At 59.3% G+C, this 56,918-nt stretch carries 50 protein-coding genes and 5 pseudogenes (1 of these 55 only partly in view); 32 read left to right on the top strand and 23 right to left on the bottom strand.

Annotation, left to right across the window (positions count from 1 at the left end; genetic code table 11):
- Positions 1-20 precede the first annotated feature (20 nt).
- The 4 genes and pseudogenes from panB to AC0L3I_RS24585 form a co-directional block, all read left to right on the top strand.
- Positions 21-866: a 3-methyl-2-oxobutanoate hydroxymethyltransferase gene (gene panB / locus AC0L3I_RS24600; RefSeq protein ID WP_473528516.1), complete on the top strand. Its 846-nt coding sequence runs from the start codon at positions 21-23 to the stop codon at positions 864-866.
- A 112-nt stretch (positions 867-978) separates the two neighbouring features.
- A complete protein-coding gene (locus AC0L3I_RS24595; protein ID WP_473528515.1) occupies positions 979-1,251 on the top strand; it encodes a pantoate--beta-alanine ligase in 273 nt (90 codons plus the stop codon).
- Between the two features lie 52 nt (positions 1,252-1,303).
- Positions 1,304-1,672, top strand: a complete 369-nt coding sequence (locus AC0L3I_RS24590) for a pantoate--beta-alanine ligase (protein WP_473528514.1) — start codon at positions 1,304-1,306, stop codon at positions 1,670-1,672.
- Positions 1,673-1,803: 131 nt separating this feature from the next.
- Positions 1,804-1,935, top strand: a pseudogene (locus AC0L3I_RS24585) (IS256 family transposase); the annotation flags it as partial.
- 122 nt (positions 1,936-2,057) lie between these two features.
- Here AC0L3I_RS24585 and nifA (AC0L3I_RS24580) read toward each other — a convergent pair.
- The 3 genes from nifA (AC0L3I_RS24580) to AC0L3I_RS24570 form a co-directional block, all read right to left on the bottom strand.
- The gene (nifA, locus tag AC0L3I_RS24580) at positions 2,058-3,800 is read right to left on the bottom strand and encodes a nif-specific transcriptional activator NifA (RefSeq protein WP_473528513.1); all 1,743 of its coding nucleotides are present in this window, start codon (positions 3,798-3,800) and stop codon (positions 2,058-2,060) included.
- A gap of 625 nt (positions 3,801-4,425) precedes the next feature.
- Entirely contained in the window at positions 4,426-5,457 is a 1,032-nt protein-coding gene (locus AC0L3I_RS24575) for a LacI family DNA-binding transcriptional regulator (protein WP_473528512.1), read from the bottom strand.
- A gap of 405 nt (positions 5,458-5,862) precedes the next feature.
- Complete coding sequence (locus AC0L3I_RS24570) at positions 5,863-7,320, bottom strand: dicarboxylate/amino acid:cation symporter (protein WP_473528511.1); 1,458 nt, start codon at positions 7,318-7,320, stop codon at positions 5,863-5,865.
- Between the two features lie 259 nt (positions 7,321-7,579).
- Here AC0L3I_RS24570 and AC0L3I_RS24565 point away from each other — a divergent pair, with 259 nt between their 5' ends.
- The 4 genes and pseudogenes from AC0L3I_RS24565 to AC0L3I_RS24550 all read left to right on the top strand — a co-directional run bounded on the left by AC0L3I_RS24565 (position 7,580) and on the right by AC0L3I_RS24550 (position 13,315).
- Entirely contained in the window at positions 7,580-9,451 is a 1,872-nt protein-coding gene (locus tag AC0L3I_RS24565; RefSeq protein WP_473528510.1) for a sensor histidine kinase, read from the top strand.
- Positions 9,448-10,815, top strand: a complete 1,368-nt coding sequence (locus AC0L3I_RS24560) for a sigma-54-dependent transcriptional regulator (protein WP_473528509.1) — start codon at positions 9,448-9,450, stop codon at positions 10,813-10,815. The genes AC0L3I_RS24565 and AC0L3I_RS24560 overlap by 4 nt, the downstream gene beginning before the upstream one ends.
- Positions 10,816-10,965: 150 nt before the next feature.
- Positions 10,966-11,629: pseudogene (locus tag AC0L3I_RS24555) on the top strand (IS3 family transposase); the annotation flags it as partial.
- Positions 11,630-12,148: 519 nt separating this feature from the next.
- The gene (locus tag AC0L3I_RS24550; protein WP_473528508.1) at positions 12,149-13,315 is read left to right on the top strand and encodes an NAD(P)/FAD-dependent oxidoreductase; all 1,167 of its coding nucleotides are present in this window, start codon (positions 12,149-12,151) and stop codon (positions 13,313-13,315) included.
- Positions 13,316-13,389: 74 nt separating this feature from the next.
- Here the strand turns inward: AC0L3I_RS24550 and AC0L3I_RS24545 are convergent.
- The 3 pseudogenes from AC0L3I_RS24545 to AC0L3I_RS24535 all read right to left on the bottom strand — a co-directional run.
- Positions 13,390-13,857 (bottom strand): annotated as a pseudogene (locus AC0L3I_RS24545) (transposase family protein); the annotation flags it as partial.
- A gap of 78 nt (positions 13,858-13,935) precedes the next feature.
- A pseudogene (locus tag AC0L3I_RS24540) lies at positions 13,936-14,127 on the bottom strand (ISL3 family transposase); the annotation flags it as partial.
- Positions 14,128-14,152: 25 nt separating this feature from the next.
- A pseudogene (locus AC0L3I_RS24535) lies at positions 14,153-14,267 on the bottom strand (LysR family transcriptional regulator); the annotation flags it as partial.
- 323 nt (positions 14,268-14,590) lie between these two features.
- On the opposite strand from AC0L3I_RS24535, the gene AC0L3I_RS24530 reads away from it, so the two are divergent.
- From AC0L3I_RS24530 to AC0L3I_RS24520, 3 genes are all read left to right on the top strand, one after another.
- The gene (locus AC0L3I_RS24530) at positions 14,591-15,580 is read left to right on the top strand and encodes a nodulation protein NodZ (RefSeq protein ID WP_473528507.1); all 990 of its coding nucleotides are present in this window, start codon (positions 14,591-14,593) and stop codon (positions 15,578-15,580) included.
- Between the two features lie 142 nt (positions 15,581-15,722).
- A complete protein-coding gene (gmd, locus tag AC0L3I_RS24525; RefSeq protein WP_473528506.1) occupies positions 15,723-16,823 on the top strand; it encodes a GDP-mannose 4,6-dehydratase in 1,101 nt (366 codons plus the stop codon).
- 87 nt (positions 16,824-16,910) lie between these two features.
- A complete protein-coding gene (locus tag AC0L3I_RS24520; RefSeq protein WP_473528505.1) occupies positions 16,911-17,864 on the top strand; it encodes a GDP-L-fucose synthase family protein in 954 nt (317 codons plus the stop codon).
- Between the two features lie 742 nt (positions 17,865-18,606).
- On the opposite strand, the gene AC0L3I_RS24515 is transcribed toward AC0L3I_RS24520, so the two are convergent.
- The 13 genes from AC0L3I_RS24515 to nifS all read right to left on the bottom strand — a co-directional run bounded on the left by AC0L3I_RS24515 (position 18,607) and on the right by nifS (position 29,800).
- Positions 18,607-18,786, bottom strand: a complete 180-nt coding sequence (locus AC0L3I_RS24515) for a hypothetical protein (protein WP_473528504.1) — start codon at positions 18,784-18,786, stop codon at positions 18,607-18,609.
- A 143-nt stretch (positions 18,787-18,929) separates the two neighbouring features.
- On the bottom strand, positions 18,930-19,841 hold the full coding sequence (locus tag AC0L3I_RS24510) for an SIR2 family NAD-dependent protein deacylase (protein ID WP_473528503.1): 912 nt from the start codon (positions 19,839-19,841) through the stop codon (positions 18,930-18,932).
- Positions 19,842-19,882: 41 nt separating this feature from the next.
- Entirely contained in the window at positions 19,883-20,095 is a 213-nt protein-coding gene (gene nifT, locus AC0L3I_RS24505) for a putative nitrogen fixation protein NifT (protein WP_097574884.1), read from the bottom strand.
- Positions 20,092-20,418: a nitrogen fixation protein NifZ gene (locus tag AC0L3I_RS24500; RefSeq protein WP_473528502.1), complete on the bottom strand. Its 327-nt coding sequence runs from the start codon at positions 20,416-20,418 to the stop codon at positions 20,092-20,094. The genes nifT and AC0L3I_RS24500 overlap by 4 nt, the downstream gene beginning before the upstream one ends.
- Positions 20,419-20,508: 90 nt before the next feature.
- Positions 20,509-20,703 (bottom strand): 4Fe-4S binding protein, encoded by a 195-nt coding sequence (locus AC0L3I_RS24495; protein ID WP_473528501.1) that lies wholly within the window; start codon positions 20,701-20,703, stop codon positions 20,509-20,511.
- A 32-nt stretch (positions 20,704-20,735) separates the two neighbouring features.
- A complete protein-coding gene (nifB, locus tag AC0L3I_RS24490; RefSeq protein WP_473528500.1) occupies positions 20,736-22,217 on the bottom strand; it encodes a nitrogenase cofactor biosynthesis protein NifB in 1,482 nt (493 codons plus the stop codon).
- A 250-nt stretch (positions 22,218-22,467) separates the two neighbouring features.
- Positions 22,468-24,228: a nif-specific transcriptional activator NifA gene (nifA, locus tag AC0L3I_RS24485; protein ID WP_473528499.1), complete on the bottom strand. Its 1,761-nt coding sequence runs from the start codon at positions 24,226-24,228 to the stop codon at positions 22,468-22,470.
- A gap of 157 nt (positions 24,229-24,385) precedes the next feature.
- Positions 24,386-24,685, bottom strand: a complete 300-nt coding sequence (locus AC0L3I_RS24480) for a ferredoxin family protein (protein WP_473528498.1) — start codon at positions 24,683-24,685, stop codon at positions 24,386-24,388.
- 12 nt (positions 24,686-24,697) lie between these two features.
- Positions 24,698-26,005 carry an FAD-dependent oxidoreductase gene (locus AC0L3I_RS24475; protein WP_473528497.1) on the bottom strand — a complete coding sequence of 436 codons (1,308 nt, stop codon included), beginning with the start codon at positions 26,003-26,005 and terminating at the stop codon, positions 24,698-24,700.
- An 11-nt stretch (positions 26,006-26,016) separates the two neighbouring features.
- Positions 26,017-27,123, bottom strand: a complete 1,107-nt coding sequence (locus AC0L3I_RS24470; RefSeq protein WP_473528496.1) for an electron transfer flavoprotein subunit alpha/FixB family protein — start codon at positions 27,121-27,123, stop codon at positions 26,017-26,019.
- 20 nt (positions 27,124-27,143) lie between these two features.
- Complete coding sequence (locus AC0L3I_RS24465) at positions 27,144-27,995, bottom strand: electron transfer flavoprotein subunit beta/FixA family protein (protein WP_473528495.1); 852 nt, start codon at positions 27,993-27,995, stop codon at positions 27,144-27,146.
- Between the two features lie 184 nt (positions 27,996-28,179).
- The gene (nifW, locus tag AC0L3I_RS24460) at positions 28,180-28,563 is read right to left on the bottom strand and encodes a nitrogenase stabilizing/protective protein NifW (RefSeq protein ID WP_473528494.1); all 384 of its coding nucleotides are present in this window, start codon (positions 28,561-28,563) and stop codon (positions 28,180-28,182) included.
- Positions 28,544-29,800: a cysteine desulfurase NifS gene (gene nifS / locus AC0L3I_RS24455; RefSeq protein WP_473528493.1), complete on the bottom strand. Its 1,257-nt coding sequence runs from the start codon at positions 29,798-29,800 to the stop codon at positions 28,544-28,546. The genes nifW and nifS overlap by 20 nt, the downstream gene beginning before the upstream one ends.
- Positions 29,801-30,496: 696 nt before the next feature.
- Here nifS and AC0L3I_RS24450 point away from each other — a divergent pair.
- From AC0L3I_RS24450 to AC0L3I_RS24430, 5 genes are all read left to right on the top strand, one after another.
- Complete coding sequence (locus AC0L3I_RS24450) at positions 30,497-32,392, top strand: ABC transporter ATP-binding protein (RefSeq protein ID WP_473528534.1); 1,896 nt, start codon at positions 30,497-30,499, stop codon at positions 32,390-32,392.
- 389 nt (positions 32,393-32,781) lie between these two features.
- Entirely contained in the window at positions 32,782-33,003 is a 222-nt protein-coding gene (locus tag AC0L3I_RS24445) for a DUF269 domain-containing protein (protein WP_473528492.1), read from the top strand.
- Between the two features lie 25 nt (positions 33,004-33,028).
- The gene (locus AC0L3I_RS24440; protein ID WP_473528533.1) at positions 33,029-33,232 is read left to right on the top strand and encodes a CCE_0567 family metalloprotein; all 204 of its coding nucleotides are present in this window, start codon (positions 33,029-33,031) and stop codon (positions 33,230-33,232) included.
- Entirely contained in the window at positions 33,229-33,546 is a 318-nt protein-coding gene (fdxB, locus tag AC0L3I_RS24435) for a ferredoxin III, nif-specific (RefSeq protein ID WP_473528491.1), read from the top strand. Before AC0L3I_RS24440 ends, fdxB begins: the two co-directional genes overlap by 4 nt.
- A complete protein-coding gene (locus AC0L3I_RS24430; RefSeq protein WP_473528490.1) occupies positions 33,543-34,196 on the top strand; it encodes a nitrogen fixation protein NifQ in 654 nt (217 codons plus the stop codon). Before fdxB ends, AC0L3I_RS24430 begins: the two co-directional genes overlap by 4 nt.
- Here AC0L3I_RS24430 and rpoN read toward each other — a convergent pair.
- Both rpoN and AC0L3I_RS24420 read right to left on the bottom strand, forming a co-directional pair.
- A complete protein-coding gene (gene rpoN, locus AC0L3I_RS24425; protein ID WP_473528489.1) occupies positions 34,193-35,653 on the bottom strand; it encodes an RNA polymerase factor sigma-54 in 1,461 nt (486 codons plus the stop codon). The two genes, AC0L3I_RS24430 and rpoN, sit on opposite strands and share 4 nt — an antisense overlap.
- Positions 35,654-35,727: 74 nt before the next feature.
- On the bottom strand, positions 35,728-36,276 hold the full coding sequence (locus tag AC0L3I_RS24420; protein WP_473528488.1) for a redoxin family protein: 549 nt from the start codon (positions 36,274-36,276) through the stop codon (positions 35,728-35,730).
- A gap of 1,492 nt (positions 36,277-37,768) precedes the next feature.
- Here AC0L3I_RS24420 and AC0L3I_RS24415 point away from each other — a divergent pair.
- From AC0L3I_RS24415 to AC0L3I_RS24405, 3 genes are all read left to right on the top strand, one after another.
- On the top strand, positions 37,769-38,986 hold the full coding sequence (locus AC0L3I_RS24415; RefSeq protein ID WP_473528487.1) for a cytochrome P450: 1,218 nt from the start codon (positions 37,769-37,771) through the stop codon (positions 38,984-38,986).
- A 43-nt stretch (positions 38,987-39,029) separates the two neighbouring features.
- The gene (locus tag AC0L3I_RS24410; protein WP_473528486.1) at positions 39,030-39,275 is read left to right on the top strand and encodes a ferredoxin; all 246 of its coding nucleotides are present in this window, start codon (positions 39,030-39,032) and stop codon (positions 39,273-39,275) included.
- Between the two features lie 210 nt (positions 39,276-39,485).
- The gene (locus AC0L3I_RS24405) at positions 39,486-40,016 is read left to right on the top strand and encodes a nuclear transport factor 2 family protein (RefSeq protein WP_473528485.1); all 531 of its coding nucleotides are present in this window, start codon (positions 39,486-39,488) and stop codon (positions 40,014-40,016) included.
- 504 nt (positions 40,017-40,520) lie between these two features.
- Here AC0L3I_RS24405 and AC0L3I_RS24400 read toward each other — a convergent pair.
- Positions 40,521-40,667: a hypothetical protein gene (locus AC0L3I_RS24400; protein WP_473528484.1), complete on the bottom strand. Its 147-nt coding sequence runs from the start codon at positions 40,665-40,667 to the stop codon at positions 40,521-40,523.
- Positions 40,668-40,861: 194 nt separating this feature from the next.
- On the opposite strand from AC0L3I_RS24400, the gene AC0L3I_RS24395 reads away from it, so the two are divergent.
- The 7 genes from AC0L3I_RS24395 (at position 40,862) to asnB (ending at position 48,884) form a co-directional block, all read left to right on the top strand.
- A complete protein-coding gene (locus AC0L3I_RS24395; RefSeq protein ID WP_473528483.1) occupies positions 40,862-41,905 on the top strand; it encodes an LLM class flavin-dependent oxidoreductase in 1,044 nt (347 codons plus the stop codon).
- Positions 41,906-42,465: 560 nt separating this feature from the next.
- On the top strand, positions 42,466-43,326 hold the full coding sequence (gene aepX / locus AC0L3I_RS24390; protein ID WP_473528482.1) for a phosphoenolpyruvate mutase: 861 nt from the start codon (positions 42,466-42,468) through the stop codon (positions 43,324-43,326).
- A 48-nt stretch (positions 43,327-43,374) separates the two neighbouring features.
- Entirely contained in the window at positions 43,375-44,565 is a 1,191-nt protein-coding gene (locus AC0L3I_RS24385) for an aminotransferase class I/II-fold pyridoxal phosphate-dependent enzyme (RefSeq protein WP_473528481.1), read from the top strand.
- Between the two features lie 28 nt (positions 44,566-44,593).
- Positions 44,594-45,418, top strand: coding sequence for a phosphocholine cytidylyltransferase family protein (locus AC0L3I_RS24380; protein ID WP_473528480.1), 825 nt, complete (start codon positions 44,594-44,596; stop codon positions 45,416-45,418).
- Positions 45,415-46,014 (top strand): CDP-alcohol phosphatidyltransferase family protein, encoded by a 600-nt coding sequence (locus AC0L3I_RS24375; RefSeq protein WP_473528479.1) that lies wholly within the window; start codon positions 45,415-45,417, stop codon positions 46,012-46,014. The genes AC0L3I_RS24380 and AC0L3I_RS24375 overlap by 4 nt, the downstream gene beginning before the upstream one ends.
- Before the next feature lie 30 nt (positions 46,015-46,044).
- On the top strand, positions 46,045-46,959 hold the full coding sequence (locus AC0L3I_RS24370; RefSeq protein WP_473528478.1) for a class I SAM-dependent methyltransferase: 915 nt from the start codon (positions 46,045-46,047) through the stop codon (positions 46,957-46,959).
- 32 nt (positions 46,960-46,991) lie between these two features.
- Entirely contained in the window at positions 46,992-48,884 is a 1,893-nt protein-coding gene (asnB, locus tag AC0L3I_RS24365; protein ID WP_473528477.1) for an asparagine synthase (glutamine-hydrolyzing), read from the top strand.
- Between the two features lie 38 nt (positions 48,885-48,922).
- Here the strand turns inward: asnB and AC0L3I_RS24360 are convergent, their stop codons facing one another.
- Complete coding sequence (locus tag AC0L3I_RS24360; RefSeq protein ID WP_473528476.1) at positions 48,923-50,230, bottom strand: alkaline phosphatase family protein; 1,308 nt, start codon at positions 50,228-50,230, stop codon at positions 48,923-48,925.
- 165 nt (positions 50,231-50,395) lie between these two features.
- Between AC0L3I_RS24360 and AC0L3I_RS24355 the strand changes: the two genes are divergently transcribed.
- The 6 genes from AC0L3I_RS24355 to AC0L3I_RS24330 form a co-directional block, all read left to right on the top strand.
- Positions 50,396-52,102, top strand: a complete 1,707-nt coding sequence (locus AC0L3I_RS24355) for an aminotransferase class I/II-fold pyridoxal phosphate-dependent enzyme (RefSeq protein WP_473528475.1) — start codon at positions 50,396-50,398, stop codon at positions 52,100-52,102.
- A gap of 53 nt (positions 52,103-52,155) precedes the next feature.
- On the top strand, positions 52,156-52,947 hold the full coding sequence (locus tag AC0L3I_RS24350; RefSeq protein ID WP_473528474.1) for a DeoR/GlpR family DNA-binding transcription regulator: 792 nt from the start codon (positions 52,156-52,158) through the stop codon (positions 52,945-52,947).
- A 188-nt stretch (positions 52,948-53,135) separates the two neighbouring features.
- Positions 53,136-54,698, top strand: a complete 1,563-nt coding sequence (locus tag AC0L3I_RS24345; protein WP_473528473.1) for an ABC transporter substrate-binding protein — start codon at positions 53,136-53,138, stop codon at positions 54,696-54,698.
- A gap of 5 nt (positions 54,699-54,703) precedes the next feature.
- Positions 54,704-55,735 (top strand): ABC transporter ATP-binding protein, encoded by a 1,032-nt coding sequence (locus AC0L3I_RS24340; RefSeq protein ID WP_473528472.1) that lies wholly within the window; start codon positions 54,704-54,706, stop codon positions 55,733-55,735.
- Entirely contained in the window at positions 55,732-56,691 is a 960-nt protein-coding gene (locus tag AC0L3I_RS24335) for an ABC transporter ATP-binding protein (protein ID WP_473528471.1), read from the top strand. Before AC0L3I_RS24340 ends, AC0L3I_RS24335 begins: the two co-directional genes overlap by 4 nt.
- Positions 56,691-56,918 carry the beginning of an ABC transporter permease gene (locus tag AC0L3I_RS24330; RefSeq protein WP_473528470.1) on the top strand. It continues 714 nt past the right edge of the window, so only the first 228 of its 942 coding nucleotides appear in the window; its start codon is at positions 56,691-56,693; its stop codon lies beyond the right edge, outside the window. Before AC0L3I_RS24335 ends, AC0L3I_RS24330 begins: the two co-directional genes overlap by 1 nt.

Below are 56,918 nucleotides of genomic sequence, written 5' to 3'. Positions count from 1 at the left end.
TGGGTGAGGAGAGACGTGGATTGAGCGCTGCTGGTGTCGTCAAGGCGATCACGCCGCCGGATATCCGTGCGCGAAAGGGCAGCACGCCGCTGGTCTGCCTGACGGCCTACACAACGCCGGTCGCAAGGCTGGTTGACGGCCACTGCGACATCGTTCTTGTCGGCGACAGCGTCGGCATGGTTCTCCACGGCCTTCCCTCCACGCTCAGTGTCACGCTCGATATGATGATCATGCACGCCAAGGCGGTTCGGCGGGGAATGGAGCGGGCGCTCCTGGTCGTCGACATGCCGTTCGGCTCGTACGAGGAAGGCCTAGAGCAGGCCTTCCGCAATTCCGCGCGCGTTATGGCGGAGACCGGCTGCGCTGCGGTCAAGCTCGAGGGCGGCGAGACCATCGCCGAGACGATCCGCTTCCTCACAGCGCGCGGCATCCCGGTCATGGCGCATGTCGGCCTGACGCCGCAGGCGGTCAACGCGTTTGGCGGATATCGCGTGCAGGGCAGGGGCGAGGATGCCGAGCGCATTTGGCGCGATGCTCTTGCGGTCAGCGAGGCCGGCGCCTTTTCCGTCGTGCTGGAAAAAGTGCCCGAACCGCTCGCCCGCCGCATCACCGAGGAAATCCCAATCCCGACGATCGGCATCGGCGCCTCGGCGGCCTGCGACGGGCAGATCCTGGTCGTCGACGACATGCTGGGCCTGTTCGGCGACTTCCGCCCGAAATTCGTCAAGCGCTATGTCGAACTGGGAGAGGCCGCTTCGGCAGCGATCGAGGCCTACGCGTGCGAAGTGAAGGAGCGCCGGTTTCCGACCGCCGAACATGTCTTCGGCGATGAACCGAAAGCCATCAAAGGACGAGAAGCGACATGAGCACACCGGTCGCCCGAGTTGCGCAAATCCGTGGCGGCATGGCGCAGGCGGGGCATGAAGGTCGCCGTCGTTTAAACCATGGGCGCCCTTGCATGAAGGCCATCTCAGCTTGGTGCGCGCCGTACTTCAGCGCGCCGACCGGGTGATCCTTACCCTCTTCGTCAACCCGAAGCAGTTCAACGACGCCGCCGACCTTGCCACCTACCCACGCCGGGAGCATGAGGACGCCGCCAAGCTGGCGCCGCTCGGCACCACATGCTTTGCGCGCCGGATGCAAGAGAGATTTATCTGGAGTGGTTTGCCCACCGCGGTCGCGGTGAGCGGGGTGAGCGAAGGCCTATGCGGCGCAGCCCCGGCCATTTCGACGGCGTGGGGACATTGGTGACGAAGCTCTTTCTCCAGACCGGCGCCGGTCCGCCTTCTTCGGCGAGAAGGATTTGCAGCAGTTGCAAGTGCCCCGGCTTGCCCGCGATCTCGACATACCGATCGAGATCATCGCTTTCCCGACAGTATGCGAAGCCGATGGCTTGGCGCTGTCGTCGCGCAATCTCAGGCTGTCGGCCGAGCAGCGCGTTGCGGCGCCAAAGCTAGCCGAAATTCTGTTCGAAGCGGCCGAGAGGCTGGCCAAGGGACCGCCGGGCGAAGCTGTATTCGCCGAGGCGAAGAGATCCTTGCCGCCGGTTACAGAGAAGTTGAACGTCGCGAACTACGGGCCGACGACGATGTCGAGCTGCTTTCAGCGGCCACCCGATCGACCCTGGATTCGTCTCGTGTATGTACAGGTCGTGTCCCACCACGTGGTGTAGGTCGGCGGTAGCGAAGCCGGTCGCGAGCGCGCCCTCAACAGCGCTGTAGCGAGCGAGCGGCGTAGCGGCGGTCATCGATGTTCTTCGGTAGGGTTGGGTTGCTGACACAACCTGATTCGAAGGAACCACCGATGACCAACGACATGATGAACCTGCGCACGCTCGTAGAGAAGACCCCCGACGCCGATATCCTGCGCGAGATGATCGGCTTTGCCGCCGAGCGGCTGATGGAGCTGGAGGTGGGCGCTGCGGCCGGCGCCGACAGGAGGGCTGCACCGCTCACCGACGGAGGTCCGAGCCGAACCAACCCACGCTTGATTTGCCCCAGCTATTCGCCTCGCTCGCTATGTCGCGGCCCCCACATATCGGAAGTCCGACCGCCGGTTCAGAGATTTTTGATCTCGATACCGTATTTCCTCAGCGCGTAGCCAATCTGGCGCGGCGTCAGTCCAAGCAGGCGCGCTGCCTTTGCCTGTACCCAGCCGGATCTTTCCATGGCCGCGATGAGACGCTCGCGATCGGTCATCTTCGCGTCGCTTACGAGGGCTACCCGAACAGGCGCTGGCAGTGCCTGCTCGCTGTCAACAGGCGGGGCCCCAAAGGCGGCCGAAGCAAAAGCACCAGACGATTGCATGGCCGGGTTCAGTGGCGATGGTGCGATCGGCTCCGATTTCGGCGCTGTCTCCTTCGATGCGTTCTTCCATAGCATCGCGGAAAGGCATTGGCCGCGGCTGCAGTCAAAGTCCTTTCTGACGATTGACGCTCCCGCTGCCAGGGTCGCTGTCCGCTGCACGCAATTTTCAAGCTCGCGGACATTTCCGGGAAAAGCACAGTTCAACAGCACTTCAGTCGCACTCGCATCGAAGACCATCGTACGGCCGTTCTCGCTGTTGAAATTCTTGAGAAACTCGGCGGCAAGGAGCGGAATATCACTGCGCCTTTCGCGCAATGGCGGCACCAGCAAGGGAACAACGCTGATGCGATAATAAAGGTCGGCGCGAAACTCGTTCCTTGCAACAGCGTCTTCCAGGTTCCTGTTCGTGGCGCCAATCACGCGAACGTCGACCTTGATCGTCTGGTTGCTGCCGACGCGCTCGAACTCCTGCTCCTGCAGCACGCGCAGCAGCTTTGCCTGGAACGAGGCCGAAATCTCACCGATCTCGTCCAGAAACAACGTTCCCTTGTCGGCGAGCTCAAAGCGCCCCTTGCGCGAGTTGAATGCACTGGTAAAGGCACCCTTTTCGTGACCGAACAGTTCGGATTCCAGGACTGTCTCAGGGAGCGCTGCGCAATTGAGCTTGATGAACGGCCGCTTGGCGCGCCCCGACAGCTCGTGAATGGCCTTGGCGACCAGCTCCTTGCCGGTCCCGGATTCGCCGCGCAGCAAAACGGTGCTGTTGGACCTGGCCACTAACGCGACCTTCTCAAGCAGCCCGCGCAGCGCCGGGCTGTCGCCAATGATCCCCTTGACATGAGCCCTTTTGCCCTCATGCCCAGGCTGCTTGAGCTCGCCGAATTGCTTTTGCATCCGGATTTTCTCGGCCATCAGTCGCTCGCGGTCGGACGCGAACATGCGATGCAGCTTCACTGTCTGCCCAACCAGATTGGCGATTGTGGTAAGGAGGCGGAGGTCGTAATCGAGGAGGGAACCTGATTTGTTGTCCAGGATGCGGTCGATGGTCAGCGTGCCCACGACGTTCGCATCGACGCGAATGGGTACGCCGATGAACGACACTTTCATGTTGTCGGACGCCCCGAGCACGTCCTTGTCGGCGGCGTTGAAGGCCGGATCCACCGCTATGTTCTCGGCGACGAGCGCCATGCCCGTCGTTATGATCTGGTCGATCGCCGTCCGTGGCAGATGCTTCCGGTAGCGCTCATCGCTGCCTTCGCTCCAGCCGGCACCGACGGTCATGTCCGGTATGCCGGCACCGCCGAAGAGCGAGATGATGCCGTGCCGCACCTGCACCAACGATGGCAGGAGATCGACGACGTTGGCCAACGTGGCATCGAGCCCAGAGGGGGCGGTGAGTGCTTTCGATGTTTCGAAGATGTCTGGCGCCCTCTCGTGCAACGGCACAATAGGGACCACGGGATTCGTCTCGGACTTTGAATTAGGCCTTTTCATTTTTGGAAGCGATATGCAGCATGACGAGGTCTGCCTGGCACTTTGCTCGGAGTTGCGAGTATCGTGTTGTATGTGATCATCGATCTCGCGCTATGAAATCGATGCTCGAGGCAAATGCGCCTATTGTCCAGCGCGTGGATATCCTCGGCGAATCGCATTCGTGAGCGTCTTCGCTCCGCAGGCCGCTGCATAATCGACGAGTTTACTCCCCTCGGTCTGGCACGCGGGGATTCATTGAAGCACGAAAAGGCGTTGATGGAGATAGTCGTTACGCTTGATCCGCCAGCGAGACGGACGTCTGCAGCCGGCTTATCGCCAGCAATGAGCTTGCCGCCGAGATTATAGCGAGTGTCGACGCCAGTCAGGCCGCGGGCAAGCGCGGCCCTGGCAAGTTGGGGCGGCGTCATGCGGTCGATCGCAAAGCGGAGCGATGCTTGACGCATGGCTTTCCTTTCTCTTCCATGAAGTGCGGGTCGTCGTTCTCGGCTGACTGGCTTCCGCCGCGCAGCAACCGCGCGTTGTTAAACGAGACCGGAATGGGGGAGGTGAGTCAACCAAACTCCCGCTGCTTTTCTTTCATTTACGAAAGGAAATTTGGCTCTCACGATAGCATTTTATCAGCTTTTCAGATGTTTTCCGGTAGATAGATCTCAAACGGCAGAAAAGTCTGCCCTGGCGACTCCGAAGTGCCGGCCTTGATGGCCCGGGCCATCAGCGTCATCAGTTCCTGGCAAAGCCGGCGCTGCGGCGTGCCGACCGACATCGTGATGATGCCATCTGCGAGTGCTGCCCGTGACTCCGGCGTGATCTCGTTAACGATCGCGACGAGACCCCGGCTTTCGCCTTCTTCACGGAGCGCGGAGATCGCTCCCTCCATACCACCGCCGGCCACATAGAAGCCGACGAGTTCGGGTTCCCGTTGCATGAGATCCAGCGTGGCCTCGTAAGTGATCTGCCGTGCCTCAAGATTCACGAGCGGATCGAGCAGCTCAAATGTCGGTGCATTCTCACGGAAATAGGAGCGAAAGCCGACCTCCCGCAGCTCCTGCCCCTGAAAACGGTGGCTGCCGACAAAAACCGCCACCTTGCCCGGCCGTTTTGCGACCTTTGAAAACATCCACGCTGTCGTCCGCCCGATCTTGCGGTTGTCGAGGCCGATATAACCCTCACGTACACCTGCGGCGAAATCGGAAAGCAGCGAGAAAACGGGGATGCCTTTTGCCTTGAGTTCTTGGACGGCTGCCGTGATTGCCGGATGGTCCGGCGCCACCATGGCGATCGCGTGGCAGCGCGCGCCGAAATCCTTGAGCAGTGGAAGAAGGTCGCACGGCATGTGCGACGACGCGAATTGGATGAGCGGAATGCCATGGAAGCACTTCGCCGTGTTGACCGCCGCTTCGACCTCACGCGCCAAGCCCTGATAGAAGTGGTGAGCCGGTTTTCTCAGGATGAAGCCAAGCCGATATTGCGGCAGGTCCCGCTGCAGGCGCTGCTTGATAAGACCGGCGGCGTGATATCCGATGGCCTGTGCCGCCGCTAAGACCCGCTTCGCAGTCTCCTCCCGCACCGGATGACGGGCATTCAGAACTCGGTCAACGGTGGCAACACTGACCCCGGCTTCCCGGGCGATATCAGCAATTGTGGGTCGCTTCGCCATAGTCCGAGTCTGATTAAAACGACATCAGGAAAGAAACCCGGTAAAGGTAAGGTTCAGTAAAATCTATCATTCCTGCATTGATCCTGTTCGCTACCGGAATTCTTGTCGTGGCGTGGTGCGAGGTAGAAGCCGAAACGTGGAACGACGCGCCTTCCGACCGTCTTCGGCATCATCGTTGCCCATAGATCATGGATTCCTCTATGCCAAGATCGCTTTCGTTGCCTAGAGCGTGGGCGATTTGTTCAGCCGTGCCGACGAGAGCTGACCGCGGTGGCTCCGATCGAGCTCCGCGCCCGGTTCCACGAACCGGGCGTCCCAATCTTCGTTAGTATTAAATGCATCATAGATGGCTTGATGTGCGTGGTGACCGGTGGAGACCTGTGCGAGGCGCACATAATTCTGCACTCACTGCATTTCGGGATTCTTAATTTCATCTGCCCGCGAGAGGCTCTTGGAGCCTGCGGCTCGATTGTCCGGCGTTTGTGACCGGCCAGGCGATTCAACCGGTAGCGATGCTGCCGACTTGCTCGGCGCGGGCGCTACCAGTGGCTGGCCGGTTGATGTCTCGGCAGGCTGGTGGCCGCAGAAGGCAGCTTCCAATTGCGCCTGGTCCAATTCGCCTTCCCAGCGGGCGACGACGAGCGATGCCACCGCGTTACCGACGAAATTCGTCAGTGCCCTGCATTCCGACATGAAGCGGTCGACGCCAAGGATCAGAGCCATTCCAGCAACGGGAACAGCCGGCACTACGGAGAGCGTAGCGGCCAACGTGATGAAGCCGGCACCTGTGACACCTGCTGCACCCTTTGAGGAAAGCATCGCGACGAGCAGCAGGAGGACCTGATCGCTAACTGACAAATCCGTATTCGTCGCCTGCGCGATGAAAAGGGCCGCGAGGGTCATGTAGATATTGGTGCCATCCAGATTGAAGGAATATCCGGTCGGGATGACGAGGCCCACGACCGAGCGCTTGGCGCCGGCCTTTTCCATTTTCTCCATGAGAGAGGGCAGCGCGGCCTCGGAGGAGGACGTTCCGAGGACCAGCAGCAGCTCTTCCTTGATGTAGCGGATAAGAGAAAAGATCGAGAAGCCGTTGTAGCGACAGACTGCACCGAGAACCCCGAACACGAAGAGGAATGCGGTGAGATAGAAGGTCCCGACCAGCATCGCAAGGTTAGCCACCGAACCGATGCCATATTTGCCAATCGTGAAGGCCATTGCTCCGAAAGCCCCGAACGGCGCGGCTTTCATCAGTATGCTGACCAATTTGAAAACGGGTGCAGTGAGGTCCTGAAGGAAGGAAAGCACCGACTTGCCTGTTTCTCCGACCATCGCCAGCGCGATGCCGAAGAGGACGGAGAAGAACAACACCTGTAGAATGTTGCCTTCCACAAAGGCGCCGACAATCGTGTTCGGGATCATGTTCATCAGGAAGCCGGTCACGGACTGCTCGTGGGCCTTTGAGGCATAGCCATTGACGGCCTGGACGTCGAGCGAGGTCGGATCGATGTTGAGGCCGGCGCCAGGCTGAATTACATTGCCGACGATGAGGCCGACGATAAGCGCGAGCGTCGAGAAGGTGAAGAAATAGACCATCGCCTTGCCGGCAACACGGCCGACCTTCTGAAGATCGCTCATGCCGGCAATTCCAGTCGCCACGGTCAGAAAAATAACGGGCGCGATGATCATCTTGACGAGCTTGATGAAGGCATCGCCGAGCGGCTTCAGGTTTTCTCCGATTTGCGGATAAAAGTGGCCAACCGCAACTCCGAGGATGATTGCGACAAGCACCTGCACGTAAAGCTTGGCACAAAGGGTCTTGCGGGGTGCGTGGTTTGCGCTGGGGGCCAGTGGGGTCAACATGTAGGTTCTCTCTCCCTGACCGGTTTGGGGCGGGCTCTTCCTCCTTCCCGCGGCTTCTCCCATCGCGGCGCTCCGGTCGAACGCTGCTGCGATGTTGGTCGCAAGAGCCGTGCCAAGCCAAGAAAACGCGGAAATCGCCGGGGTCTCAGGTATTTCCTACAATTGCGCAGCAAGGGTTGTGTGGTTTTCCGCACTGATCGCCTTCCCTTCTGGCGGAACCCCGCACTATGGTTCGTCAATGCTCGGTCTGAAGAATGCGATGGCAGAAGAAGATATTGGCAAGGGCGCCTTCCAGCGCGCCCCATTGGTCTTCCCTGGCAGATCGGCCGGCGGTCGATCTCTCTGGCTTGCGGTTTTGCTTGCAATTCTTGGTGCGGCGCTCTGTTTCGTCGTCTTTGCAACGGGCCGCATTGCCGGCACCAGAGCGGAGTATGCCCTACGCGACCGTGCTCTTGCCGCGTTTCCTCTTGCAGCCGACAGTTTGAAAGGGGAGGTCGAGAAGCAGCGAGTGATTCCGCTGGTCCTGGCACGCGACGGTGCGGTTCAGAAGATGCTTCGCAGTCCGAGCACTGCCAACGAAGCCGCGCTTGATGACAAGCTTCGCGCCATCGCGCGCGACGCCGGCGCTTCTATAATCTACATCATTAATCCTGAGGGCATAGCGGTTGCTGCGAGCAACGCCGGCGCGCCGACCAGTTTCGTCGGCAGCGATTACCGCTTTCGCCACTACTTCACCGAGGCGATGGCGAATGGCGCGGCTATGCAATATGCGCTCGGCACGGTTAGCGCGCGGCCCGGGCTCTATCTCTCGAGCCGGGTCGATGGGCCGGATGGGCCGCTCGGTGTGGTTGCGGTGAAGGTGGAGCTCGACCGGGTCGAGTCGCGTTGGCTGGAGAGCGGCTTCGTGGTCTTCACGACCGATGAGCGCGGCGTGGTTCTTGCCACGAGCGTGCCCCAATGGCGTTTTGGCGCTCTCTCACCGCTTTCCGAAAAGGAGGCGCAAACCGCTCGCGATCGTCTACAGCTACCGGGCGCGACTTTCGAGCCGGTGCCACTTTCCCGCCGCGGCGGCAACCTGGTCACCGCAAGTCCTGAGAGTCGATCAGCCGGTTTCGTTGCGGTTTCGCAGAATCTCGGCAAAGCAGTTCCGGGCTGGCGCATGTCGTTGCTCATTCCCGCCGACACCGAGATCTCCTCGGCGGTCATGACAGCCCGCGTGACGACGCTGCTTGCCCTCGTTCTCGTTGGAATCGTCGCTTTCATCATTGTTCGACGGCGGCGGGCGGTCCGGCAGCGGCAAGAAGTGCTTGTATTCCTGAATGCGGAACTGGAGCATCGCGTTGAACTGCGCACGGCGGAGCTCCAGCGCTCGAACGAAGCGCTCGCCGGTGAGATCGCCGAGCGAGAGAACGCTGAGGCAAGAGTGCGCCGCTTGCGCGATGAACTCGCCCAGGCGAACCGCTTGTCTATCGTGGGACAGATAACGGCCGGGGTCGCCCACGAGATCAACCAGCCGGTCGCCGCAATCCGCACCTATGCTGAAAATGCCGCGCGTCTTCTTGGGATCGGCCGTTCGCAAGACACCGCCGAGAATCTGACCTCGATCGTCGCCATGACCGGCAGGATCGGCACGATCACCGAAACGCTAAGGTCCTTTTCCCGCCGCGCCAGCGGATCTATGGGACAGATACCAGCGGAAGACGCGATCGACGGCGCCCTGTTGCTTCTTTCAGGCCGAATTCGCGATTCCGGGGTGACGATCGAACGAAAGCGGATCGATCCATCTCCAATTGTCATGGCAAGCCGCATGCGACTGGAGCAGATCCTCGTCAACCTTCTCCAGAACGCGCTTGACGCTCTGAAGGACCAACCGGAGCCCCGGGTCGAGATAGCGCTCGCCGAACACGGGGAAATGGTCGCTATTTCCGTTCGGGACAACGGCCCCGGCCTTGCCCCCGATATTCGCAGGAGCCTCTTCATGCCGTTCATTACCAACAAGGAAAACGGTCTCGGTCTTGGCCTGGTCATTTCGGAAGAGATCGCACGTGAGCTCGGCGGCTCGTTGCGGCATGATGATGCCGGCCAGGGGAGAGGGACTTCCTTCACGGTCCAGCTGAGGCGCGCGGCATGAGTGCTGAAACAGGACCGGTCATTTTTATTGACGATGATGAGGATCTGCTCCGCGCAGCCACGCAGATGCTGAAGCTTGCCTCCTTCTCACCGAGCGTGTTCGGTTCCGCCGAGGCCGCGCTCGCCAGAATCGACGAGAACTTCGATGGCCCCGTTGTGAGTGACATCCGCATGCCCGGGCTGAACGGCCTTCAGCTCTTCGAGCGAGTGAAGGCGATCGACCCGGACATTCCGGTTGTCTTGATCACCGGGCATGGCGACGTCGAGCTGGCCGTTGCCGCCATCAAGGACGGCGCCTACGATTTCATCTCGAAGCCATATGCGAACGACCGGCTTCTAGTGACGCTGCATCGCGCTTCGGAAAAACGGCGCCTGGTCCTGGAAAACAGACGTCTTAGGGATGCGGTTGTCCGATCTGCGGGCGATATGCCGCTGATCGGGGAGGCACCGACCATGAGTCGACTGCGCGAAACTCTCCGCCAGATCGCCGATACCGATGTGGATGTCCTTGTGGAAGGCGAGACGGGCACGGGCAAGGAGGTGGTCGCGGATCTGCTTCATCGCTGGAGCAGACGACGCACGAAGCCCTTCGTTGCCCTGAATTGTGGAGCGCTGCCCGAAAGCGTCATCGATAGCGAACTTTTTGGGCACGAGGCAGGCGCCTTTACTGGCGCGCAGAGGCGCAGGACCGGTCGCATCGAGCATTCGAACGGAGGGACGCTCTTCCTCGACGAAATCGAGTCGATGCCGCCAGCACTCCAGGTGAAGCTTCTGAGGGTGCTTGAGACCCGGCAGATCACGCCACTCGGCACGAATGAAACCCGCAGCATCGACCTTCGCGTCGTGTCGGCTACGAAGGCCGATCTCGGCGATCCGGCCGCCCGCGGAGATTTCCGGGAAGACCTTTATTTCCGGCTGAATGTGGTGACGCTCCGCATCCCGCCGCTTCGCGAAAGGCGCGAAGACATCCCGATCCTCTTTGGGCATTTCCTGGAACGCGCCTCCAAACGCTTCGGCAGGCCAGTTCCGGACATAAGCGCTGGCGTGCGCGATCGCCTCATGAGCCACAATTGGCCCGGCAATGTCCGTGAACTCGTGCATTTCGCCGATCGCGTTGCATTGGGACTTGAAGGGGTAGGCACGCCCATTGCACCAGGTCGAAAGGAACAAGCGGTATCAAACCTCCCCTTGTCCGAAAAGGTCAGCCTTTATGAGGCGACCGTCATCCGCGATGCCTTGCAGGAATGCGGCGGCGACGTGAGGCGCACGATCGAAGCCCTGGGAGTTCCCCGCAAGACCTTCTACGACAAGCTGAAACGACATGGGATAGACTCGGCCGATTATCGAAAAACCGCCATTGGCTGAAGCCTTCTTGCTCGCATATCGCGGAAAGCTGCGATGAGGTGTTGGAATCCGGTGCATCGGAATTGCTAAACATGGAATGATTTATCTGCTGTCTCAACTTGGCTCGACGAAGAAGTTCGCCATTCTTGCAGAGTGACGGTTTCGAGAATCGGACCGATGGCGCGCAAGCGCCGGGCAAGACGGCGAGCAATCGGCACGCGGGCGCCGATCCTGGTCGAGGCAAAGCCGAATGCGCGCTGGTCGCTGGATTTCGTCCATGACCAGTTCGCCTGCGGCCGGCGCTTCCGTGTGCTCAACATCGTCGACGACGTGACACGCGAATGTCTGGCCGCGATTCCGGACACCTCGATCTCCGGCCGGCGCGTGGTTCGCGAACTCGACGCGATCATCGCGCGTCGCGGCCGACCGAACGCCATCGTCAGCGACAATGGCACCGAACTGACCAGCATGGCCGTGCTCAAATGGTGCCAGAAAACCGGCATCGAATGGCACTACATCGCCCCGGGCAAGCCCACGCAAAACGCCTTTGTCGAGAGCTTCAACGGTCGCTTTCGCGATGAGCTCCTGAACGAGACGCTGTTCTCGTCACTTGCTGAGGCCCGTTCCGCCATCACCAACTGGAAGGAGGATTACAACAACCACAGCCCTCACTCAGCCCTCGGCAACATCCCGCCGGTCGAGTTTGTAATGAAAATCAGGCTGGAAAAGCAGGCCGCATAAGGCCAGAAACAAAACCCGGGACTCTCCAAACCGCTGGAGGGAAGTCGGGGCTCAGGTCACAGCCTCTCGCCAATCTCGTTGCGTTCTTGTTTAGCGTTGCAACAGATTCTTCAAAGAAATTCATGGAATCTTTGCGACCGCAAATCGCTGTCAATGGTACGCTCACCACAACTTTCGAGTTCAGTGGCGGCAGAAATCTGGTGTCGTTTTATGTTCCGCCGCCGAACAGCATTTGCGAAGAGCGCGAAATGACATAGCCAGCAGGACGAGGGTACCACCCACGCGCAGATCGACTACAGCCAAGTCGGCCGCGATACGATACTCGATATTGGCTACGGACGATGCCATCGGCTTTGATGGTCGAAGTTGCGCCGTCGTTCTGGCTCTCACCGGGCAGTCGCGAAGAGCCTGAATTCACCTGGGAGAAGACGGACAGAGCCGACGACTTGCTGTGTGAAGCAGGACCGGCAGCTGCGTGAGCGCGGCTGGATCAAGCGCATACGGCAACCCTTTTCAACTCGCTAGAGTCGCGCCTGGCCGCGGCACGCGCTTCGACATCATGCTGACGGCTGTGTGATTGACACGGGCGGTTACCGGAAAGGCGGACAAAAGAGTGCGTTACGACATCGTTATTATCGGGGGAGCCATCGTCGGCTCTTCGATCGCCTACTATCTGCGCGAGGAAGGATTCTCGGGTTCGATCGCGCTGGTCGAGCGTGATCCGCAATTTTCCCATGCGGCAACGACGCTGTCTTGCGCCTCCATTCGCCAGCAATTCTCGATCCCGCAGAACATCCGCCTGTCGCAGTTCACGCTGAAACTGTTCCGGCGGCTGAAGGAAGAATTCGGCGCGGACGCCGACATCGGTTTTCGCGAGGGCGGCTTTCTCATTCTCGCCAGCGAGAACGGGCTGCCGATCCTGAATGCCAACCACGAGGCGCAGATGGCCGAGGGCGCCGACATCGTGCTGGAAGACGCTGACCAGCTGACGCGGCGCTTTCCCTGGCTGTCGGCAGAAGGCATTACCGCCGGCGCCTATGGCCGCAGCGGCGAAGGCTGGTTCGACGCGCATGCGATGCTGATGCTGTTCCGCAAGGCGCTGCGCGGCAAGAACATCGATTTCATCACCGCTGATGTGACCGGCATCGGGCGGCAGGGTGACCGCGTTGCCGGCGTCAGCCTCGACAATGGCGAGACGCTCGAGGCCGGCATCCTCATCAATGCCGCTGGGCCGAACGCCGGCAAGGTCGCCGAGCTCGCCGGGCTGGCGCTGCCCGTCGAACCGCGCAAGCGAAACGTCTTCATTTTCGAGGCGCGCGAGAAATATGCCGACATGCCATTGCTGGTCGATCCCTCGGGCATCTATGTGCGCCCGGAAAGCTCGGTCTACCTCACCGGCGGCGCCGAACCGGAAGAGGGCGACGGCCCGGCCGATCCCGGGGATTTCGACGTCGACTGGCCGCTGTTCGAAGAGGTGATCTGGCCGGTGCTGGCGACCCGCATCCCTGCCTTCGAGGCGATCAAGCCGACACGCGCCTGGGCCGGGCATTATGACTACAACACGCTCGACCAGAACGCAGTGATCGGCCCGCATCCGCAGGTCAAGAATTTCGTCTTCGCCAACGGTTTTTCCGGCCACGGCCTGCAGCAGGCGCCGGCGGTAGGCAAGGCGCTGGCCGAGCTGATCGTCCATGGCGGCTACCGCACGGTGGATTGCTCGGCGTTTGGGTACAGCCGCGTTGCCGAAGGGCGGGCGTTCAGGGAATTGAATGTGATCTAACAACAACGGCGCCGCGACGGTCTCCTTTGGTGCCGGCGGGATAGAGAAGGCGCGAAGGATCGCGACAGGCGGTGCCGCGGTACAAAGGCCTTGATGTTTAGCTTGCCCTGTTCGGTTCGGACCTCCGCTATATCAATGTGGAAGAAGCCGATCGGATAGGCCTTGAACCTCTTCTTCGCCGGCCTGTCGCCCTCGACATCTGGCAATCGGCCGATGCTTGCGCTGCAGACAGCGGTGCAATGAAGAGCGCGTCAGATGCGGGATCGTCGGCTGCAACGCGTAGAGGCAATCGTCGAGCGGCAGCAGCGTGTTGCGGCGGAAGCCGACGATAACGGTCCTCTTCCTCGGCAGACAGAACTGTCGATCTCGGCTCCCTGGGGCCGGTGGGCAGATCGGCGGTCGAACTCCGCTTCTCCACTTCGCGACCGTCTTGCGGTTGATGCATAGCGCTTCGAAGGCGGCCTCAGGCTCGCTTTACTATGTTGTATCGCTCGACGGATCGCCACTGTCGTTGTGGCGCTCTCATGCAGAACCTGGCCCATAGTGCATCCTTTTGGACGACAACGATGAACCATCAAAGCCTGGGATCAAACATCTAGACCAGCCGATTATGCTTCGGCCAGCCGCTTGGCAATGCTCGCGGCCGGCCTGCCGCCGCGCGCCAGCCCCAAGTGGTGAACGGTCCGGCGGGATCTCTCCGCGACAACCCCGTCCTTAAACCGTTCGGCAAATATCCGCTTTCAGCAGAGCGGTGCACTACAGACGAAACGTCTTGCGACCAGTCGAAGCTCAATCTTCTTGCCCGCACACGGAGGAGATCATCGGGATCGTCGTTGCAGCCGCGCTCATGGCCGGCTGACTGAGGTCGATGCTGCGTGCTGCCGCCGTGAAGTTCCGCTGGGGTTAGCAGTGCGTCCAGCACAACGAGAAGGTTCAGGTCAAGGCCCTGCAACCCCTGTCACTAGCTATCCATGGCGTGGATGCGTTTCATCGAAACAGACGATTTTACCGATGTTACGTCACGTTGCATAGAAAGAATTCAAGGATGTAAGCCAGGGAAAGTGGTTGATGTTTGTGTTGGCTCCGAAGAGCATTTTCTGGCCTGCGCCGAAGACCAGCCCAGGCGCGCGTCCATCGGGGCCAGGCACTTCCGCGATAGACGCAAGCTACATCGCATTGGCGCAGCACGACAAGCTTCCCCGAATTGCGCAGGCGCTTGCCTCAAAGGCAGCAGCAAAGCTGAGGCTTGTGGTGTTCTGGAAAGAGGCAATTTAGATGCTTGTTGATGGCTCAAGGATGGATCGGTTCGTTGTTTCTCGACGGCGCACGGGTCTCGGTGATTGCCTGTGGTCTCTCGCGTCGGCTTGGGACTACGCACATCGGACGGGACGAGCTTTAGCAATAGATTGGCGCGGCTCTTGTTACCTTGACAACCCGTTTGCGAATGCCTTTCCGGCTTTCTTCAAGCCAGTTGAAGAGATCAGTGGTGTACGGGTCATTTGCGATGACCAGATCAACCACGTCTCGTTCCCTGGTCCCTTCTTCCCGTCGTGGTGGAACAAGCCATCCATCGACTGCGTGTACCGTCCGGATGAACAGATTTTCCAAGAACGTGACGAGCTTAACGATCTTTTCCAGGCCCAAGATGATTGTGAAGCCAACACGGTAGTGTGTGATGCTTGCTTGATGTGGCGCTGCGATGAGCAAGCCGAGCGAACGATATTTCGGAGCATCAGACCGAGGGTCGAAATTGAGGACCGGATTGAAGCGCTCTACCAGGAGCATTTTGACGGGCACAGCATAATTGGAGTCCATGTCCGCCACGGCAACGGCGAAGATATTATGGATCACGCACCTTACTGGGCTGATCCAAAGGTTGCCTTAGAGCAGGTATGCACTGCCATTCGTATGGCCAAAGCGCAACCGCATCCAAGGCCTGTAAGGGTGTTCTTGTGTACAGACAGCGCCCAGGTTGTTGATCACTTGTCGGGCGTATTTCCCGAACTTTTCACCGTCCCAAAACGCTTCCAGGCGGATCAGGCCGGCCCCTTACACAGTGCAGCACTGGGCACCGACGGTGGTTTTTCCGCTCTCGTTGAAATGTATCTCCTCGGTCGATGCGACACTGTAATTCGCTTTCCTCCGACTAGCGCCTTCACCCGTTATGCCCGCCTCTTCGTGCCGCGCATTATTGAATTCGATCTGAATGACCCGCGTCGTTTGATCTTGATTGATAACGCTTTCGAACGTTCCCCGGCTCCATGAAAGCGTTGGCATCCCGCTCGAACTCTCCCTTGCCTTCGCGCAGAGGCCCCGTTCGCCCTGCCCAATGCGCCCCTTTCTCGCCACGCAATCCCGCCGCAGGCGAGCATTTTCTTGGGCGCTTCAAAATCAAAAGGATTCAAGCTTGTCAAAGAGAAAAGTCGCTTTAATCACCGGGGTCACGGGGCAAGACGGTTCCTACCTCGCAGAATTGCTTTTAGAAAAGGGCTATTCTGTGCATGGGATAAAGAGACGATCGTCTCTTTTTAATACGGGCCGTATAGATCATCTCTATCATGACCCTCATGAAAGTGGCGTTGATCTTACACTTCACCACGGGGACTTGACAGACTCGTCCAGTCTTACGCGCGTCATCCAACTGGTTCAGCCGGACGAAATTTACAATTTGGCAGCTCAGAGCCACGTTGCAGTCTCCTTTGAAGAACCAGAATACACCGCGAACTCCGATGCCTTGGGTGCGCTGCGTATCCTCGAGGCAATTCGGATCCTGGGGCTCGTCGAGCATACGCGCTACTACCAAGCCTCGACGTCTGAGCTCTACGGGCTGGTGCGGGAAACGCCACAGACCGAGACGACACCGTTCTACCCCCGATCACCCTACGCTGTTGCCAAATTGTATGCTCACTGGATCACCGTAAATTATCGAGAAGCTTACAATTTGTATGCATGTAACGGAATTTTATTTAATCATGAGTCACCCGCGCGCGGAGAAACATTTGTAACGCGCAAAATCACGCGCGCCTTGACTCGGATTAAGCTTGGAATGCAGCGGACTCTATTCTTGGGAAACCTTAATGCGCGTCGCGATTGGGGGCACGCTCGAGACTACGTCCAGATGCAGTGGTTGATGCTGCAGCAGGAGCAACCTGAGGACTTTGTGATCGCTAGCGGTGAGCAACATTCGGTGCGCGAATTCGTCACCGTCGCGGCCGCTGAACTCGGCATTGATGTTCGTTGGGTGGGGGAAGGGGTCGACGAAGAGGGGTACGATGCAAAGACGGGAGCTCTGATCGTAAAAGTAGATCCCCGTTATTTTCGTCCTGCAGAAGTCGAGACACTTCTCGGCGATGCCCGCAAGGCGAAAGAAAAACTTGGGTGGGAGCCCAAAATCTCCTTCATCGAATTGGTTAGGGAGATGGTTCGGGAAGATTTGCGCATGGCAGAGCGTGACGCAGTGCTGATGAAGCAGGGGTATTATTCGCACAGTCCACGAGAGTTATGCTGACAACGGCGGCGCCATGCTGGCTTGTTGTGAGTGCTATGGTGGCCTTCTTAAGGAGCGCCCAGAGCGTTATCAATGGAAAACAAAAAGATGAAGAAAGTCTATGTGGCAGGCCATCGCGGCCTTGTTGGATCCGCCACAATGAGAGCCCTCGAGGCGTTAGGATCCTATGAGATAATAACACGTACTCACGACGAACTGGATCTATTTGACCGGAGCGAGACGCGCAGGTTCTTCATGTCGCGGCGGCCAGATTACGTCGTTATGTGCGCCGCAAAGGTTGGTGGTATACTGGCGAACGCTAGCTCCCCTGTCGATTTCCTTCATAACAACCTCGCGATTCAAGTCAGTGTTTTTGATGCCGCTTACGCTTCCGGCGTCGAACGGATGATTTTTCTTGGCTCCTCGTGTATCTATCCACGCGACTGTCCGCAGCCGATACGGGAGGAATACCTTCTCACCGGTCCGCTTGAAGCGACGAATCGTCCCTACGCTTTGGCAAAAATCGCAGGTGTCGAATCATGCTGGTCTTTCAACCGGCAGTACAAGGCGCGCTATCTCGCGTTGATGCCGACCAACTTATATGGTCCCGGCGATAATTATCACCCCGAAAATTGTCACGTTCTGCCTGCTCTGATACGCCGTTTTCATCAAGCTAAAATGAACGGCGACTCCTCGGTGGGAGTCTGGGGATCCGGAAACCCTCGGCGAGAGTTTATGTATTCGTCGGATGTAGGCGATGCTATTGCGTTCCTGCTTGGCCTGCCAGATTCGGATTTTGACGCCCTGACAGCCCCCGACACGGCGCCCCTGATTAATGTTGGCGTTGGTGAGGACGTCACAATTCGCGAGGTGGCGGAACTCGTCAAGGCGGCGGTCTGCTGGGAGGGCAATTTGGTATTCGACACGACGAAGCCAGACGGTACTCCGCGCAAGTTACTGGACGTAACGCGCTTGCGTAACCTTGGCTGGAAAGCCAAAACGTCTCTTGGTGCCGGGTTGCAAGCGACGTATGAGGATTTTCTTCGCCTTCATGGGGCTTGATGTGGATGTGCGCATCCTGGTTGGACTGCATGTCCGACCGGGTGCAAGCGTGTCGGCCAAACAGAAGAGAGGGACGCATACATACCGAGGCGGCCGCAATATTGGCCTGTGCTAACGTTGCAAACCGGACCTCTCTGCGACCGGCGATGCAGAGGATCACCCAGAAGCTTGCCCAAGCCAATGGGAAGGGGGAGGGCCGCATAACCGGCCGCACCTGGAACGGCTTGCTTGAGCGCCGTTAACTCAAGCCGCCAGTTAGAACTGCTCGACCTCACGGGAGCCGCTGCTTACGAAGCTGGCATCGACACGAAAGCCAACCAGGCCCGCATCATGCCTCGGGGCAGCCTTATCCAAGGCGGTGCATGCGGAAATGGCGGACGTCGACGTATGCTTTTCAACTCGCGCTTAGTCGCAGGCGGGATCGTGTCCCGCTGCGTGGTGTAGCTGGCGGCATTGTCGCCGTGCTCTCCGGCATGGGCCGGGCTGACCGGATTGCTTCAGTCTGCCTTGTTAGTGCCGAACTCACTCGACTCAAGGTCATGGCGCCGCAAGCGCGGATTTGCGGCGCCATGATGCGGGCGTTTACAACTCATTCAGCAGCGGGTCTCGTTGATGGCGAAGCGGCCTGCCCTGAACGAATCGCTCGCGTCTGCCGCGCGCCAAGCTGTCGCGCAAGGCGATCATCCTGACGCTCTGGGATGGCAGTGGCAGGTGACCGCCTATGCGGTGAGCACGCTTGGCCTTAGCTCGATTGGCATCGACCCCAACCGGCCCTGATCATCGTGCCGTGCCACAGCTTTTGCCGCCAGGTGAAGCCGATCAGCTGCGACCGCTCGCCGCGACAACCCTGGCGCCAGACTATGCTCTGCTCGGCTGGTTCGAGCCCGTAGCCGCTGTGTTCATCCGCAGCATCGAATGCCATATCCGCTGCAGCCTCGAATGAAATAACCGTCGAAGCTTTTCAGCGCGGGCTCGAAACAGCAGCGCCTCTCGGAGTTGTTGAAAAACCCGGAAGTCAATTGCCCATTTTACTTTTTCGGCAATGTTGAGGCGTCTGGGAATGGCTCAAACGATTGCCCGTTTGGCTTCATGCAATGTCTCGCCCAGTCCGACGAGACGGGCCGCGGCTTGACCCGTCGGCATGTCAATGACCGTGATTGCGCTTTCTGCAAGGAAGCGACGCTCGTTCTTGGTCAGCGTTGCTGTATCGATTGCCGCAAAATGTGGGCCACTGGAGCGCTTCATGATCTGTCGGGCATAGGTGCGCAGCATCTGATCGTTGAAGCGGCAGCCGAGGAAGAAAAGACCACGGCTGGCTCGCCGTTCCTTCACCAGGTCAGGGATCGGCGTCTGGATGTCGATTTCGCTCAGCACTTCAACGTAGTCGGAATCTGCGACGAGGAAGTTTGCGGCCGGCCTGGCACCGCCGTGGGGGGCGTAGAGAACCGTCTTCGCCGCTGGTGCGGATTCAAGCAATATCCCGGACAAATCGTAGGCTTTCGTCCAAATGTCGCCGAACTCGTGCGCCCGTGGGACGCCCTGTATTTCAACGACGTCCGTTCGGCGGGTCTGTATTAGGGCCGCGCGCATGGCACCGTCGTACCAGCTGTCGACGATCACGGAGAGCGGCAGCGTTGCAAGCCAGGCATGGAAGATGGTCGGCACCACCGGGGTCGCGAATATTTCGGCCATCCAAACTTGAAGCGTCCGGCGGTGCCGGCGCTGTTCGATATACTGCGCTACCGACCACATGTTGGTGCGAATCTTCGAAGGGGCTGGCGTGCGCTTGTTGAGCGCTGCGGCAACGGCTTCGGGGGTATGCGGTACGGGCGGTCCCGCGGAGCGGATCTCAAGCAAACCCGGGCCGAGATAGGGAATGACCTGATCGGCCGCGAGCGCTTTCTTCAAAAGGTCAAGCTGCCTTTCGGCAAAACTGTCCCGAATGACGACGAGATGGCCCGAGGTCATTGTGTTCATGCTCGTATCCCTTTGTCGCTCTCTTTGTGTCAACCCGAAGGTCAGTCCTCGTCGGAAATCTTCCTTGCTTCCACGGTAATCGGCAAAGGCGTATCCCGCGGAAGGTCGGGCAGGACTAACCGCCAGCCGTTCTTCAGCGTCACAGCCCCACCCCATAAGTGTTCGTTGTCGACCTTGATGATCGGCTCTTCGAGATCCTTTTTGGGAATATATGCCGACAAGCCAGCACCGGTCCTGCGGATCATTACCCTCATCCGGCCGTTCCTTTGTCAAACCCAGTGCCAATTTCGGCAGTGCAAAGAATCCCAGCCGTCTCAAAACTCATGAGTTCACGCGCACGCATGCCGACGATGGTGCCGCGATCGACCCATTCCACCGCATAGATGTAGAACTGCTGGAGAAAGGTGCCGATGTCGCGCACATACCCCTCGTCGCCTTTGCGCACCAGGTTTTCGCCGATCTCCTTGCCAGGATAGGTGCCGTCATTTTTTATGTGGCGTGTGGCGCGGACCCGCTCACCCGGCATGAATCGCGGGGGTGAACAGATTTCGACGTCCTGTTCGCGTCCGAGGCTCATGGCAGTTCCTTTCTTGCGGCTGCAGCTTTTCAACAAGGATCAATGGTCCGGCGCAGGCGCCCCGACCGCGTCGGTACCCGAAATGGAGGTTCAGGCGGGGACGCAAGTCTTTGACACCGGACATACCGAGGCGCATTGCTGCGTTTCGAAGGTCCCCTCGCATTCGGTGCACTTTTTCGGATCGATCACGTAGGCCTCGCCCTTGAACTTGATCGCGCCGGAAGGGCATTCGAACTCGCAGGCGCCGCATTGGGTACATTGGGAAGCGATGATCTTAAAGGCCATTTTCAACTCCGGTTCGGTTAGAATGAGGCGGCTCAGGCCGTCGCAGCCAGTGGCTCACTCCCAAACTCGGCGGCGTAAAGCGCGCCGATCGCGGTCTCGATGTAGTCATACCCGTAAGCATCCGTTGCTCGGATCCCACCTTCCTTGAGACGATCCTCCGGGCAATTTCCAATTCTCGCGCACAGCACGATGTCTACGCCTTCCAGCGTAGAGATGACGCCGTCGAGGCTCTTGTCCTCGGCCCGGCCGCCGAGGCAATACTGCTCGACCTTGCGATGACCGACGAAGCTGATCCCTTTCGGCGAGGCCTCATAAACCTGGAATTCCTTCGCATGGCCGAAATGCTCGTTGATGCGGCCCCCACCCTTGGTCGCCACCGCGACCAGAAGCGATTTGCCGGAGCCTGCGGTCTTGACCATCCCGAGCGCCTCGCTCTTGGCCGCCATGCGGTCGCCCCGCTCGCGCGCGACCACTGCCCGATAGGTCTCGCGCTTGCTGGCGTCGTAGGTGACCTTGTCGGGAAGCCGGTCGAGCGTGAATTCCTGGCCACGATCCTCGCCGAGCAGGCCGACAGCATCGGCCCGGCACTGCCGGCAGTGGCGCATCAGCTTGGCGCCGCCTTCGAGACGATCCTGAAGGGCCTTCAGCTCCATTGCCTTGGGGCCGCGCTGCCCGTTCAGGCCGTAATGCGTACCGTGCGCCGGGTCGGAAATCAGCGGCATGACATTGTGCAGGAACGCGCCGCGCTCCTTGACCCATTTATTCACCTCGATCAGGTGCTCATCGTTTACGCCGGGGATCATTACCGAATTGATCTTGGTGAGGATGCCGCGCGCCGTCAGCATCTCCAGCCCCGACATCTGTCGTTCGTGCAGGATCGTGGCTGCCTCAACGCCGGTATAACGGCGGTTGTCATAGAAGATCCACGGATAGATCTTGGCACCGATCCGCGGGTCGACCATGTTGATGGTGATCGTCACGTGATCGACATTCATTTCGGCAAGCTCGGCGACGCGGTCTGGCAGCGCGAGCCCGTTGGTGGAGATGCACAGCTTGATGTCGGCGATTTCCTTGGCGACCCGTTGGAATGTCGCCTTTGTCTTCTCCCAGTCGTAACAGGCATCGCCCGGTCCGGCGATGCCAAGCACGGAAAGCTGCGGCACTTCGTTGGCAACCCCGATCACCTTGCGCAGCGCCTGGTCGGGGGTCAACCTTTCCGAGACGACCCCAGGCCGGCTTTCGTTGGCGCAGTCATATTTGCGATTGCAGTAGTTGCATTGAATATTGCAGGCTGGGGCGACCGCCACATGCATGCGCGCGAAATAGTGGTGCGCTTCCTCTGAAAAGCAGGGATGATCCTTGATCCTCTCCCAGACTGCCGAGTCCATCTCGTGCGGCTTTGCGGAGGAGCCGCAGGATGAAGATGCGCAGCCACCGGATTTCGCTCTCGCCGGCGACTGATCAAAGACTGTCGTGCCGGAAAGGCCCTGTAGCGAAATCATCGGTGCGGACATCAAACGGCTCCGTGCGTGGTGTGAACATCGCACCTCAGAGCGCAAGAGATATGCCAACTCGAAAAGCGTCTTTATCCGTTGTGTTGGCTTTTACGTCGGCCTTTTGTGTCCAATTGTGTCCGTTTCCTGCGACACGGTTTTGTCAGGTCGCCGACAACGGTCAGAACCAACGCGAAAGGTACCGTGTTGTCTCAGTTACGCCCAGTGCGTGAGCAACCGCGCCCCCACGTTCTGATGTCATGAGCGACGTTTAGAACTTCTTCACTCCGATACGATGCCGGCGCAAAGCATAGCCGACCTGCCGCGGCGTGAGACCGAGGACACGAGCCGCCCTGGCCTGAACCCAGCCGGCCTTCTCCATCGCATCAATCAGCCGGTCGCGTTCCGTCAGACGCGGGTTCATTGCAGGGCAAACGGGATGGTGGGGGTCGCAGGTCTCGCCGGGCGATGCCTCATTCTGTGAGGCGCCGACTCGCATGGTAGGCGGCGGCGATCCAACCGGCATCATATTGGCACGTGCGAACTCGTCGACGGCATCGCCGCCATGCGAACGACCGGCTCCTTTCCACAGAAGAGAAGACAGGCACTGGCTGTTCTTGCAGGCGAAATCCGACGCAGTTATTGTCGTTGAACGCGCAAGTGTGGCCGTCCGTCTCACACAATTCTCTAACTCACGCACGTTGCCAGGGAAATAGCATTGCGACATCAGGTCAAGCGCCGACGGCGTGAAGGCAAGATCGCGATGGTTCTCCTTGTTGAATCGGTCGAGGAGAGCTTTCGCAAGGCGTGGAATATCGCCCGGCCGTTCTCTGAGGGGAGGCAGGACTATTGGCACCACATTGATCCGGTAATAAAGGTCGGCCCTGAACTCTCCATTACGGACAGCCGTCTCGAGGTCCTTGTTGGTGGCGCATATGAGCCGCACGTCAACCTTTAGGGTCCTGGTGCCGCCCACTCGCTCCAGTTCTCCTTCCTGCAGAACGCGCAACAGCTTGGCTTGAAAGGCAGGCGAAATCTCGCCGATTTCATCAAGCAGCAGGGTTCCGCCATTCGCCAATTCGAACCGGCCGGCGCGCTGCAGGATAGCCCCGGTGAAGGCACCCTTCTCGTGCCCAAAGAGCTCCGATTCCAAAACGCTTTCGGGCAGTGCGGCGCAGTTCAATTTGACGAAGGATTTCTCCCTCCGATGTGAAAGCTTATGGATGGCCTGTGCAAAGAACTCCTTGCCGGTACCGCTTTCGCCTCGCAGAAGCACTGTGGAATTGGTCCTGGCCACGACCGAGACGATCTCGAGCACTTGCTTGAGCGCGGGACTTTCTCCGATGATTCCGTCGATCTTGACATGCGGATGCCGGGCCGAATGGGTCCTGTCCTCGTCGAGCGACTGCTCTGATCTCGGTTGCTTCTCGATAAGTCGCTGACCAGCTGTGCTCAAAGTCCGATGGAGACGGATGGTCCGAGCGACCAGATTGGCGACCATGGCCAGGAAGCGTAGGTCCTCCTCGTAGCCGAACCTGGGGGTACCGTTCCTGACGCGGTCGATCGACAGTATCCCGAAGGTCTTTTCCTCAGCCTTTAGCGGGACACCGATAAAGGCAGTTGCGATCGTATTGCTGCTCGATTGAGGATCAGCCTGAAATAGCTCAGACGTGCTTGTGTCTTGTATGACGATCGGCACCCCGGTAGCGACGATTTTGTCTATTACGGCCTGGGGTACGACGCTGCCGGCGCCTGATTGAGGCACAGTGCCGCCGGTAGTTGCGCTAATCTGCGGCTCTCCTTCAGCGTCCAGGACGACGATTGCGCCATGACGCATTTGCACAAACGAGGAGAGGATATTCGCGACATTGGCAAGCGTAATCTCCAGCCGGACCGGGGCAGTCAGAACCTTCGATATCTCGTAGATTCCCCTGAGCAAGCTGTCCGTATTGCGCACCGCTTCGACCGCAGGTTCAGGCGGGGTGTTCCGAGATGCAATTTCATCGACCTGATCTCGAAGCATGTGAGCCATGCAAACACCTCAACGGTTGTCCAAGGTGCTCCTCCCGAGCCCTTTTTTGTATTTTGAGTTCAAGAACATAGTATTTTCAGCTTTTCGGTAATTGCGAACAATATTGACGGGTCTTGACCGCAATTGCGAACCTCTCGTTTCTCGCTCTTTGCGCCAGTCATCCGAACTTGAAGAGGACGCCGAAGCCGCCGCGCGGGTAATTCCACACGATCTCACCGCTGGCCTCGCACAGCACGCGACAGGTGCCGCATTCCATGCAGCCGTCGGAAGTGGTTTCCACTTGGCCCTTGTCGTTCAACTCATAGCACTTAGCCGGGCAGATGTGTGTCAGCGCGAGCAGGTTCGCGCTCGGCCTCTCGTGGGGTTGCACTTTGATATGCGGGCGGCCCGGATCGACCAGATAGCGGTTCTGGTAAAGCTTGTCCTCGACGCGTAACTTCGTCACGGCGATCGTCATCCTGTTTCTCCTTCAGCGCCACGCGAGTGCCAGGCGGACCACATCGCTGATCAGCCCCCAGCGCGAACGCGCCTTGATAAAGGCAGCAGTGGTCGCCTTTTCCTTCTCGATTTTCGGGGTGCCGTCGACCCGCATGAAGTTCTGCGCTGCCTGCGACATCAACTGCGGGTAAGTCATGAAGAAATTGCGGGAATTGGTGTGTATCAGAGCCGGCATGTCCTTATATTTCATCAGGTCTTTGACTACGAAGGACTTGTCCAGCATGGTCTTGTAGAGGGCGAGGTTCCTCCCGATCATCGGCTGGTTGCGGCCCTTGATCTCAATGATTGCCTCGCCCGCGATGCGACCAGAAGTCATGGCAAGGTTCGAACCCTCGCGGTGAATAGCGTTGTTCAGTTGGGCGGCATCGCCGACCGCGACCCAACCGTCGCCGAAGAGCTGCGGAATTGCCTTGTAGCCACCTTCGGGAATGAGATGCGCGGAATACTCCTTGACTTCCGAGCCCGCGATCAGCGGCCGGATCGAAGGATGGTTTTTGAAGGCGTCGAGGAGGACGTAAGGGCTCTCCATTGTCTGGGCGAAATCGGAGACGAGGCAGCCGATGCCGAGAGAGATCGACTCCTTGTTGGTGTAGAGGAAGGCCAGTCCGGCCATGCTGCGGGAGATCGTGCCCGCCGCTTCGATCACGCAGCCTTCGTCGCCCTGGAGGCCGAACCGCTGCTCAATGACCTCATCGGGTAGGAAATGCATTTCCTTGACAGCGAGCGCCACGCTTTCTGGCTTCAGCATCTTGCGCAGGCCGGCCCGTGTACCGAGCAGTCCGTTGACACCTTCTGCGAGCACGACCACGTCCGCGTAGATCGGCCCGCCAGCCCGGTCGGTGCGCACGCCGATCACCTTGCCGCTGGCATTGCGGACAAGTTCGGTCACCGTCGTCTCGCACAGAACCGTCGCGCCGGCCTGGCGCACCTTGCGCGAAAACCACTTGTCGAATTGGGCGCGGATGATCGTGTAGCGATTGGGCTTCGCCTCGTTGAAATCGTCCGATCGATACTGCATCCCGGTGTGGGAGGTGTCGTCCATCACCCAGAATCGCTGCTCGATCAGATGCCGCTCGAGAGGCGCATCATTCCGGAAATCCGGAATGATTTGCTCCAACATGTCGGCGTACATGATGGCGCCCTGGACATTCTTCGAGCCCGGATACTCGCCGCGCTCCAACTGCAGCACCGTCAGGCCCTGGCTTGCCATGGTGTAGGCGGCGGCGTTTCCGGACATACCGGCCCCGACGACGATGGCGTCGAATTTTTCCTCGATCATGGCCGTCTCCCTTAGCTCGCAAGCTTGTCGTGACTGTGCGGCGACAGCCGCCGGGTGAAGGCTTCCGTCAATGCCGGCAGGAAACGGATCGCATCGGTGACGATGCCGAGGTGGGCAAAGTCGAAGATCGGGGCGTTCGGGTCGGTGTTGATGGCTACGATCAAATCAGCCCCCTCCACGCCAACCCGATGCTGAATGGCGCCGGAAATCCCGGCCGCTATGTAAAGCTTTGGCCGGATGGTCTTGCCCGTTTGGCCAACCTGCCGATCGGCCGGCATCCAGCCCTTCTGAACCAGCGGGCGCGAACAGCCATATTCGGCGCCGATTGCCCGCGCTAGATTCTTCACAAGCTGCAAATTCTCCGCTGAGCCGAGACCGAGGCCTCCGGCAACCACGATGTCGGCGTAGGCGAGATTTGCCTTTGCCGATTGGCGATCGAGGTTGAAGCCAAGGACTTTTGTGATGATCTCTTCCTCGGTCATTGACAGCTTGTGCCGGATGACACGCCCGACCGGCTTAGCCGTCCGCGGTGGCATGGCCATAACCCTCGGTCGTACGGTGGCCATCTGCGGCCGGTAGTTGAGCGTATAGATCGTGCATAGCAAGGAACCGCCGAAAGTCGGACGGGTCGCGGCGAGCGAACCGTCGACATCTACATCGAGTTCGGTACAGTCGGCAGTGAGCCCTGTCAGCAAGGTCGTCGCTACTGAGCCAGCGAGATCCCTGCCGAGCGTGGTCGCACCGAGAAGCAGGATCTCCGGTTTGTGGGTATTGACCAGATCCGTCATCGCCTTGGTGAAAGGCTCGTTGCGATAGTCGGCAAGCAGCGGTGCCTCGACGAGGTAGACAAGGTCGGCGCCGTAAGCGAAGGCCTCGGCAACGGCATGCTGCGTGGCCTCACCCGGCGGTCCGAGCACGATCCCCGCAAGCTGGATGCCTAGCTTGTCGGCGAGCTTGCGGCCTTCGCCAAGCAGTTCGAAGGACACGGGATGGACCTCGCCGCGTTCCAGTTCGATGAAAACCCAGACGTGCCGATAGTCCCTAAAGTGCTCAGGCAATTCCCTCTTGATGCCGGCACGGCCGGCGGAAGGAGGGGCTTCGCGGTTCGCGTTCGACATCGTCTCTCCTTGCCGTCCCGTCACTGGCCGCCGTCGAAGGCGAGTTCGTGTTCCAGCGCTGACTGGCGGGTGAAGATTGCGGCGATCAGTTCGTCAGCGAGGTCGTGCTGCGTCTTGTCGGTCATGTCGATCTGCGTCGCCTTTTCCGCCCGCGTCGTAGGGGCGAAAACGCGCTTGACGACCGTCGGCGAGCCGCGCAGGCCGCATTTGTTGAGGTCCTCAATGCCAGCTTCGGCCGCGCTCCATTTCACGATCTGGCTGCGCGCGGCGCGCATGGCGTCGTCGAGCGAGCCCCTGCGGATTTCGTTGGTGCCTTCCAGCATTGTGATGAGGCAAGGCAGCCTGCTTTTCAGCATCTGCGTGCCGCCTTCCGAACGGCGCTTGACGGTGATCTCGCGCGCATCGAGATCGATAGAGTCGATCTTCGCCACATAGGTGAACTGCAGGAGGCCGAGGCGCTTGGCGATGCCGGGCCCGACTTGGGCGGTATCGCCGTCAATCGTCTGCTTGCCGGCGAAGACGATGTCCGGCGCGCCGAAGGTCTCACCAATTCTCACGATTGCCCGAGAAAGCGCGAAGGACGTCGCCAGCGTGTCGGAGCCGGCAAAACAACGGTCGGTCAAGAGTACCGCGCGGTCGGCGCCATAGGTGAGCGCCTTGCGCAGCGCATCTTCTGCCATCGGCGGACCCATCGTAAGCACCGTGACCTCGCCGCCATGGGCGCCGCGCAATCTCAGTGCCTCTTCGAGGGCGAACAGGTCGTAAGGGTTGATGATGGTCGGCACGCCCTGGCGCATGATCGTGTTCGTCACCGGGTGGACACGTATCTGCGCGGAGTCCGGCACCTGCTTGATACAGATTACAATGTGCATTGCGTCTTTCTCTGCTCCAATCCGCAAGCGGCCCTGGCGTTCATCTCCTTCGCAGCATCATTCGTGCCAACCATTTTGCGTTGCTCTGTTCCCTTTGAGATGGGGTTGTTTTCTTCCGAAGGTGCCGCCGTGATGACCGGGTTTGTCGGCTTTTCGACATTGTCGCGTCGCACTAGTGTCGCGTTCATTCTGTCCCGAACCGCCTCAGGATCGACTCGAACGGGACAAAGGTGTGGTCCCGAGTGGCCGGTTTGTCCGGATCGTGCTCTTTGAGCACCTTGAAGACCCGGTGGGTGAGTGGCGAGGATGTCGCGAAATCCTCATAGGCGCGTTCCAACGTCGCACGCGCCCGCGCGGCGATCACCCCGTCGGGAAGACCGGCGAAATCCTCTTCAGCGAGATATTGGCCCATGCGCTTCAGGATATGCAGCCGTGAGACATTGAGCACCTTCGGATCATAAGAGATGCAAAGGACTGCGAAGAACTCCTCCGCAGCCGACATGCTCTTCAGCCGGGCGAGGATGTCGGTGACATCGATGGCACGACTTTCAGCGAAACAACTGCGCATTGCATTCTCCTGGGCCGGAAATGGTGGTCGGGTTTGCGTTGTCGCCCAGGCCTGGCGCGGATTGAAGTCCTCTCGCCTGGCTGGCAGATGGGGAAAGCTCACGCAGCTTCTTAACGATCCCGGGCATGACCTCGAGCACCCGGTCGACGTCCTCCTCGCCGTTGTTGCGCGAAAAGGAGAAACGGATTGCGCCGTGTGCCGCGTTATTGGGGATATTCATCGCCACCAAGACGTGGCTCGGCTCCAGCGAGCCGCAGGCGCAAGCAGAGCCGGAGGAGCAGGCGATGCCCTCGCGATTGAGGAAATGCAGTATGCCCTCACCTTCGATATCTCCAAAGGCGATGTTTGCGGTGTTCGGCAACCGCTTTAGCAAATCGCCGACGACGAAGGCGTGTGGGATGCGCTGGAGAAGTTCCTTCTCCAGGCGGTCGCGCAACGCCTTTACCCGTGTGTTCGCGTCGTCCATGAATTTCAAGGCAAGATCGGCTGCCACGCCGAGACCGACGATGCCTGGCGTATTCTCCGTGCCGGCGCGGCGGTTGCCCTCCTGGCCTCCCCCCTTGATCAGCGGACAGAAGCGCACGCCGCGCTTTACATAAAGTGCGCCGACCCCTTTCGGTCCGTGTAATTTGTGACCGGAGAGAGACAGCATATCGATTGCCGTCGATTTCAAGTCGATCGCAAGCTTGCCGACCGCTTGCACCGCGTCGGTATGAAAAAGGGCGCCGACTTCCTTGGCCAACTCAGCAAGCTCGACCACCGGGAAGATCGTTCCGGTCTCGTTGTTCGCCGACATGATCGAGACGATCGCCACGCGCGGGGTGAGGGCGGCCTTATAGGTATCGAGGTCGAGCCGGCCGTGGCGATCCACCGGGATCCTATGCACCTTGATGCCGCGCGTCTTCTCAAGGTGGGCGCAAAGCGTCAGCACGGCCGAATGCTCGACTGCGGAAGTCACGATCTCTGTGCGCTCAGGCATCACCTCGAGCGCCGAGAGGATCGCGGCGTTGTCGCTTTCCGTCCCGCCCGAGGTGAAGGTGATCTCGTCGTCGAAATCCGCCCCGATCAGCGTTTGCACCTGCAGGCGCGTCTTTCTCACCGCCGCCCGGGCGGAAGCGCCAAAATCGTGGCTCGACGAAGGGTTGCCGAATTGGTCGGTAAAAAACGGCAGCATTGCTTGAACGACTTCAGGATCGACCCGTGTCGTTGCGTTGTTGTCCAGATAAACAGGCCTCATGGATGTGATCCTTCTCCCGAGCGCAATCTCGCAAAGCGCACGCCCGGTCTGTCATGATGATGGTTAGCCGAAGGAGTTGCCGCGGGCACTCGGCCCGCGCTTCTTGGAGCCGGCGCGGCCGCCCGCCTCGACCTTGATGCGCCAGCCTTGCGCCGGCCCGGGAAAGCGCGGTCTTTAGGTCACGTTGTTTTCGGTGTGCTGGATCATGGACTGTTTCTCCTTCAGGCCGGGACGCGTTCGCGAACAGCTACGCATGGACCGTGCCAAAGAAGGAAATCATTTCAAAACAATATGATGGGTCCAACACTGCTATGTCGCATGTCCGACATCGGCGTGAATTGTTCAACGCGGAACGCCGTTGAATCGGGCGTGAATTCCGCTTCGCGTGAGGAGCAATCCTGTCGGCCGTTCGCCAAGGATGCTCGCGCGACCGATGCGTCCTGTCGGGTTTGTCGAGTGCGCGACGCGGCGCTGTTCCGCCCCCGTTGCCTACTGAGATCTCGTTGTCATTGAAGAATATGCAGAAAATTCTTCTGAGATTCTTTCTGAGCCTTTGGCACGGCTATTGCGGTTCTCTCCTCGTAAGGCAGCGCGTGCCCGCGGCCGATGTTCATCTCTCGGGTGACATCGCGATCGATGGAACGAAGGAAAGAAAGCAACATGTCAGGCCCAGATCAGCTATCCACATTCCGAGCGATGTTTTCGTCCTCACGCAGACCGTCCATTTCAGGTTTCTTGAGACCGAGCGTCCTGGTGCGCTCGTACAAAGCCAAGCGTCGTTTTCACATCGATCTGCGCGGCGCCGCCTTTCGCGACGTTTTCGCCTTCACCATACGCCACTGGAGCAGGCAGCCGGTCCGGCTCGCGATCATTATGATCGCGGTGCTTGTCGCAACGCTCCTTGACGTTCTGACGCCGCTCTATTCCGGACGGCTCGTAGACGCGGTCGCCCAAGGAGCGGCAGCCGACGCCGTCGTGTGGGATGCGGCTCTTGCGGCCTTTTCAATGTTGATTGCGCTCACACTCGGCGCCGTCGTCATGCGCAACGTCGCCTTCATTGCCATCAATGACTTCATTCTGAAGATGATATCGGACATCGCCAGCGACGCGTTCCATCGCGTCCAGCGCTTTTCGACCGATTGGCATGCGAAAACCTTTGCCGGCTCGACGGTGCGCAAGATCACGCGCGGCATGTGGGCGCTCTGCCTCTTCAATGACACGATCCTTCTCGCGTTGTTCCCCTCGCTCATCATGCTCGTAGGCTCGAGCGTTCTGCTCGGCTGGTACTGGCCAATGATGGGGCTGATCATCGCCTGCGGCTCGGTCGGCTATGTGGCGCTGATCATTATCCTGTCGCTCGGCTATGTGGCGCCAGCGGCAAGCCTTGCCAACAATTGGGATACGAGGCTTGGCGGCTCGCTTGCGGACGCGATCAGCTGTAACGCGGTGGTCAAAGGCTTCGGCGCCGAAGCGCGGGAAGATTATCGCCTGGCGAAAGTCATCTCCAAGTGGCGGCACCGCACCCGCCGGACCTGGGTGCGCGGGACGGTCAGTGCTGCATTCCAGGGGATCATGCTTCTTGCGATGAGAGCGGCTTTGATCGGCTACGCCTTATTTATGTGGTCGCGCGGCCAGGCGACCCCAGGTGACATCGCCTTGGTGCTCGCGTCTTTCACCGTCCTGTATGGCTACTTGCGTGATGTTTCCATGCACGTGCGCACCATCCAGCGCTCTGTAAATGAGATGGAGGAACTGGTCAAAACCTACAGCCAGCCGCCGGACGTGGCCGATGTTCCGGGCGCCAAGCCGATCCGGATCACGAAGGGTCACATCGATTTTGAGAGCGTCCATTTCCACTACGGCAATCATTGGTCGCCATTCTACAGCGACTTGTCGATTTCGATTGAGGCCGGCGCACGGGTCGGTCTGGTAGGCCCCTCTGGCTCCGGCAAGACCACCTTCGTCAAGCTCATCCAGCGGCTTTACGACCTGGATGCTGGACGAATCTTGATCGATGGGCAGGACATCTCGCTGGTGACGCAGGCCTCGCTGCGCTCGCAGATCGCGATCGTACAGCAGGAGCCCCTCCTGTTCCACCGCTCGCTGGCCGAGAACATAGCCTATGGGCGGCCGGGTGCTTCTCGGTCCGACGTCGAGCAGGCGGCGCGGCTCGCCAGCGCGCATGACTTCATTGCGCGCCTGCCGAACGGCTACGGTACGCTGGTCGGCGAACGCGGCGTGAAGCTTTCAGGCGGCGAGCGCCAGCGTGTGGCAATAGCGCGCGCCTTCCTCGCCGATGCCCCGATCCTGATTCTGGACGAGGCGACATCGAGCCTCGACTCGGAATCGGAGGTGCTGATCCAGAAGGCGATGGAGCGGCTCATGGTCGGGCGCACCACGCTCGTCATTGCGCACCGGCTCTCGACGGTGCGCGAACTCGACCGGCTGCTTGTCTTCGACCGTGGTTGCATCACCGAGCAGGGCGACCATTCCGCGCTGATCCGTCGCGACGGCATCTACCGCCGCCTGTTCGAGCGGCAGGCCTTGGAGCTGACAAAGGGGTGGGATGAGACCAATGTGCAACGCGGTTGAACGCGGCGTGAATTCAGCTTCCCTCCCCAGCAATCCTGTCGGGCCGTTCCTGAAAAGGCGGCCGCAACCTGTCGTTGGATTTTTCGAATCCACGACACGCCTGGTGCCGACCTGTCTTCCTGCCGCGCTCTCGAGTAAACCAATGAATGGGATGCACACAATTTCTTATGAGCTTCGCCCTGCGTTCCCGGCACGGCGCTTGAGGCTTCCTCCTGAGGCGGCAGCCGCGCGATCATTTCGATCCTGGTTGATGCGATCAATGGAGCGAAGGAAAGCAACGCGCCGGGTGCGCGCCAGATACGCGTTCTCTGGCATAGAGGTGTCGCCAAAATCGACTCCCTCCCAGCATGCGCTCACCGCCCGCGTCGACGTCGGGCACAAGATCTTGATTGTCGGCTGCGACCCACCGCTCTTATGCCGAACTCGAAGGTGCAGGATACGGACCTGCGTCTCGCCGCGCGGGATTGCATAAACTGGCTATAGCGTCTCCCATGTACCGTCGGCATCACCGGTTCTTCTTCGAGACTCTCCGGAAACTCGCGGATATCGGCGCGAAACTGGTCGATGATGCGACTGCAGCTATTGCCTATCCCGACGTGGCGCGGGCGTGAAGAAACCGATTTTCGAGGAAGGATCATGTCAAACTTGGATGAGATGGCGAAGAAAGTCCGAAACCTTCAGCTGCGCGCGGCAATTGCCAAGACGAACTTGCGCGACCTTGCCGAGGGTCTCCCGGTCAAATGGATTGAGATAGAGGAAGTCGCCGAGAAAACGCATGCCGTTTATGCCGAATTGGATGGTGCCAGGAGAGAGCTCGCCAAAATGAAGACTTTGCGATGAGGAGCAAATTCATCAGCCGCGACGGCTCCACATGGGTGCCGGAATATCTGACCGCTATAGATGGCGCGACCTGCATCGGCTGCGGCCGCTGCTTCAAGGTCTGCTCGCGCGAGGTCATGCACCTTCATGGCGTCGATGACGCAGGCGAAATCCTCGGCATCTGCGCGGGTGAGGACGACGATTTCGATGGTGAGCTCAATCGCATGATCATGGTTGTCGACCATGCCGGCCGCTGCATTGGCTGCGGAGCCTGCGGCCGCGTCTGCCCAAAGAACTGCCAGACCCACCTTGCGGCCGACAAGCTTACTGCATGAGCTGGGGACAAGACCAGGAGAACGGCGTCACATTCGCCCATCACTATGGCTGTTTCAGCACCAGCCAATGGCCGCCGACCGACCCGGCGACGGCGTTCGACCGGCATGTGCTTGCCTGTGTTGTCTACCTCGCACTCAAGGAGGTCGAGGCCGGCAAGGCGACCGCGACCGAAGCAACCGGCCTTTCGCGTGCCGACCTGCGAGATGTCGTGACACGCTATTTCCCCGCTGTGCCCGTCAACGCCTTCGCGCTGGAAAAGCTGACCGATGCCGAGCCGGATATGGAGGAAGGGCTTCTGCGCGGCCTGCTCATTGGGCATGCCAAGCCAGGCGATGCGGCGAGCACCATCTTCGCCAAGATCATCGCCAGGCGTAGTTTGCGCAATGACCATCTGTGGCAGGACCTTGGCCTTTTCAATCGGGCCGAGCTCAGCCGCTTGATCGCCAGGCATTTCCCGGCGCTGGCGGCCGGCAACACCAAAAACATGAAATGGAAGAAGTACTTCTATCGTAAGCTCTGCGAGGCTGAAGGCTTTTCGCTATGCACCGCGCCCAGTTGTCAGGAATGCCGCGATTTCGAAAGCTGTTTTGGCCCGGAGGAAGGCCAAAGCCACTTGGCACGGATCAAGAACGGGTTCGCTTTGGATTAAGAGCCGCTTTCGTCGGCGCCGCCGCCCGGGCTTGAATGGCATCGAAGCCACGCGCGCTTTTCCCGGCGACGTCGCGCGGAGGACGGGATGTTGAGCGCCTCACGATATTTCGCAACGGTGCGGCGAGCAATGTCGATCCCGGTTTCCTTGAGCCGGGTGGCGATGTCGTCGTCAGAAAGCACTTCGTCGGGCGATTCTACGGCAACCATCGCCTTGATTTGATGGCGGACAGCTTCGGCGGAGTACGCGTCGCCGCCTTCGGAGGAGCCGATCGCGACAGTGAAAAAATACTTCAGTTCGAACACGCCGCGCGGGGTCAGCATGTACTTGTTCGACGTCACCCGGCTTACCGTCGACTGGTGCACGTTGATCGCATCCGCGACAGTCCTGAGATTGAGAGGCCGCAGGTGGGCGACGCCATGTTCCAAAAAGGCGTCCTGCTGGCGGATGATTTCAGCCGCTACCTTGAGGATCGTCTTGGCGCGCTGATCAAGGCTGCGGATTAGCCAGTTCGCGTTTTGGAGGCATTCGTTGAGAAATGACTGATCTTTCGAATTTTGGGGGTTTAGGCGTGAGACCTCGGCAAAATAGCTTTGGTTCATCAGCACTTTGGGCAGCGTGTCTGGATCAAGTTCGATTTGCCATCCGCCTCCGGGCGAGGGCAGGACCAAGACGTCGGGTATGATCGATTCAGGCCCCCCGGATTGGAATCGGTTTCCAGGCTTGGGATCGAGCGCGCGGATTTCGTGCAACATGTCGAGAAGGTCGTCTTCATCGACACCGCAATGGCGCTTCAATGTTTGAAAATCGCGTCGCGCTAGCGCTTCAAGATTGGCGACCAGCGCCTCCATCGCCGGGTCGAACCTGTCTAGCTGCCGCAATTGTATCTCAAGGCATTCGCTGAGAGTTCGCGCAAAAATCCCCGGGGGATCGAACTGCTGCAAAGTTCCGAGAACCCGTTCCACGTCAGCCTCCCGGACATTCAGGCTGCTGGCCAGTTCCGAAAAGTTCACCTGAATGTATCCGGTGTCTTCAAGATGACCGGCAAGCTCGCCAGCTATTCGCCGCTCCAGCGGCGCGAATGCGCTGAGAGCGATCTGACGAGCAACATGGTCGTGCAGTGTTTCGGTGGACGTGCAGGAATCTTCGAAAGCATGGTTTCCCCCCGGTGCGACATTGTTTTTGCCGCGGATTGATTTCCACTGCGAGGCCCGATCCGATATTCCGCCCGTGGTCGGCCCGATGTGCGGGTTTCCGGCCGAAATCGACGGAATATCCTTCGGCGCCCGGCCATCGTTTGGTGCCCGTTCCAGAAAGGGGTTCTTCTCGATTTCCTGCTCGACGAACTGATGCAGTTCGGGATGCGCCAGTTGCAGCAGGCGAATTGACTCCATCATTTGCGGCGTCAAAACCAACGATTGCTTCTGACGCTGAAGCAGGCTTGCTGAGGACTGCATGGTTAGCGTGAAACTCCTACCGAGCGACCCTTGGCCTTGGCCAATGGGATTTTCGAGACGTTGGCTCCTCTAGATCATGCAGCCGTCACGGCTTTGGCGGCTTTCAGCGTTTCAAGGACGTTCTGCGGCGACGATATGCCATAGGGGTCGGTCTCGCAGTTGTCGCAGAAACCGTCCTCCTCGAACCACCGCTCCAACACGCCATTGTTGATCACGGCAGCGTAGCGCCAGGAGCGCATGCCGAAGCCGAGATTGTTCTTGGCAACCAGCATGCCCATCTTGCGGGTGAACTCGCCCGAGCCGTCTGGGATGAGCTGGACTTTCTGCAGCCCCAGGGCGTTGCCCCAGGCATTCATGACGAAGGCATCGTTGACGGAAACGCAGTAGATCGCGTCAATTCCCTCCTTCTCGAACTCGTCGTAGAGCATTTCGAAATCGGGCAACTGGAAGGTCGAGCAGGTCGGGGTGAAAGCACCGGGCAGCGAGAACAGGACGATGCGCTTGCCGCTGAAATAATCGTCGGATGTCTTGTCTTCCCAGCGGTACGGGTTTGGCCCCTCGATGGACTCATCGCGAACACGCGTGCGAAAGGTGACGAAAGGAACCTTTTTTTTGACGGTCATCAATGTTGCTCCTGGAGGAAAAACTGGTGCGCTGCTTTTTCAGTTGAAACTGACACGGCATCGACCTCGGCCGGCAATTCGGCCGAGCGCCGCGCGTTTGCGTGTCGGAGCCATGGCAAAACCGCTCGCGAGCACGGGCGTTTGAAGAAAACGAGGTCTCGATTTGCGGCGGCAACGAGAACGGTTTCACTACGCGCTTGTATGGGGCGTCGCGAGGTCAGCAATGGTCTTGCTCCTGTCCACGTTGTGATGGGTTCTGCCGCGTACGACGCAAGCGCTATGCCATTTGATTTTTAGGGCAGGGGTTCACACTGATTTTTTGCAGCGACACTCTTTGCCTTGAGCGGCCAGAACCATGCCTTCGCCGAGACCGAGCGCGCCCATAATCACCTGATCGTGAGCTCTGGGCGGGGGGGATCCCCTTTATGCGTATCAAACCGCAAGCCTCTTTTGTCCGAAGCTGGACAACAATGTTGGAAGTCGGACCAGAGGGTCGCCGGGTCGCCGGCGCGGAGAATAGGTGGCTCGTATTCGGAGCGAGTATCTGTGGCCCATACTCGGAACGAGGGACAGGAGTCGATCGGGTTAACCTGACGAAGGTCCCTATTGGCCTCCGTTCTCAGATTGAGACGGCTGACTACGCGCTTCGCCCTATCGACGCTCGCCAGACAGCTTCGAAATCGGCAATGGGTACAAAAAAGCCAGCACGTCCATTGGCAAGCTGGCCATGTGCATCTTCCTGAACTGCGCTTGCGTGAGGCGGGCACGGTCCCGAGGTGACGGGAAAACCGCCTTGCACTCGCGGAGCATTTTGAAGCTGCCGCGACTTTGCTGTCGGGTTTGTCAGGTCCGCGACACGGCTGTGCTCCGCCAGGCTTGCGGCTGCGCAATCGTTCAAGCTGTTGAAGGATATGTAGAAATCTCCTGCAGAGCTCTTTCCGCGCCGCTGGCACGACTTTTGAAGCTCTCTCGTGAGGCGGCGGCAGCTGCCGCCTGGCGTTCATGTTGTGGGTGACATCGCGATCAATGCAGCCAAGCAAGGAAGACACCATGTCGGGTCCGCGTCGAGCCGATCTATCCAAAGGCATTGCCTGTGAAAGCCCGACTGGCGTGACTGGCGTGGACACCCGCAGTTCGCCTGGCACCGGCCAAAGGCCATCGATCGAGGAGGAGATGAGATTCGACCCGCATGTTTGCTCATGCCCTCATCGCCTGCGCTCGCGGAAATCAGCGAAGCGATGTCGACGGGTACCGCCTCTCGCGTGCCGAGCTACGGATATCCTGGAAGAGATGACCGGCCTGAACCCGTTGTGGGGAAGAGCTTCATTTCCGGCTCGCCGTTCGAAGCTTGAAAACGCCGCTTCTCCGACGATTTCGCTCGTCGGCTCTTTGGCGGGCAGGCAGCGGTCTGGCCAAGAGGGTTACGAGTTGCCGGATGGCCAAGATGCCATGCCGCGCGGCCTGGTTAGTGGTTAGACGGCAGGAGAATCCAATGGCGATCAACCCGGTTCCAGATCATGTCCCGCCCGAAATGGTGAGGGACTTCAGCCTGTTCACATCGCCAGGCATGCCACCAACGCCCAACGGGGATCCACACGCAGCTGTCGCTTGCGCCCATGACGGGCCTCCGATCTTCTATTCCCCCTACAACACGCAAGATGGCCGGGGCACCTGGGTCATCACCCGCGCCGCAGACCAGCGTAAGGTGCTGCAGGACGCTGAAACTTTTTCCAGCCATCGCAGCATCTTCTCCTCCATACTGGGCGAAACCTGGCCGACGATCCCGCTTGAGATCGATCCACCGGCCCATGGCGCATTTCGCGCTCTACTCAGTCCGCTGCTTTCGCCCAAGCGGGTGACGGCACTGGAACCGGCTGTCCGCGAGCAAGCGATCACGCTGATCGATAGGATCGCCGCATCGGGCACAAGCTGCGACGTCATGAAGGATTTTGCCTTTCCGTTCACTGTCAGCATCTTCCTTCGCTTTCTGGGGTTGCCGGATCAGGGACTCGATACATTTGTCGGCTGGGCGAAAGATCTGCTCCACGGCGACGATGTGGAACGACCGGTGGCTGCCCGCAAGATTGTGGCTTTCATCGATGAACTTGCATCCAATCGCCGCAAGAATCCGGTCGACGATCTCATGACCTTCATCGTGCAGGCGCAGGTCGAGGGCCGCCGGCTAACCGACGAGGAGATCCGTGGCATCGGCGTGCTTGTGTTCGTCGCGGGACTTGACACCGTCGCAGCAGCTATAGGCTTTGACCTGGCTTATCTAGCGCGCAACCTCAAGGATCAGGAACTGCTGCGCAGCGAACCGGACCGCATCCTGCTCGCAACCGAAGAATTGCTGCGGGCCTATCCGCCCATTCAGTTGATCCGCGTGGCTACGAAAGATATCGACTTCGAAGGCGCGCGGATCCGAAAGGGGGACTATGTTTCCTGCGCCACGATGATTGCAAATCGCGACCCGGAGGAATTCGAATCCCCCAACACGGTCGATCTGGCGCGAGAGCACAACCGCCACGCCGCCTTTGGCTATGGTCCCCACCGTTGCCTTGGCTCACACCTTGCCCGGCGCGAGATTGTCATTGGCCTGGAGGAGTGGCTGGCGCGCATACCGGCCTTCCGGATCAAGGAAGGTACAGCGCCCATCACCTGTGGCGGCCATGTGTTTGGGATCGAAAATCTGATCGTCGACTGGTCCTGACCAAGCAGCCTTAAGCCACGGCACAGACAATGGAGGGAGCACCATGCACATCGTCGTCCACAAAGCCAAATGCCAGGGTCACGCGCGATGCTCGGCGCAAGCGCCGGACATCTTCAAGCTTGATGACGAGGGCTACATCCTGCCCGGTGACATTGAGGTTGCGGAGGGGGAGCAACTGCTTGCGTCACAAGGCGCGCGATCCTGCCCCGAACGTGCGCTGGAAGTCGATCGCACATCGGCCGCGCGGTTCGAACCAGCCGCCATTCAACCAAGAGCTGGGGAAGCTTAGGTGGAATCGACGAGACGTGGCCCCACACCGCACAGCAAGGCGTCCGGCCGCTTCCCTGCCTACCTCCTCTCTGGCATCGAGACCTCCATGACACGCACGCGACACGTGAAGTTCGCCTTCGTTCTGGCTTCTTCAATAGCCGATCGGTTCGTCCTTGCACGCACCTAGAGGCACGAAACGCCTTCCAATCTCAGAATTTGCGACAGAGCGATGGGCCAGGCAAAAATCACCGAACTGCGCGACCGCGAGGCGATCCGCGACTGCCTTTATCGGTACTGCCGCGGCATAGACCGCGCGGATGAGGCTGCGCTGCGCAGTGCGTATTGGCCCGATGCGCATGACAATCACGGTGCCTATTGCGGCTCAGCCGAGGGCTTCTTTGAGTTTGCGCTTGGTCTCTTCAAGACCGGACCGCGCTTGATCCACCAGATCACGAACGTATTGATCGAATTCATCGACCCGGCGGAGGCCGTGGTTGAAAGCTATTTCACCGCGCTGCAACGCGGACCAGACAACGACGGAGAAGCACGCCAGGTGCTCCTCTGCGGCCGTTACTGCGATCTGTTTCAGAAGAGGGAAGGGGCGTGGCGCATTGCCGAACGGACCGTGGTTTACGATTGGTTCGAAGAGCAGACCCCACCAGCGGTCCCCGAGGCAGAACGGTTCGGCTTGCGGCAACCTATCGGAGCAGCGCATCCCAATGACCCGGTTTACGCGCTCAGGAAGCGCCGCAGCTCGTGATTAAAGTGAAAATGCAATGCATGTTCACCATAATGCTTTCCAAGGCTCCCAACTGGACAGCCGCATCCGGGAGCGGTCCCGGAACGCAACACGTCTACCCGGAATGGAAACTTGCGGTCACCAGGACGTCTTGCAATGCCGCGACCGGTCTTGCGGCTGGCTCGCGTCGAGATCGCTGACGCTATGCCTATGGGCGTCCAGGGCGGGTATGAACATGCTGACCGGGTGCATGGCGGCCGAACTCGGCTCGGTCGGCATTCGAACGGCCACCGTCGCTCTTGGCTACATCCGTACGCCTGACATTGCTCAGTTGGTCAAGTCCGGTCGCATCGATTCCGTAGCCGATCACGGGGTATCCCGATGGGCCGATGGGACAGCCTGAAGACGTCGCTGAGGCAGTGTTCTTCTGGCCTCGCCTGATGCCTCATACGTAAACGGCTCGACCCTCTACGTGGACGGCGGCTTGATCTCGTTGGCTGACACGCGAAACGCCCAGCCAACCGATCAAGAAGATCCAACGAAGGCTGCGGACGGATCCGTCGAATGTTCGCCGGCGGCGGGCTGCGGTTCGTCGAAGCCGATGAGGTTCAAGCATTGAGACTGCGGCTGCATGGCACGTCCGAAGCGCGGCTTGTCAGTGATCGTCTTCATCGATGACGGAAACCTCGTCATCAGGGTCGAAACACTAGCCAGTTTTGGCGGTTGCCTGCGGCCGCCGAACGATAAGCGGCTTTGCGCAAGATGGTCGACTACGTCGCCGCCAAGCCGGATCGATACCGCGGCCCACCCGCAATCGGCACAAGTCGAAGGCTTGATTGGCCACTTTGTGTGAACGAGGAAACGGCATGGAATTCGCGACGTTCATCTTGGCGGCCCAGCGAGGCTATCATCAATCGTGCGACAGCGTCATCGGTAACTCCATAGAACAGGCAATCGCTTCGGAGCAGGCTGGCTTCAACACCGCTTGGTTCGCCGAGCACCACTTCAACAATTACAGCCTGGTTCCCTCGCCCTTGATGATGGTGGCACACTGCGCTGGCCTTACGAGTACTATTCGTCTTGGCACCGGCGTCTGTGTGCTGCCGCTATATCAACCGCAGCGCCTGCTCTCCGAGATCGGCTTTGCCGATATCGTTTCGAACGGCCGCCTCGAACTCGGCGTCGGCTCGGGATACCAGCAGTTCGAGTTCGAGCGCTTCGGCGTCGATATCGATGAGGCGCCGGCCGTGTTTGCGGAATACCTGGATATTCTTCTCAAGGGCCTCAACCAGAAGGTCTTCGAGCACAATGGCCAGTATGAGAAGATACCTCTAACGGCGATTTCGCTGCGCACCATCCAAAGGCCAGCCCCACCGATCTGGATCGCCTGCGGGTCCGCGCGAAGCATGTGCCGGGCCTATCGTGAGGGCCACAATCTTTTCGTCACGGCGTTCCACAACGGCTTGGAAAACGTGAGAACGCTGCGTGAGACCATCGAGAAGGCGGCGGCCTCGCGGGGTAAGGATGTCACGGCCGCCAAGATAGGGCTTCTGCGCTGCTGCTATGCCAGCGACGATCAGGCGGAGATCGACAGCTATCTCGACAACGCCCGCTTCCAGCGCCGGCTATCTGAAGCACTTCACCAGCGCCGCCAGCAGAGCCGGGACGGCTATCTGCTGCAGGAAACACCGACGCAGCAGGATCTGTCGTTCGAGACCATGCGCCAGAACCTGCCGATCGGCAGCGTAAGTCGCGTCATCGATCGCCTGCTGGAAGAGATAAGTATCCTGAAGCCGGATCAGATCGCAATTCAGACCCAATTGGGAGATTTCGACCAAAAGACGATGCTACGCCAGATTGAGCTCTGGGGAGACAAGATCATTCCAGCGATCAACAAGTCGCTTGGTTAGGTCAAGGCTTGAAGTTCGGCGCGGCCACTGGGGGTGTTGAAATCTCGCGTGCCGATGTTCGACAATCGTCCAGGCGGCATGGATATATAATCAAGTCGCCTGGCGATTACCGGGATCGAAGACCAACGCCGTCCGTCACCTTGCCTGCACGGACCGCCGATCTTCCGCTCCCTGGGTCATCTCGCTTGAGATCGTTGATCGGCAGCCTGACGGGACGGCCGCCACGGCGTAGACGAATAGCCTCTCCCGCGACCCCTCTTGTGTCCGAAGTTGGACGAGGATGTCGGAAGCCCGACCAAGGGTCGAGAGGGGACCAGGCCCGCCGGTATGGAGAACTGGTGCGGCGCAGGTGGTACGCCAATTCGGCACGCGCCTTGCTTCATTGATTCTGTACGGTGCACGACAGTGGCAGATCGCCGATCGCTCGGCAGAGCGGTTCGTCCCTGAAAGTACTTGGTGGGGCAGCGATGGCAGGCTTGTCGGCTGGATAGCGTCGGTGGAGGTGAGACCGCATGGTGGAGAGGCAGTCTGGTGCGCAGACGCGCGAGAGCTTGCGCCGAATGATCGCATCCCGTGAACTCGCCTTCGCAATGGAGGCTCATGACGGCCTTTCGGCGGCGATTGCCGAGCGCGCTGGCTTCAAGGCGCTCTGGGCGTCCGGCCTCTCGATTTCGTCCAGCCTCGGATATCGAGATGCTAACGAGGCTTCCTGGTCCCAACTCGTCGATGTCGTTGAGCGAATCACCGACACGGTGGACATTCCAGTCCTCGTCGACGGCGACAGCGGGTTCGGGAACTTCAACAATGCCCGTTTGGTCGCCCGCAAGCTGCGCCAACATGGTGCGAGCGGCATATGTCTCGAGGACACGGCGTTCCCGAAAATGAACTCGTTCGTCGGCAATCGGCACCCGTTGGCCGATATTCCCGAGTTCTGCGGCCGGCTTAAGGCAGTGAAGGACCAAGTGCCGGATGCGGAGTTCGTTCTGGTCGCCCGGATCGAGGCGCTCATCGCCGGCCATGGAGAGGATGAGGCGCTGGCGCGGGCACAAGCATACGCTGAGGCGGGCGCCGATGCCATTCTAATTCATTCCCGCAAGTCCAACGCTGAGCAGATTTTCGCCTTCACGCGCGCCTGGCAGAACCGCCTTCCGGTCGTGATCGTGCCCACGAAATATTACCGCACGCCGGTCTCCGCGTATCGGGCGGCCGGAATCTCCACGGTCATCTGGGCGAACCACAACATGCGCGCGGCGATATCGGCCATGCGCCAGGTCTGCGACCGCATCCTCCGCGAAGAAAGTACCGCCGGTATCGAGGACGAGGTGGCGACGCTCGACGAACTCTTCGATCTGCTCAATTACCAGGAACTCTCAGCGGCGGAAGAGAAATATCTGCCGCAGACGGCGACCGGCGTCCGGTAGCAGGCCCAGCCCGTCTTTTTGAAAGGCAAAACGAAAACGGGAGCGCACATGCTTGCGCATCGGACAAAACTGTTCAGTTCATCGGGTACCGCCGCGGCGCGCGCTGCCGCAAAAGCGGCGGCCGATGCTCGCAAGGAGATCATCGATCTGACCGCCGGCGAGATCTGGAGCGAGCTTGCTCCCAGGATTCGCGACGGCGCGATCGACGCCATCAATAAGGGCGTCAATCGCTACACCGATACCGTTGGCATGGTGGAACTGCGCGAGGCACTGGCGTCGAAGATCTCCCTCGATACCGGACAGATCTGGAAGGCCGAGGAAGTTGCCGTGACGTCCGGAGCGAAGCAGGCCTTGTTCAATGCCGCAATGGTGCTGCTAAACCCGGGCGACGAGGTCATCATCCCGGCGCCTTACTGGACAACGTTTCCCGCCCAGGTGCTAATCGCCGGCGGCACACCGGTCTTCGTCGACACCAAATCCAACGGTTACGTTCCGCGCCCCGAGCACATGAAGAAGGCGGTCACCGAACGGACGCGGGCGATTGTCGTCAACACGCCCAGCAATCCGGCCGGTGCGGTCTACGATGTTGAGACCCTGATGGCCATCGCTCAATTGGCGGTCAGCCGCAACCTGTGGATCATTTTCGACGAGTGCTATGGCGACTTCATGTATGGGCATCATACCCATCACCCGATCGTCTCGGTCGCTCCCGACATTCGAGCACGCGCGTTGATCGTCAACTCCTTCAGCAAATCGCTGGCATTGACCGGTTGGCGCATCGGCTATCTGGCGGGTCCAAAAAGGGTGATCAATGCCGTCAAGGCCCTGCAATCGCACACCACTTCGAATCCAAACGTAATTGCCCAGCACGCGGTGCTCGCCCATTTGCAAAGGGGTGGGTCGGACTATGAAAGCAAGCTGCGTTCACGCCTGACAAGCGCCAGGCGGGTCGGTCTCGACGTGCTTTCTTCGTTGACGCGTGTACCGGTCGCCAACTCGCAGGGGGGCTTTTATTTCTACCTTGACCTTTCCCATCTGCTGCGACCGGGATCGGAAAACGGCGCCTCAACGACAGCCGACGATATCGTGACGGCTCTGCTTGCCGAAACTGGCGTCGCAGCTGTATCGGGCACCGCGTTCGGCGACCCCGTCGGGTTGCGCCTCTCCTATGGAATCCCACCTGAAAAACTCGCGACCGGACTGGCCCGGCTCGTGGAATTCCTCAACGTCTGGAAATGACACCGCAACAACGAAAGAGGTGAATGAGATGCCTCCCGCTGCTCCCAGGAAAGCCGTCATTCTCGCTGCTGGCTTCGGCTCCCGCCTGCGTCCGCTAACCGATCTGTGTCCCAAGCCCCTCGTCGAAGTCAACGGCACACCGATACTTCACAATGCACTGTGGAACCTTCAGGCGGTTGGAGTTGAACAGGTGACGATTGTTGTCGGCTATCGCAAGGATGCCATTCGCCATTCCTGTGACGAACGCTTCGGCAGACTTGAAATCAACTATGTCGAGTCCTCGGTCTTCGACAAGACAGGGAGCGCCTACTCGCTCTGGCTGGCGCGCGACACGCTTCTTTCCGGCGACTGTTTTCTCCTCGAAGGTGACGTCTTCTTCGAAGATGGTGCACTGCGCCACCTGATCATGGGGAAGGCGGCAAATGCCGCCGCGGTCGCGCCGTTCGATCCATCCATGGAAGGGTCCGCAGCCGTCCTTTCCAGCGACGGTTTCATATCCGAAGTCCGGTTGAAGCAGACGGCAGCTAATCTGGTATCAGGCAGCCCGGCGCTCTTCAAGATGATGAACCTCATCCGGTTCTCTGGCGCCGAACTCCAAACGGTGATCGTCCCGGGCCTCCACGACCTGATCGGCTCGGGCGCGATCAAAGCCTATACCGAGGAGTTGCTGGCGCATCTCATCGAGCAGCGCGGATTGCAAGTCGCCGCGGTGCGATGCGACGATTTGCGATGGTACGAGATCGACAGTGAACAGGACCTGCGGGTGGCGGAGAGGATTTTCGCCTTCGAGCGGCCTCACAGAGACAGTGCCGGCACCGTAGCGCCAGCCGCCGTCGCGGGGGTCGGAGGATGATCCGCTATCTGTTCGATGCTGCAAACGCCATTACGGCCCTTGGGCTGATCTTGGCCACCACCGCGATCTACTTTGCTTTGGTCGGACGCTTCGAGATTGGCATCTGTTTCGGCTTGTGGGCTCTTTTGGCGGATGATGCCGACGGCATGGTCGCGAAGAGTTCCCCGAACCGGTCCGCTTTGATCGCACAGCTGGGAGGCGCGTTCGACGGGCTGCTTGATTTGGTCTACGCAGCCGTATTTCCAGCGGTTCTGATTTTGTCCTTCAACGCGTTCTCCGTTCCCGCATTGTTGGCTGCCAACTGCCTCATCCTGTCAGGGGCTCTGCGCCTCAGCTATTTTTCGACGTTCGGACTGGACGCTGACGGATTCAGCAGAGGATTGCCGTTGAACAATAACCTCTTCGTGTTGGCGTTGCTCTTCGTCGCCGACCATCACTTGCCGGTCCAAGGCCTGGGCAACCTATTGATCGGAGCAGGGTTTGTGCTGTCGGTCCTGCATCTTTCAAACTTCAAATTTCCGGGTACCGGCAGTGCGTTGCGCTTGGCCAACCTTACACTGGTCGCAGCCGGATCTGTCGCCTTGCTCACAAAGTGAATTGGTTTGCAGCTATAGGGAAGAGAATACATGGAAAACTCTTTCGAGATCGAAACCCGCACCGTCTTTGATCGCTACCAGCGCCAGCAGGAGAATGACGACCACATATTCGACAGGTTGGTCTCTCTAGTCGAGGAGGAATATTTCGGCCTGCCAACCGGTAGCTTCCGCGGGCTTGACGTCCTAGATGCGGGCTGCGGCTCCAACGCGAATGCGTCCTATGCGTTTCTCGACAAGGGGGCACGAAACGTTGTCTCGCTTGAATTGAGCAATGATTGGATGGATTGCGCGCGCAAACGGCTCAGCCGATTTGGGCCGCGCTCGGAACTCGTCGCTGGCAGTGTACTCGATCTGCCGTTTGACGACTTCAGTTTTGATTTTGTCCATTGCGCAGGGGTTTTGCCGCACACCAGCAATCCGAAAAAAGGCTTTGAAGAGCTTGCCCGTGTAACCCGCCCCGGCGGCAGCTTCTTTTTGACGATTATGGGCACCGCCAACGGCGTCATTTACCGATGCATCAATCACTTGCGAGAACTCTACCAAAGCGACGACCAATTCCGCAGTTCCATTGACAATCTAGATGCATCCACCGCACGCGAAGCCATCAACTGGCTGTTGAGAATAAAGGACGGCGAAGAGGAAGAATATATACCTGGCGAAAACGAATTCTTTCGGAGTCTTTTTGATGATGATTTGTTCGTGACGATCCGGGATCGTTTTCAGGCGCCGACCTATCACGATTTCGCATTCACAGAGGTGCAAATCCGAGGCTGGTATGGCGAGTGCGGCTTCGACAAGATCCGCAGGATCTCAAGATATACGAGAAATTTCCATAACCTTCGGCGCTTTCTCGCTCCGATGTACCGTCATTATGACCACTCGCTGGCCCGCTTCTGGTTCGGCGATGGCTGCATCCAGATGATCGGCGAAAAGCCGAGCACGTAGTAGGCGCTATTCGTGCCAAGAGAGCGACCCCAATGTGCGGAATCTTTGGGATAGTCCTCAAAAACGAGGGAACACCGGTTTGTGCTGATGTCGTTGAGCGTTGCGCTGACGCTCTCGCTCATCGCGGACCTGATGCCAGCGGCTTATACATTAATCAATCGGTCGCATTCGCGCATCGACGGCTATCGATTGTCGACGCTCATGCTCGAGCCAATCAGCCCTATCGCGATGACAATACCGGAGTGGTGGTAACGTACAACGGCGAGATATTCAACTATCGGGAAATTAAAGCTGAATTGAGGGATATGGGTTTTTCCTTTTCGACGGTGTCCGACACCGAGGTTCTAATTCTTAGCTATATTGCTTGGGGGAAGTCATTCTTAAATCGTCTTGACGGGATATTTGCCTTCGCGCTTTTCGATCCGCGGAACTCGCTTGTTCTCATCGCCCGAGATCGTTTGGGGGTAAAACCCCTTTACTACACGATCTGCGATGTTGGCCTTCTCTTTGCATCGCAGCCGAACGCTCTCATTCGCTGGCCGGGCGTGATGCGCGGACCCGACATCATCGGCGCGCTCAGTTTTCTTTCCTATCGCGCGGTTGTCGGCGCCAGAACGCTGTTTGCCGGGATTTCCAAGTTAGAGCCCGGCCACCTTCTCGAAATAACAAACGGGCGACACACGTCGGAGCGTTGGTGGAATCTGTCCGAGCGCATTTCGCGATCGAAGCCGGACTATTCCGACATAAGGAGACTATTTGGAAGCGCCGTCGAACGTCAGCTGGTGGCTGACGTACCGGTCGCCGCATTGTTGTCCGGTGGACTTGACTCGAGCATCCTTGCCTATGAGGCATCCGCTCGCTCACAAATCCGTCCGATCTGCTATACCGGCAAGGTCGAGACCCCCGATTATGACGAGACGGCCTATGCGATGGAGGTCGCCGCTGAATTCGGGCTCATTCATCGGGTCGTCCCAATTGGAGAACCTTCCGACATCAACGCTGTAGCAGAGCTGGTTCGCCTGCGTGGACATCCGCTTGGAATGCATAACGAAACCGCCATGTTTACGCTCGCAAAGGCGATTTCGAAGGAGCACAAAGTCGTACTCACGGGCGAGGGTGCCGATGAGATTTTTGCTGGTTACAGCCGATTGTTCCGTACACCGTATGACTACAATCGAAGCAAAATCATCACCGCCTTGCCACCTGCTCTTGCTCAGATCGCACGCCGACGCCTTGGACTCGGGGTCCATTGCAGTCAGCTGCAGTTCTTCCTGGAGCGCTACAGCTACTTCCCGGCTGATGAGATCCGTTCGCTTGCTATCGATGGCCAGATGCGAACAGAGCACGAGATGGAGCTCTTTGATCATTTCTCGACTCAATTTGCGGAGGCGGGCGGAGATTTCTTTAGCAAGATCTCATATGTTCTCGTCTCTACACATTTGCCCGCGTTGCTGGAAATGGTTGACAACACCACAATGGCAGCTGGGCTTGAAGCTCGCGTTCCTTATACCGATCACCAGCTCGTTACCGCCGCAATGGCGATGCCCGGCTCACAGCGGTTGAGGTGGAGGTCTCCAATCGCTTCGGCCCAGGCACTGTGGTATCCGGTTGCTTCCTTCAGCGAACGTCTCGATGTCTCAAAATTCCCCTTGCGAAGGGAATACCGGAGCGTCTTGCCCAGATCTGTTTTATCTCGCAAAAAGATGGGATTTCCGCTGCCACTGGGTCAGTGGGCCGTTGGCGAGGGAGCAACGGAATATCGAAGGCTGCTGTTTGATAAGGACTCTCCACTGGGAGATTTGTTCGATCCTGCTGCTTTGTGGCGTTGGTTCGAGGCCGGACGACGAAATCCTTCAGACTCGTTTGGTCGGAAGTTCTGGCTGTTGGCCAACCTTGGGATATTTTTCAAAGAGGTATTCTCATGACGAATATGCGAGCCCGCAGGCGGTCGCTTGCGGGCATCTTACAGAAGACCCTTTGCCGAAAACGGGGCGTCGGACAATCCCAAGATCTGAGCAATGGTTGGCGTGAACTCTTCAGCGGAGCCCCAGGCAATATTGCAAGGTTGCATTCCAGGGATGCTCAACAGGCATATCCGATCGTCCTCCGCGCTGCCCGGTCGAAAACCGTGGGTGGACAAGTATCGAGGTCTGCCCGTCGGGCCAGCTTCTTGCGTGTCTCCAACGGTCTCCTCGAAGGAGTGTCCAGGAGGTGCGACATAGGTCGCTATGCAATCGCGTTCATTTACCGGAACATGGTCGCTCGACCACGGCTCCACTTGGAAGCGCGCCAACAGTCCGTCTGCGATTCTGCGGTCATGAGCTCCGTCAACCAGGACATGGAGCGTCGCTCCTTCACTTTCCCAAAGCAAGTCAGGGATGATCGCATCCGGATAAATGGTTGTGTGGACGGCGCTATGTCCATGGTCACTTGCGACTACGATCGCGTAATCATCTTCCCGCCCGACTCGCCTCAGTCCTTCGATGAGAGCGCCAATCATCATGTCGGCCGCGGCGATAGACCAATGTGCCGCCTCGCTTTCGTATCCGAACTGATGCTGAATCGAATCCGTCATGTCGATCTCGGTCAAAATGAGATCAGGCGGGTTCTCCGAGCAAGCCAGCGCTCCTGCAGCCCCCATCATGAGATGATCCGCGGCCAGGCCCGCAACGAGAGCAGTGCTCGCAACGGTGTCACTACTGGACGGGAAGCCGAAGAGATCGAACACGCCGGCGGCTCGCAACCGCCCATTTGGATCTTTGATCATGCGCGAGCGAGCGATGCGGTTTTCGGGCAGGTTCTTAAATGACCGGCTTCCCTGGAGAAACCCTCGTTCCCACCAGGCCGGCACGAAGACATCGCAATCGGCTGGGTCGACCAACCCAGCGCCGATGGACGCGACATCAAGCCCGCTATTTTTGGCAAGCTTTGCAATGGTCGGAACCCGCAGATCATACGCGTCGGCGCAGACAAACGAACCATCTCGCACAATGTGGTTTCCGTAGATCCCGTTCGCTTGAGGCGCCGCGCCGGTTAGCATGCTTGCGCGCCCCGGCATCGACGTTCCCGGCACCGTTGAGCGCAGGCGACTGATGGACAGACCGTCTCCTGCCAAACGAAAAAGCGTCGGCAACCGATGTTTGTGCTTTTCGAAATAGTCTGCGCTTACGCCGTCCATGAGGATCAGAATCGCTTTCGTAGGAGAGCGCTGCTTTATCGAGGCAGGCGTCTGAAAACGAGCGGTAGGCCTGGATGGATTGGTGTGGGTCATATTGCACCTCGAAGAGACCGATCGAAACCAAAGCCCCCTATAGGCTTCGGATGACGCCGATATGAACGCATCACGGGATACTTCGAGCGCCCGTAAGTCGTTTTGATTTTGGGAATGGGCGCTTCTACGCGCGCTTTTTGCTTCCTTGTAAAAAAGGAGTCCGAGATGGCCGATACGACCCGTGCTATTTTTATCCTCGATTTCGGAGGGCCAAAAATACATCTGTGGAGTGGCAGCTACGATGCACCGTTGGTTCCGATCAACGGTCAGCCGCTCTTGGACCGTCTCGTCAACGCCTGTGTCGAAAACGGCATTGAAGATGTCACTCTCGTTGAAAACTTGAGCAGCGGCACATTCGATGGGTTCCGCCTGCAGGACAGCACAAATACGCTTTCGTGGCGCGACGCGCATGACGGCGATCTCATTGAGAAGTTCCGCCAACATGAGGGCGATACTCTCCTGATATGGGGAACGCCGCTTTTCGACAGTGAGGTTCTTGACGGTATCGATACCAACAAAGGTTTGCGCGGCTCCGCTTGGCGACCCGACGCGCCGACCGGGATTTATCGATTGAGTGCTGATGTTCTACGCAATCTTCTGGCCGAAAGCCGCGCCGCGGCATCTCCGCATCAGGCCTTGAGCACGTTAGTCGCGGGCCTGTCCCAGCTGGACGTAGCGTTCCCTGACAATGTGCTGAACGCTGGCTCCGAGCTGTTCGATATTTGCGACGGTGTCGACGCATCCGTCGCGGAATTTCGGTGTGACAAGGACAACGTGCTGCGGCGTCTGGAAACGAGCGTCGGAGGTTACTGGCGCAAGCCAATCGCTGAGCACATGCTTCTTTGCAATACCCGTTTCCCTCCCAAGACTTTTTACGATCGGCTGGCGGCAAGGCTCGAAGGCGTGTTGACATGCTATCCTTCTCAGCAGATCGATATCGTTTCAGTTGTTGGCGCGATGACCTCGCAGCAGCCGGACTTTATTGCAGTCGGAAACGGGGTGACCGATCTCATCCAGGCGCTCTATTCTACGCTGAACCCAACAATCGCGATTCCCGTGCCGACGTTCGCCGGCTTTCAAACACCACTCGATGACGAACAAAAGAACAACTTCGTCCTCACCCCGCCCTATTTCGATCTCGACGTTCGAGGTTTCCTGGAATTCGTAATGGCGACAGGCGCGGATACGGCAATCGTTGTAAATCCAAACAATCCGACCGGTCGACTTGTTGATCATGCTGACGTGGCATGGCTGGCGGAGGCCCTAGGATCTCGCGGGCGGCGGCTGATCGTGGATGAATCGTTTATTGATTTTCCCGCTGATGGCCGACCAAACAGCGTTGAGAATCTGGTTCCGTCCTGTGACAATTTGATCGTGGTGAAGAGCCTTGGAAAGGTCTTCGGACTTGGCGGAATCCGGCTCGCCTACCTCATGGCTGGCGATCCCGCGCTCGTTGCCGCCGTGCGCCGGAAACTGCCGCTGTGGAACATTAACGGTATTGCGGAATACACACTGTTCCTGCTTCCCGAATTCGCAGAGGAACTGGAAGACAGTCTAGAGATGTTGCGAGAAGATAGAGAGCTGTTCATTGAGGAGCTGCGGACGGTACCGGGCCTCGACGTCGTACCTTCGCAAACGAATTTCATCTTGTGCCGGCTGCCTGAAAATTCGGTATCCGCTGCCGAGTTCAAGCGCCGCCTCGTTCTGTTCGAATCCGTCCTCGTAAGAGAATGCGGCTATCAAGCCATGAACGACGCAGATCGATATCTGCGACTGACGGTTCGAAGTCGGACGGAAAACGAAAGGCTGGCAAAAGCTCTGCGGCGCACCTTGAGCCGCTCAACTGCCTCTGAGACCGACGCCCTGACGTGACATTTGCGCAGCGAACTGAATAGTCTTTTTTTCGAATGCCGCGAGAGAGAAGCATGTCGCTTAGTTACAATCGTCATAAAAGGCTCGTTGAAATCATCCAGGCGAATGGCGAAGTGCGCATCCGAGATTTGATGCAGCGGTTCAATATTTCAGAAGAGACTGCGCGGCGGGATATCAAACGGCTCGAGCAGGATGGCTTGGTCGCACGTGTCCATGGTGGCGCGGTCGCAACCCAACAGCCAAAGCTGCTGGCCATCTCATCGCGAGCTGTTTCCGAGCGCGCGGAAAAAAGCACCATCGCTGAGATCGCCCTGGGTCTTCTGAAGCCCGGTCAGAATCTCTTTTTCGGGGGCGGCAGCACCATTCTGTCGTTGGCCAGCCGCATATCGGCCCTCCCGGAAATGCGCGTCGTCACCAACATGGTCGATACTGCCATCGCCGCGGCCGAAGGCCATCGGCATCGCGTCGTCATGCTGGGGGGCGATTTCAATGTCGATTTCCGGACCGTAACCGGATTCACCGCTTTGCGTACACTCCGTGAACAGCGGATCGACATCGCATTTATCGGCGTCAATGCGGTGCATCCGAATGGCGTCTTCGACCATGAACAGGTCGGACAAGAGCTTGCTGCGACGCTCTGCGAGCAAGCGCGGAAAATTGTCATTCTCGCCGATCACAGCAAATTCGGCTTGTCGGCGCGCTACCGCATCCTGCCCCATTCGGCGATCACCGCGATTATCACCGACCGGAGGCCTGCATCGGACATGCTGGACAAGATCGAAGCCGCCGGTGTTGAAGTTCTATATCCGCAAAACCGTCACAACCCCGCACTGGTCTCTACTTGATCATCTGCTTTCAGCCGGCAGCGCTGCCCCAACCGTGAAGCATTCTTTTCCGTTTGATTTCAAGAACCAACACAATCCGTCTCAAACCTGCAAAAAACCGTCACATAACCGCGCTATGTCTCAGCCCGTCTCCGGAGCGGATTTCATTCGCTCCGATTGTCATCCGACTGAAAGAGAGGGGATTTGATATGCAAACGACACGTCGCAGATTTCTCGGCATGACCGCCATGGCGGCTGGCGCGATAGCATTGCCGAACACGATCATGGCAGCACCCGGCCGGCGGCCGAGCCTCAATATTGCCGTTCAGGACCTGCGCACAATTCTGGAACCGGTGGATGGCTCCTCCATCGCCAACGTTTCCTGGCGGGTGCAATACAGCATTTTCGATCAGCTTTTACGGACCGACTACAACGACAATTTTCGCCTGAATTTCGCGCTCGCGACATCATTGAAGCAAATCGACTCCACGATCCATGAGATCAGGTTGCGCGACAATGTGAAGTTTCATGACGGTTCCACAATGACGGCGGATGACGTTGTCTTCTCGCTCGGGCCGGATCGACTGCGCGGCGAAAAAGCGCCGGGCGCGGCCGTGTTTGCCAACTTCCTCTCCTCGCTCGCCGATGTGCAGAAGATCAATGATCGCACTGTCCGTTTGATCACCAGGACAGAGGATCCGGTCTTCGCCCAGCGGCTCGGCGCCTGGGGCACGCAGATCATCAGCGCCAGGGCACGGGCTGGCGCCAGCAGCTACGACGCCTGGGCGGCGAAGCCGATCGGCACCGGCCCTTACAAGATCGGCGAGGTCCGCAATGGCGACGAGATCACGCTGGTGGCGCACGACGAATATTGGGGAGGCCAGCCGCCATTTGCCTCGATCCGCTTCAAGCGGCTGCCGGAAATCGCCGCGCGCATCGCCGGACTGAAGTCGGGCGATTACGATATCGTCACAGACATCACTCCGGACCACATTGCCGAAATTGAGGGAGTCAACGGCCTCTCGATTGTTGGTGGCGAAGCCATGTGGTTCCGCTTTCTCACATTTGCTCCGCTCAGGACCCCCATCCTGAAAGATGTCGATCTGCGTCGCGCGCTCGCTCTCGCTATCGATCGCGGTGCGCTGGCAGACGGCCTCTGGGACGGCCGGGCGAAAGCGCTGACCAGTTGGCAGCTACCGATCTTCGGCGAGATCAACGACCCCGACCGCAAGGGCGTGTCCTATGATCCGGCGCAGATCAAGGAACTGCTCGCCAAGTCATCCTACAGGGGCGAGGAAATCCCATACCCTTCCGTCGGCACCTATTATCCGATGCAGCTCGCTGAGAACCAGGCGCTTGTCGAGATGTGGAAGGCTGCCGGAATCAACGTCAAGCTGATCATGTGTGAAAACTGGACGCAGGTCGGCGACATTGGCGGCATCAATGACACGTCCGGCGGCGCCTTCTACGCCGATCCCGTTTCCATGCTGTGGCAGATTATCGGTCCGACCAATGACCTCCAGTCAACAGGTGGCTGGACCAATGCCGAGTTCAACGCGCTCGGTCACGAGCTTGAAACGACGACCGATCTCGCCAAGCGCCAGGCGGCCTTCAAACGGATGCAGGACATTGTCGAGATCGAGGACCCTTGCATCACGCCGCTGCACTCCATGCCCTTCATCTATGGGCAGAAGGCGGATGTCAGCTGGCAGCCCAACCCGTTGCCGCAAATGTATCTCGGCCCGAAGATGCCGCCTGAGCCGGTGGCCTGAGTTCCATGCTGCATAAGTCTTTCCACAACAGCGCGGGCGCCGCGCTGTTGCCGGCTCATGGCATCGGGGCTTCCGCCACCAAACCTGCCATCAGCATTGCTGGCTTGAGAGTGGCGTTCGGCGATGTGCCTGTGCTGCACGGTGTCGATCTCGCTGTGAACAAAGGCGAGGCCTTGGGTATCGTTGGCGAATCCGGCTGCGGCAAGTCCGTGACCTGGCGGGCGGTTCTTGGCCTGCTGCCGAAATCCGCCGAGATCGGGGGCGAGGCCAGGATTGGTGATCTCGATCTTGTGGGCGCACGACAATCCGTTTTGGATCGGGTGCGCGGCGGACGCATTGCCATGATCTTCCAGGATCCGGCCAGCGCGCTGAACCCGGTGCATCGCATCGGCGCGCAGATCACCGAAGCGCTTCGCCTGCACCGGGGCCTCAGCGGTGCCGCCGCCCGTGCCGAGGCCTGCCGCCTGCTCGACCAGGTCGGCATAGCCACTGCGGCAAGCAGGCTCAACACCTACCCCCACGAACTGTCGGGCGGCCAGAACCAACGGGTGATGATAGCCATCGCGCTCGCCGGCCGGCCCGAACTGCTGATCGCCGATGAGCCGACGACCGCGCTCGACACCACCGTGCAGGCGCAGATCCTGCTGATGCTCAAAGATATTCAACGCGACACAGGCATGGCGCTGGTCATGATCAGCCATGATCTCGCCGCGGTGGCGGCCGTCTGTGACCGGGTATGCGTCATGTATGCGGGCCAGATCGTCGAAACGGCACCGAAACACACGCTTCTGACCGCGCCGGAACACCCCTATACACGCGACCTGATCGGTGCCATTCCGCCCTCGCACGGTCCGCGCATGCGGTTGACCGCCATTGCCGGCGCGCCCCCACAACGCAATCTGCCGCCGGGATGCGCCTATGCGCCACGCTGCCGGCACGCGATCACGGCATGTGGCACGAGCCGACCGGAACCGCGGCAGGTCGCCGCGCGGCACTCGGTGCGTTGCCTTCGTTTGGACGCTGGCACGTATCAATGACCCTGCTGCGTCTCAACAACATCACCCGTCGCTTTCCGCTCGGCTCGCCACTCTACGGACCGCGGAAATATCTTGTTGCAGTCGATGGCGTGTCGCTGGATGTCGAGATGGGCCGGACGACCGGCATTGTCGGCGAATCCGGATGCGGCAAGTCCACCACCGGCCGTATTGCGCTCGGTCTGGAGCCGCCGGACAGGGGAGGTGTGCTGTTTCAGGGTTTGCCGCTGCCGCGCATCGACAGCAAAAAGTGGCGCGCGCAGCGGCGCCAGATGCAGCTGGTCTTTCAGGACACCTTGGCAGCGCTTGACCGCCGAATGACTGTCAGCGCTCTCATCGCCGAGCCGCTGGCGATTCACGGGATTGGTGATCCGGCAAGCCGCAAGCAACGTGTGGCCGAGCTTCTCCACGGCGTCGGCCTCGGCGAAGGCCATGGCATGCTCTATCCGCATCAGCTTTCCGGCGGCCAGCGCCAACGCGTCGTGCTTGCCCGGGCGCTCGCGCCAAAACCCTCGCTTCTGGTTTGCGATGAGCCGGTCTCGGCGCTCGACCTGTCCGTCCAGGCGCAAATCGTCAATCTGCTCATGGATCTTCAGCAGGAGCTCGGGCTCGGCCTCTTGTTCATCAGCCATGACTTGCGGGTCGTTCGCCATGTCAGCGACCGGATCGTCGTCATGTATCTTGGCCGCGTCGTCGAGCAGGGGCGCGCCGACGCCATTATCGATCAACCCGCCCATCCCTATACTCAGGCGCTCGTCTCGGCCATGCCGAGGCTTCCGGGCGGATTCGATCATTATGTGGCGTTGCCAGGCGAACCGCCGAGCCCCACCGATCGGCCGTGCGGATGCCCGTTTCATCCACGCTGTCCACTTGCGCGCGATGTCTGCCGCCAGAGCCTGCCCGAACTCCTGCCGCTAGGGCCGGAACGGCAGGTCGCCTGCCATTTGGTGAGGCATTGATGGACGCGGTGTTTCGTTTCGCCGGCCCCAAGGTCCTGCGTGCCAGCCTGTCGATCCTCATCGTGGTGACCTTTACATTCGTCGTGCTGCGGGCCTCTGGAGACCCGGCGCTGCAGATACTCGGTCCCAGCGCCCGCGCCCCGGATCTTGAGGCGTTTCGCCGGCATTGGGGGCTCGATCAGCCTCTGTATGTGCAATATGTCCGCTATGTCCTGGCGGCACTTCAC

Source organism: Mesorhizobium sp. WSM4840 (genome assembly GCF_055811755.1).
This window is presented reverse-complemented; position numbering and strand designations above follow the sequence as displayed.

Bases quoted from the DNA above. Each gene is read 5' to 3' on its own strand.
- nifA (WP_473528513.1), bottom strand. From the start codon at position 3,800: ATGAAAAGGCCTAATTCAAAGTCCGAGACGAATCCCGTGGTCCCTATT.
- AC0L3I_RS24575 (WP_473528512.1), bottom strand. From the start codon at position 5,457: ATGGCGAAGCGACCCACAATTGCTGATATCGCCCGGGAAGCCGGGGTC.
- AC0L3I_RS24570 (WP_473528511.1), bottom strand. From the start codon at position 7,320: ATGTTGACCCCACTGGCCCCCAGCGCAAACCACGCACCCCGCAAGACC.
- AC0L3I_RS24565 (WP_473528510.1), top strand. From the start codon at position 7,580: ATGGCAGAAGAAGATATTGGCAAGGGCGCCTTCCAGCGCGCCCCATTG.
- AC0L3I_RS24560 (WP_473528509.1), top strand. From the start codon at position 9,448: ATGAGTGCTGAAACAGGACCGGTCATTTTTATTGACGATGATGAGGAT.
- AC0L3I_RS24530 (WP_473528507.1), top strand. From the start codon at position 14,591: ATGCTTGTTGATGGCTCAAGGATGGATCGGTTCGTTGTTTCTCGACGG.
- AC0L3I_RS24520 (WP_473528505.1), top strand. From the start codon at position 16,911: ATGAAGAAAGTCTATGTGGCAGGCCATCGCGGCCTTGTTGGATCCGCC.
- AC0L3I_RS24515 (WP_473528504.1), bottom strand. From the start codon at position 18,786: ATGGCATTCGATGCTGCGGATGAACACAGCGGCTACGGGCTCGAACCA.
- AC0L3I_RS24510 (WP_473528503.1), bottom strand. From the start codon at position 19,841: ATGAACACAATGACCTCGGGCCATCTCGTCGTCATTCGGGACAGTTTT.
- nifT (WP_097574884.1), bottom strand. From the start codon at position 20,095: ATGAGGGTAATGATCCGCAGGACCGGTGCTGGCTTGTCGGCATATATT.
- AC0L3I_RS24500 (WP_473528502.1), bottom strand. From the start codon at position 20,418: ATGAGCCTCGGACGCGAACAGGACGTCGAAATCTGTTCACCCCCGCGA.
- AC0L3I_RS24495 (WP_473528501.1), bottom strand. From the start codon at position 20,703: ATGGCCTTTAAGATCATCGCTTCCCAATGTACCCAATGCGGCGCCTGC.
- nifB (WP_473528500.1), bottom strand. From the start codon at position 22,217: ATGTCCGCACCGATGATTTCGCTACAGGGCCTTTCCGGCACGACAGTC.
- nifA (WP_473528499.1), bottom strand. From the start codon at position 24,228: ATGGCTCACATGCTTCGAGATCAGGTCGATGAAATTGCATCTCGGAAC.
- AC0L3I_RS24480 (WP_473528498.1), bottom strand. From the start codon at position 24,685: ATGACGATCGCCGTGACGAAGTTACGCGTCGAGGACAAGCTTTACCAG.
- AC0L3I_RS24475 (WP_473528497.1), bottom strand. From the start codon at position 26,005: ATGATCGAGGAAAAATTCGACGCCATCGTCGTCGGGGCCGGTATGTCC.
- AC0L3I_RS24470 (WP_473528496.1), bottom strand. From the start codon at position 27,123: ATGTCGAACGCGAACCGCGAAGCCCCTCCTTCCGCCGGCCGTGCCGGC.
- AC0L3I_RS24465 (WP_473528495.1), bottom strand. From the start codon at position 27,995: ATGCACATTGTAATCTGTATCAAGCAGGTGCCGGACTCCGCGCAGATA.
- nifW (WP_473528494.1), bottom strand. From the start codon at position 28,563: ATGCGCAGTTGTTTCGCTGAAAGTCGTGCCATCGATGTCACCGACATC.
- nifS (WP_473528493.1), bottom strand. From the start codon at position 29,800: ATGAGGCCTGTTTATCTGGACAACAACGCAACGACACGGGTCGATCCT.
- AC0L3I_RS24450 (WP_473528534.1), top strand. From the start codon at position 30,497: ATGTTTTCGTCCTCACGCAGACCGTCCATTTCAGGTTTCTTGAGACCG.
- AC0L3I_RS24440 (WP_473528533.1), top strand. From the start codon at position 33,029: ATGTCAAACTTGGATGAGATGGCGAAGAAAGTCCGAAACCTTCAGCTG.
- fdxB (WP_473528491.1), top strand. From the start codon at position 33,229: ATGAGGAGCAAATTCATCAGCCGCGACGGCTCCACATGGGTGCCGGAA.
- AC0L3I_RS24430 (WP_473528490.1), top strand. From the start codon at position 33,543: ATGAGCTGGGGACAAGACCAGGAGAACGGCGTCACATTCGCCCATCAC.
- rpoN (WP_473528489.1), bottom strand. From the start codon at position 35,653: ATGCAGTCCTCAGCAAGCCTGCTTCAGCGTCAGAAGCAATCGTTGGTT.
- AC0L3I_RS24420 (WP_473528488.1), bottom strand. From the start codon at position 36,276: ATGACCGTCAAAAAAAAGGTTCCTTTCGTCACCTTTCGCACGCGTGTT.
- AC0L3I_RS24415 (WP_473528487.1), top strand. From the start codon at position 37,769: ATGGCGATCAACCCGGTTCCAGATCATGTCCCGCCCGAAATGGTGAGG.
- AC0L3I_RS24410 (WP_473528486.1), top strand. From the start codon at position 39,030: ATGCACATCGTCGTCCACAAAGCCAAATGCCAGGGTCACGCGCGATGC.
- AC0L3I_RS24405 (WP_473528485.1), top strand. From the start codon at position 39,486: ATGGGCCAGGCAAAAATCACCGAACTGCGCGACCGCGAGGCGATCCGC.
- AC0L3I_RS24400 (WP_473528484.1), bottom strand. From the start codon at position 40,667: ATGAAGACGATCACTGACAAGCCGCGCTTCGGACGTGCCATGCAGCCG.
- AC0L3I_RS24395 (WP_473528483.1), top strand. From the start codon at position 40,862: ATGGAATTCGCGACGTTCATCTTGGCGGCCCAGCGAGGCTATCATCAA.
- aepX (WP_473528482.1), top strand. From the start codon at position 42,466: ATGATCGCATCCCGTGAACTCGCCTTCGCAATGGAGGCTCATGACGGC.
- AC0L3I_RS24385 (WP_473528481.1), top strand. From the start codon at position 43,375: ATGCTTGCGCATCGGACAAAACTGTTCAGTTCATCGGGTACCGCCGCG.
- AC0L3I_RS24380 (WP_473528480.1), top strand. From the start codon at position 44,594: ATGCCTCCCGCTGCTCCCAGGAAAGCCGTCATTCTCGCTGCTGGCTTC.
- AC0L3I_RS24375 (WP_473528479.1), top strand. From the start codon at position 45,415: ATGATCCGCTATCTGTTCGATGCTGCAAACGCCATTACGGCCCTTGGG.
- AC0L3I_RS24370 (WP_473528478.1), top strand. From the start codon at position 46,045: ATGGAAAACTCTTTCGAGATCGAAACCCGCACCGTCTTTGATCGCTAC.
- asnB (WP_473528477.1), top strand. From the start codon at position 46,992: ATGTGCGGAATCTTTGGGATAGTCCTCAAAAACGAGGGAACACCGGTT.
- AC0L3I_RS24360 (WP_473528476.1), bottom strand. From the start codon at position 50,230: ATGACCCACACCAATCCATCCAGGCCTACCGCTCGTTTTCAGACGCCT.
- AC0L3I_RS24355 (WP_473528475.1), top strand. From the start codon at position 50,396: ATGGCCGATACGACCCGTGCTATTTTTATCCTCGATTTCGGAGGGCCA.
- AC0L3I_RS24350 (WP_473528474.1), top strand. From the start codon at position 52,156: ATGTCGCTTAGTTACAATCGTCATAAAAGGCTCGTTGAAATCATCCAG.
- AC0L3I_RS24345 (WP_473528473.1), top strand. From the start codon at position 53,136: ATGCAAACGACACGTCGCAGATTTCTCGGCATGACCGCCATGGCGGCT.
- AC0L3I_RS24340 (WP_473528472.1), top strand. From the start codon at position 54,704: ATGCTGCATAAGTCTTTCCACAACAGCGCGGGCGCCGCGCTGTTGCCG.
- AC0L3I_RS24335 (WP_473528471.1), top strand. From the start codon at position 55,732: ATGACCCTGCTGCGTCTCAACAACATCACCCGTCGCTTTCCGCTCGGC.